The following is a 52,582-nucleotide window of genomic DNA, read 5'->3' as shown; positions in this document are numbered from 1 at the left end:
GATCATCGGCGCGGCGGCGATGCTTTCGCCCACGGACACGGCGTGCACCCAAATGCCGCCGGGCTGCATCGTCGGCAAGCCATAAGAGAAGCGCTCGCCAATGCGTTTGGCGTACGCCGGCGCCTTGCGCGCCCGCAGCCATAGCCGAATCGCTACCAATGGCAGCCCCAGGTAAAACAGCGCGGTGTAGAGAGTTCTATTCATGGCGGCGGAGTTTATCGGTTTTTAAGCCGATCGCCTGCAAGTGCACGGCAAAACGTTCTGCCAACCAACGCGCGGCCGGGCCGAGTGGCTCGTCGCGGCGCCAGACCAGCTCGACCACCAGCGCCGGCGGGGTCCATTCGCTGACCAGTTCGACCATCTGATTTTGATACGTCGGGTATTGCACGACGTGGCGCGGCAGCCACGCCCAGCCGAGGCCGCGCACCAGCCATTCGGCCATCACGTAAAAACTGTCGGCGCGCCAGACTTGCGGGCTCGCCGGCTCGCTGCCGGGGTATACGCTGGATTCGGTGGACATCAGCAACTGACGATGCCGCGCCAGTTGCTGGCAATCGACTTCGGCCATGCTCGCCAACGGATGACCCTTGCCGCACACGGTGACCATTTCGACGCTGCCCAGCACCCGCCGCTCCAGCGCTTCGGGGATCTGATCATGGAAAAACAGCAAACCCAGGTCGGCGCGGCGCTCGACCAGTTTGCGCGCCACATCGCCCTGCGCGGCGCTGGTCAGTTGCACTTCGACGCTGGGGAATTTGTCCGCCAGCGCTTCGAAACTTTCGATGATCGGCTGATAAGGCATGGCCTCGTCTTGCGCCACCCGCAGCCGCGCTTCCTGGCCGCGCATCATCGCCAGCGCCCGACCGTTCAGGCGCTCGCATTGGCGCAAGACCTCGCGCGCCTCTTCGAGCAAGGCATTGCCGGCCTCGGTGAGCCTGGGTTGGCGGCCGCTGCTGCGGTCAAACAGGCTCACGCCCAAATCTTCCTCCAGCAGCGCAATCGAACTGCTGACCGCCGATTGCGCCTTGCGCTGCTCACGGGCCACTGCCGAGAACGAGCGCTGCTCCGCTACGCTGACGAACAGGCGCAGTTGCTCAAGATTCCATTGAATGTTCATCGCACAACCTATCTCCACAGCCGATAGGTAATGACTTTACCGCATCTGTGAAATCTCTAAAATGCCGGACCAGAAAGCAGCACTTCAGATGAGGATTTACCCATGACCGCTTACTATTACCTGGCGATCGCCATTTGCGCCGAAGTGATTGCCACTGTTTCGATGAAAGCGGTCAAGGGTTTCAGCACGCCACTGCCGCTGATCCTGGTGATCGTCGGCTACGGCATTGCGTTCTGGATGCTCACGCTGGTGGTGCGCAGCGTGCCGGTGGGCGTGGCGTACGCGGTGTGGGCCGGCATGGGGATTGTGATGGTCAGCGTCGCGGCACTGTTTATCTACGGGCAAAAACTCGACGTGCCGGCGATGCTCGGGATGGCGCTGATCGTGCTGGGCGTCGTAGTCATCCAACTCTTCTCGAAAACCACCGGCCACTGACGTACCTGTAGCAGCTGCCGCAGGCTGCGTCCGGCTGCGAAGCAGTCGTTGAATCTGGCAACGCGATTCTGCAGACAGACCGGAGGCGAGGACTGCGTCCTCGAACGCAGCCTTCGGCAGCTGCTACAGGGTTTGCGTTCGGCGGCGAAGTCGTCGTTAACCTTGATGGCGCGATTCTTCAGAGAGACCGGAGGCGAGGACTGCGTCCTGGAACGCAGCCTTCGGCAGCTGCTACAAGGTTTGCGTTCGGCATGAATCTGTATACTGCGCCCTCGTCTTGAACACTGAGGTCAGCATGCCATCCGTTATTTCCACCGACGTTCTGATTGTCGGCGCTGGTGTCGCCGGCCTCTGGCTGAATGCGCGCCTGCGCCGCCAGGGTTTTTCGACCGTGCTGGTGGAAAGCGCCACCCTCGGCGGCGGGCAGAGCGTGAAGTCCCAGGGCATCATCCACGGCGGCGCCAAATACGCGCTGCACGGTGCGCTGACCGGCGCTTCGGAAGCCATCGCCGACATGCCGCGACGCTGGCGCGAGGCGCTGGCCGGTGACGGCGAACTCGACCTCAGCGGCGTGCGCCTGCTCTCCGAAGCCCATTACCTGTGGTCGCCCGGCACGATCGCCGGCAACCTCACCAGTTTCTTCGCGAGTAAAGCCGTGCGTGGCCGCGTTGATCAGGTCAAAGGCGAGCAACTGCCGCCAGCGCTGCAAGACAAGCGCTTCAAAGGCAAGGTCTACCGCTTGGCCGAACTGGTGATCGACGTGCCGAGCCTGATTCAGCGCCTCGCCGATCTGGCCGGCGACGGCTTGCTCGCCGGGCAAGTGATCGAGCCGTTGCTGGAGGCCGGTTTGCTGGTCGGGCTGAAAGTTGATGGCCGTGAAATCCGCGCCCAGCGCATCGTCCTCAGCGCCGGCGCCGGCACTGCCGGGCTGCTCGAAGCATTGGGCCTGAGCAACCCGGCCATGCAGCGCCGGCCGTTGCACATGATCATCGCCAAAGGCCCGAGCCTGAAACCGCTGTACGCCCACTGCCTGGGCGGTGGCACCAAACCGCGCATCACCGTGACCACCCATCCGGCGGCCGATGGCCAATGGGTCTGGTACCTGGGCGGTGACATTGCCGAAGCCGAGGGCGTGGCCCGCGAACCTGCCGAACAAATTGCCACCGCGCAAAAAGAACTTGGCCAATTGCTGCCGTGGATCGACCTCAGCACCGCGCGATGGGCGACCCTGCGCGTCGACCGCGCCGAGCCGTTGCAATCGGGCCTGACCCGACCGGACAACGCGTTTCTCGCCGAGCAAGGCAAATTGCTGGTCGGTTGGCCGACCAAACTGGCCTTGGCGCCGGACTTCGCCGACCGCGTAATCGCCAGCCTCGCCCGCGACAACATCCAGCCCGGCCCGGCACAACCGCTGCCCGAGCTGCCAAAACCACCGATGGGCGTTCCTGCCTGGGACCAATTGCTGCCATGAGCCAACCAACTCTGCACGACTTGCATCGCCCCTTGGGCAGCACCGGCCTGACGGTTTCGCCGCTGGGCCTGGGCACGGTGAAACTGGGCCGCGACCAAGGGGTGAAATACCCCAACGGCTTTCAGATTCCCGGCGACGAAGAAGCGCGAATGCTCCTGCAAATGGCGCGCAACATGGGCATTAACCTGATCGACACCGCGCCCGCCTATGGCCACAGCGAAGAACGCCTCGGCCCGTTGCTGCGCGGCCAGCGCCAGGACTGGGTGATCGTCAGCAAGGTCGGCGAAGAGTTCGCCGATGGCCAGTCGAGCCACGACTTCAGCGCCGCCCATACGCGGCTGTCGGTTGAACGCAGCCTGCAACGTCTGGAAACGGATTTTATCGACCTGGTGCTGGTGCATTCCGACGGCAACGACCTGGCGATTCTCAACGACAGCGAGGTCTATGCAACGCTCGCGGCGCTGAAACAGGAAGGCAAGATTCGCGGATTCGGCTTTTCCGGAAAAACCGTCGAGGGCGGCTTGAAGGCTCTGGAACAGGGCGATTGCGCGATGGTCACCTACAATTTGAACGAACAGGGCGAGAAAGCCGTCATTGACTATGCTGCTGCGCATGGCAAAGCGATCCTGGTGAAAAAAGCCCTCGCCAGCGGCCACGTCATCCTCAGCCCCGGCGTCGACGCCGTGCAAGCCAGCTTCGAGTTGTTGTTTGAACATCCGGGTGTTGCCAGTGCTATTGTCGGGACCATCAATCCGCTGCACCTCGCCCACAACGTCGCGACCGTTGCCAAGGTCCTACGTAGAAACTGATGCCGCCGACGCGGCCTTAAGCAGGAGCCGACATGCCGCGTACGCTCATTAGAAAGAATCCGAGCAACTTCAAGACCCTGCCGTTATTCGTCGAAGCGACGCCCGAAGGCCTGAGCTATCAAAGCGTCGGGATGCCGCTGAATTTCTCCCAGACTCTGCAACGCCGCCGCCCGGTCACTGTGCCCGACAACGAACGTTTTGCCCTGGAACTGGCCAACCTCGGGGTTTCGGTGCGCCTGACCCTGCATTGGCAGAATCGTGATTATTGGGTGCTGGTGCGCCAGCGTCGGCAAGATCGCGGCGACGTGGTGCTCAAGCTGATTTCCGGTTATGTGCCCGCGCATGAGCTGAACCTGCCGCTGCACACGGCGATCCAGGAGATTGCCGAAGAGTGCCTGCTGGAGACCCCGGAAGGCTGGCTCGGCGGGCGTTTCAACGACACATGGCTGCCGGCGCCCTACTCGTCCGCGCTGCATTATCGCGAGGCGCTGCCCTTTCGCCTGACGCCGCTGTCCGGCGCGGCGCGACCGGTGCGCAGCGCCAATCTGCAGTTGATCGAACGCCCGCGCGCCTACGTGCACTTGCCCACGGCATCGCTGCAATTGATCTACGACTTGCGCCTCGACGTGCCCAAGGAAGCCAAATCGCTGAGTCTGTTTCATGTCGACGAACGCCTGGAGGGCGATCAACTGGTCGCGCGCCTCGATCGCAAGCGCCCGGACCTGTATTTGATGCCGCTGGAAGAAGGCGTGCCGCTGCCCGAGCTGTACACGCTCAAGCGCGACAAGCTGATCCCGGCCAGCACTCGTGGGCTTTATCTGGCGGAGAGTTTTGCGATTCAGGAAGGCTGGACCGTGCGCGAAGAGCGGATCCGCTGGAAGGACTGGGTGGTGCAGCAAGGGCTGGAAGCGCCGAAGGCACCTCGACGCGGCTTGAAGAAACTCAGCGTCAAGGCCCTGCGTCTGGTGCGGCTGGTTCGCGGCAGTCTACGCAAGGAACCGTGACATTCGAGTGGCGGCGCAGGCCCGTTTTAGCCTGCGCGGCGCTTGTCGATCAGCGTGCGCAACCGCGCAAAAAAATGGAAATAGCGATTCTCGCGTTTGCCCATGCCGCGCTTGGGTGAAAACGATTCCTCGGCAAATGCGCCGCTGATCCGCACGCGCGATGCCTGGGTCGGCACGGTGCAAATCTTCGCTCCAGCCTGTTGCAGGGCGAACTTGAGCAGACGTTCGGAATGCAACTTGCGCCCGGTGGCTTTGCTGAAATCGAAAATCCGCTCGATCCGTTTGCCGTACGCGACATAAGTGTCGCGACCACAAATGGCGAACCGATCATTCAAACCGCCCCACCACTGCCAGTCCGGAATATAAGCGTTCAACCGCCGCGCCTCGGGTTGCTGGAACACGTAGGTCGGCAGCGCGGTGTGGAAAAAGTTGTCCGGGCGCACGAACACGACGAAATCGGGCTTGAACGACTCCATCATCGTCGTCACTTCGTGCAGCGAATTGAGCTGATAAATCAGGTTTCTCAGCGAGGCGAAATCATCCGCCCAGGTGTCGCCGAGCGCTTTCACTTGCTCAAAATCCCAGCGCTCCAGCACGCCGTCGGTGGAGTCGAGCCGACCGGTCATGGTTTCGAACGGCGCGTAATTGTCCGCCGCCAACAAACCCTGTTCACCGGAACGCGAGTTCTGTACTTCGTCGATTTTGTACAAATGGTAGAAGCACTTCACGTTGCTGTCGGCAGGCAACTGCGCAAGGACGTTTGCTTGAATCGATGGAAAGCAGATTTGCGAATTTCTCGGGATACCAAAAAAAGCCACCGCAATATTCAACACTCGACAGCACCCCTTGAAAGTTGATCAGTAATCACTGGCGATTAAACAGTTTCTGCCACCAACTGCGACGGCGCAGCGGTGTGACGATGACGTCCGCTTGTTGCAGCCATTCGCGCTCGTAATCCCAGGCATGCCCGCCCCAGCGCTTGCCAGCTTCGTTGGAGAAACCCAGCGTCATCAGTTGATAGCTGTAACCCGCGTGTCCGCGCAGCCAGTCGAGCAGTACCAGCGCGTTGAAGCCGGTAGTCGGGCCGACGTAACGCTTGCCGCCCGGACGATCGACCGGGTAATGCCACAAGGGCGGCAGCGGAATACGCTCCCAATACAGCGCCACTGACGGCAACGGGCACATCTCGCCGGTGCAGCCGACCAGCATGGTGAAACACCGCGCCGGGTTCTGCGCGAACAGCCGCTGCACTTCGGGGCCATACGGCAGGCCGAAAAAATACGCGTCCGGCGCGTTGAAGCCATGCACAAACAGATTCACGCTGTGCGCGCTCAGCAACGGTGCGAGCACGCAGGTGTTGAAGCTGACCACTACGTCATCCGCGCCGATGTTCAGCGCCTGGAAATCGGCTTGGGTAATCGCTGGATTATTGGCGACAAGCACCACTCGCGCGGCTTTGCGCAGGCACTCTTTGAGCGCCGGCGGCATGCCATTTTCAATGGATTGATAACCACCGGGCAGCGCGTCCAGCGCCAGGGTTTCAGCCGCAGGCGACGGTTGCTTGTTCATGACGGCTGCGGCACCTGCATGCCGTAGCGCAGCTTGACCCAAAACCGCGTGAACGCTGAAGGCGGCTGCCACGGGCGCATTTCCCGCTGAATTTCAGTAGCGAGGGCGCGACCGACGCGGGCGAACGAGTACTGACTCTCGGCGAACGCCTGGCCGTTGCTGGCGATGCGCGCCGTCAGTTCAGGGTCGTTCTGCAGCAACTCGAGTTTTTCCACCGCTTCATCTTCAGAGCGGTAGAAAACCGTGTTGTGCATATCACGGAAACCCAGCAACTGGTCCTCTTCGCCCTGACTCCAGGCCAGCAAGACGCAGCCGCAGGCCATGGCTTCAAAGTTTTTGATCATGAACTCGTTCATGCCGATATCGGCACTGACGAAGATCTTGATGCGGTTGAGCATTTGCAGGTATTCGGTGCCGGACTTGGTCCGCGTCACCAGCATTCCGGTACGCCGGGCCAGCGAGTTGAGCAATGCCTTGCGGTGAGCATATTCGGTACTTTTCAGGCTGCCGAGAAAACCCACCGGAATGTCGCGCTCGGTGCCGGTGTTGTGCAGCATCTGTTCGTCATAACCCTTGGAAACGAACACCGCGTCGATCTGTTCAGCCTTCAGCCGACGCGCCACCACAGCCCCGGAAACCAGCGCACGAGAACTCGGCAAACGGCCATACAACCGCGAGTAAACGCCCATGTACTTACTCTCGGGCATGTAGTTCTGATAAGCGTCATGCTCGAGAAAAATCAGCCCGGGGATACACTTCAAGACACGCAGTTGAGGCGCCAGCCGTTTGACCCGGGAGAAAATCACCACTCGGTCAAAGGTCTGGTAATCGACCGATGCGAGAAACGGCCCCAGGTTCATCTGCTGCTTTTTGCTCAGGCGATAGATGACGCACTCGTCACAGTTCCGCTGCACGATTTCGTACAAGCGGTCCAGAATGACGCGCTGCTCGTCCATCACCAGGAGCATTACTTTCATAAATCGGTTACCACGGGACAAAAGCTTAGAAACATTAGGTTAAATACCGGCCGATAGCATCTGGACGGTGATCCTCACAAAAAAACCCGTTCATACGCTGTATGAAACGGGTGTAGTTAATCTTGATTAATGGCTGCGAATTTTCTCGACAATCGCAGTCGTCGAGCTGTTTTCAACCAGCCCCAACACTTTAACGGTACCGCCGTAAGCGCTGACGATGTCAGCACCGACAACCTGGTCGATCCCGTAGTCGCCGCCCTTCACCAACACGTCCGGCTTGACCTCGCGCAGGAGGTTTTCCGGTGTGCCTTCAGCAAAACTGATCACCCAGTCCACCGCGCCCAACCCGGCCAATACGGCCATGCGCCGGTCGACACTGTTGATCGGCCGACCCGGCCCTTTCAGGCGGCTCACCGAGGCATCGTCGTTGACCGCGACAATCAAGCGATCGCCCTGGGCGCGCGCCTGTTCGAGGTAGGTCACGTGCCCGGCATGCAGGATATCGAAGCAGCCGTTGGTGAAGACAATCCGCTCTTTGTGCGCACGCGCATCGTCGACCGCCAGCAATAGTTGCTCCAGACCCAGCACACCACGCTCGGAACCTTCTTCACGCTGAATCGCGCGGCGCAGTTCCGGAGCACTGATGCACGCCGTACCGAGCTTGCCGACGACGATACCCGCTGCCAGATTGGCCAGCGCCACCGCGTGGGGCAGTTCTTCGCCAGCGGCAATCGCCGCGGCCAGCGTCGAAATTACCGTGTCGCCGGCACCGGTGACATCAAACACTTCACGCGCACGCGCCGGCAAGTGCAGCGCCGGATGATCCGGGCGCAACAGGGTCATGCCATGTTCGCCACGGGTCACCAGCAAGGCGCCGAGGTCAAGATCGTGCATCAGCGTCGCGCCCTTGCTCACCAGCTCGTGCTCATCGGCGCAACCGCCGACGATGGCTTCGAACTCGCTGAGGTTCGGGGTGATCAGGCTCGCACCACGGTAAATCGAGAAATCCTTGCCCTTTGGGTCGGCCAGCACCGGAATGCCACGGGCACGGGCGGCCTGGATCAGCACCTGATGGTTTTTCAACGCACCTTTGCCGTAATCCGAGAGCACCAGCACTTTGATGCCTTCCAGCAATTCGTCGACCTGCTCGCCCAGCGCCAGAGCGTCAGTGGCGAACGGTTCTTCAAAGTCGATCCGCAGCAGTTGCTGGTGACGACTCATGACCCGCAACTTGACGATGGTCGGCTGGTGCGCAATACGCTGAAACAACGCGCGCACGCCAGCGCCTTCGAGGCTATTGGCCAGGCTGTCGGCGGCTTCATCGTCGCCGGTGACGCCAACCAGCGAGGCCGGCGCACCCAGCGCAGCGATGTTGAGTGCAACGTTGGCGGCACCGCCCGGGCGGTCCTCGATTTGTTCGACCTTCACCACCGGTACCGGCGCCTCAGGGGAAATCCGTGAGGTACCACCATGCCAGTAACGGTCGAGCATGACATCGCCGACCACCAATACAGGGGCTTGATCGAATCGCGGCATGGACAACTTCATGGAGCAACCCACATACAAAATGAACAAGGGCGGGATATTAGCACAGGGTTGGGGCATGGCTGGCGCGAGGCACAATTGAGGGACACAAAAGCAAAAAATCGCAGCCTGTAATGGTTCGAAAACCTCAGGCTGCGATTTTTTTCGACCGCGACGGCTAAATAGCCGTCAACGGGCTCAGGCCATGTCTTGCGCCGGGGCATCCAGGCCCATGGCGTTCAAGCGTGCGTAATAGCCGTTCTGCGCCAGCAGCTCGGCATGCGTGCCGCGCTCGACGATCTTGCCCTGGTCCATGACCAGAATCAGATCGGCCTTCTCGATGGTCGACAAACGGTGGGCGATTACCAAGGTGGTCCGGCCCTTCATGACGTGATCCAGCGCCGCCTGAATGTGCCGCTCCGATTCGGTATCCAGCGCCGAAGTCGCCTCGTCAAGAATCAGCAACGGCGCGTTTTTCAGCAGGGCCCGGGCAATCGCCAGACGCTGGCGCTGACCGCCGGAAAGCAGCACGCCGTTTTCGCCGACCTGCGTGTCCAGGCCTTCGGGCAACTGGGCGATGAAGTCCATGGCGTAAGCGTCTTTCGCCGCTTTCTCAATGTCTTCACGCGGCGCGCCAGCCAAGTCGCCATAAGCGATGTTGTTGGCCACGGTGTCGCTGAACAGCGTGACGTGCTGAGTGACCTGGGCGATGTGCTTGCGCAGGTTCAACAGCTTGTACTGCTCCACTTCCACGCCATCGATGAGAATCTCGCCTTTGTCGTGGTGATAGAAGCGTGGAATCAGGTTGGCCAGCGTCGACTTGCCGCTGCCCGAACGCCCGACCAGCGCGACCATCTGCCCCGGTTCGACCGAGAAACTGATGTCGTTGAGCACCTGACGATCGGTGTCCGGGTAGGTGAAGCTGAGGTTGCGCACGTCCAGGCGACCGCTGACCGCATCGCGCTCGATGGTGCCGGTATCGACCTCTGGCGCGACGTCCAGTTGTTCGAAAATACTTTCCGCGCCGGCCACGCCTTTCTGGATGGTCGAGCTGACTTCGGACAACTGGCGGATCGGCTTGGGCAGCAGGCCGGCCAGGGTGATGTAGGCAATCATGTCACCCGCCGAAGCATCGCCGCGCAGGTACAACACGAGGAACATCAGCACCGCCATGGCGCTGTAGATCACCAGTTGCAGCAGCGGCGTGTAGATCGCGCCGGTGCGGGTCATGCGCAGTTGCTTGTCGGTGTTGCCCTGGCTGGCCTTGAGGAAGCGCTTCTGCTCGTAGACTTCACCACCGAAGCTGCGCACCACGCGATAGCCCTGAATGGTTTCCGAAGACACGTGCGTCACGTCACCCATGGCGACTTGGATTTTCTTGCTCTGCTTGCGGAATTTCTTGCTCGCGGTGCTCACCATCACGGCGATCAGCGGCAAGATCGCGATCATGACCAGCGTCAGCTTCCAGTTCATGAACAGCAACGAAGCGAACAGGAAAATCACCGTCATGCCTTCGCGGATTACGACCTTGATCGCATCTGTCGCCGCCCCGGTGACCATGGTCACGTTGAAGGTGATACGCGAAATCAGATGACCCGAGTTATGCTTGTCGAAATATCGATTGGGCAAGACCAGCAGGTTATTGAACAACTGCACGCGCAGGTCGTGGACCAACCCGAGAGAAACCTTGGCCAGGAAGTAGTTGCCCAGAAAGGAACCCAGACCTTGCCACGCCGCAATCACAATGATCAGCAGCGGCACCGCTTGCAGCAGTTGCAGGTCACGCAGGTACGGCACGCTCGGAAACAGCACCGCTTGCGGGTTGGACAGGCCATCGACGAAGTACTTCAGAATGTAGCCGAGCATCGGCTGCGTCGAAGCAAAAATCAGAAAGCCGACAATGCTGATCAGGAACAGACTGATGTATGGCCGGACATAGCCGAGCAGGCGGAAGTAGATTTTCAAGCTCGATGGGCTTGCGGAGAGACTGGAGTCGGTCATATCACGCGATTGTCGATAAAAAGGACGCTGACTTTAGCACAGCTTCTTCGGGGTTCTGGCAAACGCATAAAGGCTGTTATTGTTAGACGGTTCAAACAGTATCAGATAGCCATCACCAGAACGGCCGATCAACTTCCAGGATTGAATTTCCCAGCATGCAATTCAGCGGTTTAAACAGCTCTTCCAATCGAGTATTCGATTTCATTTGCCTGTGGATGCTTCCAGCAGGTTATTTCTTGCTTCTGTGCTCGCTGTTCTTCCTGCCGGATCGCAATGTGCTGCACAAGTTTTACTACGGCTTGTTCAGCATTCCCTCGCTGATAGCACTGTGCCTGCGCCCGCGTGAGCTCAAGCAGTTGCTGCGCGAGCCGATCTTTATCGCGATGCTGGTGTTCGCCGGGTGGGCCATGTTCAGCCTGCTCTGGGGCCCGGGCGATGAACGATTTGCCGGTAAATTCAAGGCGCCGCTGCACACGCTGATGCTCTTCGCCGGGTGTTATCTGCTGGTCCGCTATCGCACCGAAATCGTACAACCGTTGCTGTTCGGCGCCGCCATCGTCGGGCTGACCGCATCGATTTATAACCTCTACATGTTTGCCCAGATCTACACGCCAGGTGCGCGGCTGATCGGTGGCGGCGCGTTCGACAATCCATTGCTGAGCTCGCATCTGTTCGGGTTTTTCTGTGCGTACTGGCTCAGTTTGAGCATGACCTGCAAGCGCCCGCAGATACTTTTGCTGAGTATTCCGGCAGTGTTGATCATGCTGACGGCGGTGATCGCGACCGGTTCGCGGACACCACTGGTGGCGCTGACACTGGCCGCGCTGTGGCTGAGCTTCACTTGCTGGAATCGCCGCTCCGTGGTGCTGCTCGGCGTCCTGCTTGCCAGTGGTGCGGCAGTGTTGATGTTTTTCTCCGACATGATTTTCGAGCGCGGGTATTCGTACCGTCTGCAGATCTGGCAGATCGTCCTGCAGAAAATTGCTGAACACCCATGGATCGGCCATGGCTACGACGCCAGCCTGAGCGTCGATCCGGGCGTGGGCTACTTGCTTTCAGAGCCGCACAGCTTTGCCTTGGGTGTGCTTTATTACGTCGGAATTCTCGGTCTTCTCCCGTGGCTGTTCTTCCAGGCCTGCGCCCTGCTGTGCAGCTGGCGCCATCGCGTACAACCGCTGTTCATCATTGCCTCGACGTGGATGATTTTCGGCATCGGCGCGGGCCTGACCGAGGGCGGCGGGATTATCTCGCGGCCCAAGGAGCACTGGTTCCTGTTGTGGATTCCGCTGGCGCTGATCGCCGCGCTGAGCATCAACCAGCGCGCAGGCCGCTTGCTCGCGATGTCGATCAAGAAACTCTCGCAGCCGGCCTTCCAGTCGTTATCCGCCAACGCGCGGGTGATTGAAGAAGACGGCCTAGGCCCCAAAGTCCTGCGCCTGGAGGATGGCAGTTTCCTCAAGCTGTTCCGCGCTCGCCGCTGGTACACCTCGGGCAGCTTCAATTCCTACTCCGAACGCTTCGCCGTCAACAGTGAGCGCTTGCGTGAACTGGGTTTCCCGACGCCACAGATCCTTGACCTGTATCGCCTCGATGACGGCAGCAGCGCCGTGCATTACACGCCGCTGCCGGGCAATACGCTGCGTCAGGTGCTGCAAGCAATCACGGCGCCGGACGTGCGCCAGGCATTGGTGGAACGCTTCGGCAAGTTCATGGCGCAGTTGCACGAGCGCGGTGTGTATTTCCGCTCGCTGCATCTGGGCAATGTATTGGTGCTGGAGGACGGTGAATTCGGCCTGATCGATGTCGCCGACCTGCGTCTCTACCCCTCGGCGCTGAGCCTGTCATTGCGCCAGCGCAACCTGCGCCATATGCAGCGCTACACCGCCGACCGACGCTGGTTGTTCGAGGATCATTTCCAGGCGTTGCTGCAAGGTTATGGCGTGACCGCCTCGCAAGCGGCCGTGAACAGACTGCACAAACAAGTGCTGGCGGACAGCGCCACAGCCCAGGTCAGCTGATCGGTGGAGCGCGCCAACGCGCTCCACTTCCTACCGCTTCATTCGACACCGCTGCCCTGATCGCAGCGGTGCTCAGTCTTTTTCCAGCGGCGAAAAATACAGACGTCCCAAGCCACGCCAGGTTTTCTTGTTCCACGACTTGAACGGGATCTGCGCCAGCAGTTCGCGCGCCAGTTTGCGGTCGCGACTGGCGGCTTTGAGGAACATCGAACTGAGGAACTTGCAGCGCACGTGCTCATACAGTGGGTGATCGCTGAACAGCGCGTACGTGCGCAGAATGTTATCGATCATGAAGCGGTGATTCTTGTAGGAATTGGTGGCGTGCTTGCGATAGCGCGCCATCAACACGTTCAGGCCATCGATGAAATAACCGGCGTGAGTCACCTTCAGCTCGATCAGCAAATCTTCCAGACGAATATTCGGATCGAAGCCGCCGACCTTGTCTAGCGCCTCACGGCGAATCATCAGGGTCGGGGCCGGCGGATACGGTTTGCGTTCGAGGAACATGTCCTCGAAGTCCAGGCGCCGGAATGGCACGTCGCGGCGCTGACGCTTCTCCGGGTAGAGATTGCCGTCGGCGTCGATCAGCTCGATGTTGCCGGCGCAAATCCCCACTTCCGGCTTGCCGTCCATGTACGCAACCTGCGTGGCAATACGCTCCGGCATCATGATGTCATCGGAGCCGAACGGCACGATCAGGCTGCCTGTTGAGCGCGCAATTGCGCCGTTGAGCGTGTTGGTCAGGCCCTGATTTTCCTGCACCCGAAAATCGAAACCGTGCTGCGCCTGCAACGCCTTGATGCGCTCGACGCTGCCATCCCTGGAGCCGTCATCGACCACCAGCAACTCGATGTTCGAGTAGGTCTGGTTGACCACGCTGAGGATGCTTTCCTCGATATAGCGTTCGTGGTTATACGACGCGATGATGACCGTGACGATAGGTTGCGCGTCGCTCATTTGTGTTCCTTGCGAGCCTGTTCCAGGCCGGATTCAATCAGGTTCAGGTATTCCTGGCGGAACACCTCGATGTCGTGTTCGGTTTGCAGATAACGGAACGCCTGCTCGCCTTTGGCCTTGAGCTCGTCGTCGGGCAGCGCGAGGTAGGTATCCAGCGCGGCAATCAGGCTCGGCACGTCTTTGGGGGTTATCGCCAGGCCTCCGGCGCCTTCGATCAGCGGCAGCATGGCCGGCACGTTCGAAGCAATCACCGGCAAGTGCCCGCTCATGCCTTCGAGCAGCGCCAGGCCCAGGCCTTCGGCCAGCGACGGCATGGTCCAGACATCGAAGGCGCGAATGTACTGCAAGGCGATTTCCTTGAAACCGAGCAAATGCGCGCGGCCGCTCAGGCCCAGGCGCTCGATCTCGGCGGCGAGTTTCGCTTCTTCGCGGCCGGCGCCAATGATCGCCAGTTGGGTATTCGGGTATTTGTCCTTGAGCGCGGCAAATGCCTGCAACAAGTAAGTGTGGCCCTTGATCGGCACCAACCGCCCCAGCGCGCCAATCAGGCGCACCGACGGGTCAATGCCCAACAATTCACGGGCGCGCTCGCGGCTGTGCTGCAAGCTTTCAGCCTGTTCGATGTCGATGGCATTGGTGATCGCGTAGGTGTTCTGGTCGGTAAAACCGCACTTGCAGTCCAGCAGGTATTGTTTGACCGCCGGCGAGACCCCGACAAAACGCCAGTGCCGATCAATCAGGCGCTGGGTCTGGCGGCGCCGGTAAAAGCGGTCGTATTCGCCAAAACCATGAGAGATGCCGATGCACAGCGGCACCTTCAGCCAGCGGTTGAGCGCCAGCATCATGTTCACTGGCTTGAAGCGATTGCAGATCACCACGTCGAACTGCTCGGCGCGGCAGAACTTGTACAGCTGCCACATCGCGCGCAGACGCATGCCCTTGAGGGACTTGTCGGAAAACTCGAAATACACCGAACGGTCGGCACGGCTCACCGCCTCGCCAGGCCCAGGTTTGCCGCGCAGGAACGCCGCGGTCACCTCATAACGATCGCTCGGCAAGGCCTTGACGATCTGCTCTGCCAGGTCGGCAAAGTCATGGGATTTGACGTTGTAGTCAGGCTGCAATTGCAGAACCTTGGACCGTTGACTCATAACTCTCCCCGGTGGAAACCGTTCGCATCGATGACCCAGGCTGGTTCGGCGGCGATGCGCCTGACTTCGGCCGGATCTTGTGGCGGCAGCCGTGGCCACTCGTTGCGTTTCCAGCAAACGAAGTGGAAGTACGGAAACCGGCGATCGCCATCGCGATCATTGTTCAGACAACCATCGCGCCAATACCAGCGACGCGGAAAATCCTGTGTGCCGTCATGCCATTTGATGCAGCCACCCGGCGTACTGAACGCCTCGATGAACTCACTGCGACGACGCCACGGGTTGAATTTGCCGACCAGCTTGAACAGCGGCTCGGGAAAATTCTTGCGCCAGAGAAAGATGCGACTGAAAGCGCCCTCGTCCAACGCGTGATGCTTTTGATCGGTGAAACGCTGCTGCCAATCCTTGATCTGCATGAACAACTCACGCTTGCGCGCGGTGTTGCGTATCAGACACAAATGCCCTGCAACCCGCCGTTCGTGGGTGGAAAACAGGTCATACCCGGCCAGACGCTGCGGGGTGAAATAACGGCGCAGGTCACCATACACCAGATCAATATCGCCAAACGCCCAGAAATCATAGCCTTGCAGCCGATCAACATGGATATGCCCAAGCGCCGGTTTGATGTCGCACAACTTGTACGCGGCATCGGGGGCAAAATCGATATTCAGGCGCCGTGATACCAATGCGCAGTAATCGCTGAAAGTCACGGCCTCAATGCTGACATTGGGCGGCAGATTTTCCGGAACACCGCAGTCACTGAACAACAACCAATCGATATCCGGATTACGCCTGCAGCTCTCCAGAAAGAACGGCATCCAGAATGGCCATTGGCCGAAATACGGAATCAGAAAAAGAATACGCGGGCATGGGTCAATCACAGAACAATCACTGCAGCGGCTGAATTTGCCGCCATGCTAAGCCGCGAATTGCTTCATTTCTGCTGTGCAGATGTTTCGTTTTGCTTCAGAACCCAAAACAATTCATGGCGTCTGACCGCTTTGCGGAAGAATTCGTTCTCGCCGTACACCGACGACGCACGACCGGCTAGCAAACGCTGAATGATTCGGCGCAGGCGTCGCTTGAACGGCGGCGGTGGTTGCAAGTCGTGCATCATGCCGAGCGCCATGGCTTTGTCGCGCTGCTGCTCGATGGACAGCGGCAGGCAGCACGGTTGCATCGCCAGCGTCGCATCGAACGCCGGAGGCAACGCGATGCCACTCCCGGCATCGCCCATCGGCCAGCGATCGTTGTCATGCAAATGGTTGGCGTAACCGAGCAGGGTTGGCTGCCAGTCCAGGCCTTGCAACGCTTCCAGCACCGCTTCCTGCGCGCAGATGTGGTCCGGGTGCGGATCGAGCGTCGGGTGCGGCAATACGATTACATCGGGACGTGCGCGCAGCAGCACCTCGCGCAGATCGGCCAGCAGATTGTTCCAGGTCGGCGCACCGTCGGCGTCGCCGGGCAAGGTGAACGGGTTCATCTGGCGAAACAGCCGCGTGTCGCCCAGCTCCGCTTCGCGCGAGCCCATCGGTTGCGACGGAGCCGCTTTCATCGCCGCCAGTTGCAGGCAGAAATAACCCAATTGCACACAATGCTCTTGCGGCACGCCGGCCCAACGCGGCACGGCAATGCTGTCCCAGGCGCGCAAACGGCCCTTGAGCCGCGCCGCTTCGACCTTGTTCAGGCCCATCTGCTGATAGTGTTCGGCTTCGATTTCGCCGGCCGTCAGGGTGACGATCCAGGCTTCACTGGCCTGACTGTACAAACCGTAGGCCGCCAGTTCCGCGTCGTCGGCGTGAGGCGCGATGACCATGATGCGCTCGCGGCGGTAATCCGCTTGCTCGAAAGCCCACAGCACCGGTTCGCCGAACACCTTGCAGAAGCGCCCGCGCAACCGTAATTGGCCCTGGGACAAGACGTGCGACTGGCCGCTGAGGTTCAGATAACGCAAGCCGTTGACGCCGCGTTCGAAGGTCTGTCGATCCGGATTATTGCCGCCGACCAGCTCAACCACCGGGTCGAAAAACCGCCCCAGCCAGGTGCTTTTTATCCGCAACGCCAACACCAGCGTCGCGTCATCGACCAGCATCACGCCTTCGTCGAGGCGCAAATGCTCGCCGCTCAGATGCACCTTGGGCCGCTGGGTGTACGGCGGAAAGCTGTACTGATAATCATCGGTCGGCGCATAGAACAGATGGTCGGCGAACCACGCTTCGTGCGCGATCCAGCCGAGGATCGCCAACACCAACGGCAGCCACCAGGCCTCCAGCAGGCCAATCACAACCAGCAACACCAGGGCGATCAGCAGGCCGACGCGCTTGTTGCGACGATGACGCTTGAGCAGTTGCTGTTTGCGGCTCATGGGCGGGCTCATACGGTGAAGACCGGCACGGGATTGCACCAGCGGTCCTTGTATTCACGGTCGGCGCGGCCGAAGGAAAACCGCAGCGGTTTATCCAGCGCTCGCGCATGTTCCCAAGCGCTTTGCGTATTGATGAAACTCAACACGCTGCCGGGGCTGAATTCGCGGGTTTCAGGGTCGACGCCGCCATTGATGTATTCGACGCTGATCCACTCTGGCGCCTCGACGCGGTAGACCAGTTGAATGGCAATCGGCGCATCGTTGAGGAAAATCACCGAGCCGATCAGCAGTTCGCGCAGCAGCTCGATAACCTCGCCCATGCGCGCCGCGCCGGTTGCCGGGAAACCCCAGCGCCGCTGAAACAGATCGCAATAGATCGCTGCCAATTCGGCGCTGGAAAACTCGCTGACCGGCCGCACCACACCGCCCGCTTCTTCCAGCAAACGCAGTTCGCGGCGCTGGTTGTAGCGAAACTTTTTCGAAAGTTCTTCGGGAGTTCGGGCCATGGCCAGTTGTTCGGTCTGCAACTTGATGCCAGTGAAGCGGCCTTGATTCAGCGCCGACAGATAACGCCCGCGATGGCGCAAAGGTGCCTGGGCATCGGCGGCGGCCGGCAGGATCAGTTCGGCGTTGCCGAGGTCGAACAGGCCTTTTTTGCCGCGGCGTTTGAGCACGTCCTTGGACAGTGCGAGGTCGCGGCCCCAAGTCGGGATCGCGGCTTTGACTTCGCCGTTTTGCTCCCAGGCCAGGTAGCGCACCGGGATGTCCGCGAGGGCGGCCAAGCGCTCGACGACGAGCGGATGGGTGGCGACGCTGCCGCCAAATCGCTGCCAGGCAGCCGCATAAGTCGGGGCGTCGACCGACGCCCAGCCACGCTCGCGCCAGCCTTGAAATCGGTTGAGCATCAGCCCCTCTTTGCCAGTTCGGTAACGTGTGGCAAATGCCAGAAAGCGTCGCCGACTGCGCGGTCGCTGAAGCGCTCACGCAAGCGCTCGAGCATCAGCTCGGCGCATTGGCGACGTTGTTGCTCATCCATCGCAGCCAGGTGCTGCAGCCCTTGGGCCAGATGTTCGGCGTCGCCCGGCGGGAACAGAATGCCCACGCCTTCGACGACTTCTTTCGCCCCGCCGCACGCGGTAGCGAGTAACGGCACGCCAGCGGCCATGGCTTCGAGCAGTACCATGCCGAACGGCTCGTTGTCGGAACTGAGGGCGAACACATCAAATGCGCGGAAATACAGCCGGGCTTCGGGCACCTGGCCGAGGAACATGACGCGATCGCCTATGCCCAGCTCGCGCGCGAGTTCCTTGAGATCGTGTTCCAGCCGACCGATACCGAGAATCGCCAACTGGCTGTTCGCCGGCAAACCGGGCAATGCCTGGGCAAAACCGCGCAGCAGCGTCGCCTGATCCTTGTCCGGGTGCAGCCTGCCAACATTGCCGACCACCCAGGCATCGGTCGAAAGACCCAAATCCTGGCGGGCGACATGCGCGGACAGGTGACTGTCCTGCAAGGCTTGCACATCGATGCGGTTGTAGAGCGTCTGAATTCGCGCAGCCGGCCATTTCGGCAGGCAACTGCGGATGTCGTCGCGCACCGCGTTGGAAACGCCGAGCAGGCTCAAGCGTTTGTGGAAAAAATTCGCGAAGAGTTTGCGTGTGCGGCGTTCGTAGTCGTCGAACGCGTGGTGCACGCCGATCACCGGCAACGCCGTGCCGAGCAAGGCAATGTAGATCGGTTTGAAGCGGTGTGCGATGCAGAAACTGAAGTTGCGCGAAGCGGCGATCTTGCGCAGATCGCGGATCGCGCCCAGCTTCAGGCCACGAATGGCCTTGGAGCGGTATTCCATGAACAGCACTTCGTCAGAAGCGCAGCTGGCGGCGACTTCACTGTCGGCGACCCCGGTCAGAAAAACCGTGGTCACCCGATAGCCAGTCCCCGCGAACAGGGTGGCGTACTGCCGGGCACAGTCCAGAAACGGCCCGTCATAGCCGTGACAGAACTGCAGCACATGGCGTTCAGCCGAGCGTGTCATAAGCCTCCGCACCTTCTTTGACCACCAGAATGTCTTCCATGATCAAGTATTGCAGGTCAGAGCCAAAGAACATGTTCAATGCATCGGTCGGCGAACAAATCATCGGTTCGCCACGACGGTTGAGCGAAGTGTTCAGCGATACGCCGTTGCCGGTGAGCACTTCCAGCGCTTTCATCATGTCGTAGTAACGCGGGTTGTATTCGCGCTTGAGCACCTGAGCGCGGGACGTGCCGTCTTCGTGGACCACTTCCGGTACGCGGGTTTTCCATTCTTCCGCCACTTCAAAAGTGAAGGTCATGAACGGCGCCGGGTGATCGATCTTGATCATCTGCGGTGCAACGGTGTCGAGCATCGACGGGCAGAAAGGCCTCCAGCGCTCGCGGAACTTGATCTGGTGGTTGATCCGGTCAGCGACGCCGGTGGCACTCGGGCAACCGATGATCGAGCGACCGCCAAGTGCGCGCGGACCAAACTCCATGCGGCCCTGGAACCAGGCGACCGGGTTGCCATCGACCATGATCTTGGCGATGTTTTCCGGCATGTTCTCAAGCTTGCGCCAGGTCGGTTTGCTCGCGTGACGGGCGCACGCGGCGATCACGTCTTCGTTGCTGTACGACGGGCCGAGGTAGACGTGTTCCATCTTCTCGACCGGTACGCCACGGGCGTGCGACACATATGCCGCGGCGCCGACCGCGGTGCCGGCATCGCCGGACGCCGGTTGCACGAACAATTCGGTGACGTCATCACGGGCGATGATTTTCTGGTTCAGTTTGACGTTCAACGCACAGCCGCCGGCGAAAGCCAGTTTGCCGGTTTCCTTGAGCACGTCGCCCAGGTAGTGGTCGATCATCTGCAGCGAGATCTTTTCGAACAGCGCTTGCATGCTTGCCGCGTAGTGAATGTACGGCTCGTCGGCGATGTCGCCTTCGCGCTTCGGCCCCAGCCACTCGATCAGCTTCGGCGAGAAGTAGAAACCTTTGCCCTTCTCTTTATAGCGACGCAGGCCGATGACGTTGGCGTAGTCGGTGTTGATCACCAACTCGCCGTTTTCAAACGAGGCCAGGCGCGAGAAATCGTACTTGCTCGGGTCGCCATACGGCGCCATGCCCATGACCTTGAATTCGCCATCGAGCATTTCGAAACCGAGGAACTCGGTGATCGCGCCGTAGAGGCCGCCGAGCGAATCGGGATCGAAGAATTCCTTGATCTTGTGGATCTTGCCGTTTTCGCCGTAACCGAAGAAGGTCGTGGCGTACTCACCCTTGCCGTCGATGCCGAGGATCGCGGTTTTCTCTTTGAAACCGGAGCAGTGGTAAGCGCTGGAGGCGTGAGCCAAGTGGTGCTCGACCGGTTCGATCTTGATTTTTTTCGGGTCAAAACCCAGTTGCTCAAGGCAGAACACGATCTTGTTGCGATAGCGCTTGTAGCGACGGTTGCCCATCAGGATCGCGTCGAGTGCGCGGTCCGGGGCGTACCAGTAACGCTTGGCGTAGTGCCAGCGCGCTTTGCCGAACAGGCTGATCGGGGCAAACGGGATCGCGACCACGTCAACATCGGACGGCTTGATGCCCGCCTGCTCGAGGCAGAACTTTGCCGATTCGTAAGGCATGCGGTTCTTTGCATGTTTATCGCGTACGAAGCGCTCTTCTTCCGCCGCCGCGACCAGCTTGCCGTCGATGTACAACGCTGCGGAAGGATCATGGCTAAGGGCGCCGGACAGGCCAAGAATCGTCAATGCCACAGGGGTCTAGCCTCTTTAGTCTGCATGCAGGCGACAAGCGCCTCAAAAATTAATGTGCCCTCGCAAGCGGCGAGAGACAGCTAAAGGGCGGGATTATAGCGTAAACATGAGAGGAATGACCCTGTGGTTGTCAGCCGCTGAAGAAGACTTGCGCCAAACGCCGCTGCGCCAGCTTATCCACGACCCGGACGCCAATACACTGCGATATTCCCATCCGCTACCTGCCGATAGATCGTGTACGGCAACACCACTGTGTCCAGAACCCCTGACAGGCTTAAATCCAGCAGCACCAGCGGCACCATTACGCCGGTGGGGTCGGGCGGTGCGTTGAGCACGCAAAAATCGTAGGCGAGGCCGCTGTAAATGCGCGGGATGGACTGGCAGTAGGTTTTTTGTTTTCTGAGGCTGCGGGCGGCGTCGGCGTCGTCTTGCAGAACCGTGACGGCAGTGCCGCAGCCGGTTAAAAGCAGTGCAAGCGTCACCAGCGGAAGCGCTATTTTGATCATCTGAATCTGCCTGTCGGAATCGTCAGACAAGCTAGCACTGGGGTTACTCAGGGCACAGTTCACGGGGTCTGCAGATCATGTAGGACATTTCACTAGAATGTGTCCTCCGTTGGCAGACCGGGTTTTGTGTTGGCTCGGTGGACCCTATCGCGAGCAGGCTCATTCCTGCGGGGAAACGCATTCCGAGTGTAGGAGTGAGCCTGCTCGCGATAGGGCCGCAGGCCCGATTCAGACAGCGCTGGCGATTTCCCTGGGCAAGCGCTGATCAATCATTTGATACAACGCGCTGCCCGGCGGCCAGTTGCGCATGAACCGCGCGCGATCCCGCGCATAAGCCGGGGCGAAGCTGCTGGCCGAGCTGTGCTGACACATCGAATCGAGGTCGATCAGCGCCCAGCGATCCACGTGCCAGAACAGGTTGTGGCCCTTGAAATCGCCATGGCTGATGCGTTCGCTGATCAGCTCGGCGAACAGATGATCCAGCGCCAGCAACTCGGCCTCGGGCGCGGCGCCACTTTCAACGTACGGCGCAAACCGCTCGATGATGTCCGGGCCCGGCAAGTATTCGGTCACCAGATAAGCCCGGCTGCGCAGCCACAGAAAGCGCTGCTCCAGCAACGCCAACGGTTTTGGCGTGGCGATGCCGAGGAACGCCAGGCGATTGCCCTCGCGCCACGAATGCCAGGCCCGGCTCGGGCGCCAGAAGCGTTTGAGCCAATGGGCAAAACCCTTGATGTTGTAACGTTTGATGACCAGCGTGCGCCCGGCCACTTCAACCTTGCCGACGCTCGCGGCGCCGCCGGTTTTGTACAAGTGCCCCTGATCGAGTAAAGCATCCGCCTGCTCCAGCACCGGCAACATGGCGCTTTCTTCTTCGCGACGAATCGCGCGCAAACCAAACGCGCCGCGCTGGACGCTGAACAGCGTGCAGTCGCGCCCGCACTTGATCAGGAAGTCACGCAGACGCCAGCGCCGGACCTTGTCGATCTGCTTCTGCAAGGCTTCCATCGGCAACGCATGTTCGCCATTGCTCAGCAGGTAATAGACCAGCAATTCTTCGGTGAACGGTTCCAGCGACTTCGGCAACTGGGCGAAAAACACCCCGAGGTTTTCCAGAACTTTCTGCCGCGACAACGGCTGGCCCGGCGTTTCGGCGCAAACGCCGCCGCCATCGATCAGATACAACCGACCGCGCTGGCGCAGCAGATTGTCCAGGTGCAAATCTTCCTGCCACAGCCCTTTGCGATGCATTTGGCCGATCGCGCCCAAGGCTTCGGCGAGCACCGCGCCCTGCATGTCGGCGAGCACCGGCAAGTGTTCGACCTGTTTCCAGGTTTCGCCAAGGCTCTCGGCGCCTTCGAGGAAATCGAACAGCAGCCAGCCGCCCTCGCCGTCCTTCAAGCCATCGGCCAACAGCAGCGGCGTGGTCAGGCCCTGAGCGGCGAGCAAACGCACGCCGTCCAGCTCACGTTGGAAGTGCCGCGCGGCTTTGCTGCCGACCAGCAATTTGGCCAGCACCGGGCGGCCACGCCAGACCCCGGCACCGACATAACGCTGGCCCGGCAATACGCGCAGCAAGCTGAGCAATTGCAGATCCGCCGGCCCGGCGGCATCGGCCAGTGGAATGTTGATTGGCAAAGTCGGGCTACGGCCGGCGTCCTTCAGTTCGGACAAACGCATCAGCGCGTCTCCTTGTGACTGCGGCGCGCAGTGAGCCGCGACAGCCAGCTGTCCACCAGCGGACTGTCGACGGGTTGCTCGACGTAACTGGCCAACAACTCGCGCAGTTGGCTTGGCGTCCACTGCGGCGAACGGCGCACCAGCGGCTCCAGGTCTTTGGTGCGGTCGCGCTGACCGAACAACAAGGGCCGAGTCTTTTCCAGGTCGATCAACTGCGCCTCGTAACCGTCGCCGCTCGCGCGCAGGAAAATATGCTTGGGGTAAAAACAGCCGTGAACCTGACGCACGCCGTGCAGGCGTCGCGCCAGTTGTCCACAGGCTTGCAGAATCGCCGAATGTTGCGCAGCGCTCAAATCGGCCCAGCGCTGCAACAGCGAATCGAGGTCATCCCAGCCGTCCAGCGCGCGGGTCAGGAGAATCGCGCGGACTTCGCCAGCGACTTTGCGCTCGCCGAAAAACACCGCGTGCAGGGCTGGAATGCCCATCCGCTGATAACGCGAAATGTTGCGGAATTCACGGGCAAAACTCGGCTCGCCGAACGGCGCGTGCAAGGTCCGCGTCAGGTAATTGCTCTGGCGCTTGAGGTAAAACCCCTGCCCTTCCAGATCGAGCCGAAACACGCTGCTCCAGCCACCGCCCGCCGTGTTGGGTTCATCAACTGCTTCGAGCTCCTTGGCCCACAGTGCGTCGAACGTGCCGAGGCCGTGGCGCTCGAGGAGCGCGCGGTCTTCAGCGGCGAGGAAATCAGTCATTCGCGGCCCTCGAAAAATCTCAGCACGTGGCGGATCCGTTTTTTGTCGGCGGCATTGAGCCGAGGCCGTTGGCTGTATTGCAGGTAAAAGCGCAGGCGCTGGGTCGCCGACAAGTGATATTTCGCCACTTTGTCGAGGCAGGCCAGGTCTTTGGTGATGCGGTACTTGAGCCAGAAACCGCGCCAGAAATCGCCGTTCGGGCAATCGATCAGGAACAGTCGGGCCTGATCGTCGATCAGCAAATTGCGCCACTTCAAGTCGTTATGGGTGAAGCGATTGTCGTGCATGGTCCGGGTATAACCGGCCAATTGCCGACTGACGCCATCGACCCAGGCGCGGTCCGCCAGTTTCGGGTCATTGCGATCAGCCAGGGCCGACAAGTCTTCGGTGTTCGGCAGTTCGCGGGTGATCATCGCGCCACGGTCGTACGCCGCGCCGCGCCGCTCCAGGCCCCACGCCACCACGTCAGCGGTCGGGATGCCCCACTTGGCGAAGCGCTTGAGGTTTTGCCACTCGGCTTTCACCCGTGGCTTGCCCAGATAACGGCGCAGGCCTTTGCCGGCGCCGACGTAACGCTTCACGTAGTAATTGACGCCGTTGCGCTTGACGCGGATCAGCTCGGACAACGGGTCCCACGTCATGCGCTCGCCTTGAAGGGCGAATACCGCGTCGAGGTTGCCGAAGTCTTCCGCCAATTCGCTGTAAGCCGGGTCCAGCTTCCAACCCGGCATCAGAGCGCATCCCCGTAACGCTGTTTGCGCTCGTAGAGCTTGTTGGCCTTGCCTTCGAGCCAGCTGAGCAAGCCGGCTTCTTCGCCGAGAATCTGCCGCAGCGGTTGCTGGAAGTAGCCCTTGAGAAAACGCATCTTGTCGCGCCGAGTCAGGCCAATGTCCAACGCCGAAAAGTACAACGCCGCCAGATCCTTGTTGCGCCAGCGCTGGTTGATCTTCGCTCGGGTTTGCGCGCGGTGCAGGTCGATCACCGAGAGTTTGAAGTCCTCGGCAGTCACCGGTTTGTCGGTGTGCAGCAGGAAGTGGCAGATGTAGCAGTCGCGGTGGTTGACCCCGGCGCGGTGCATCATGCCGGTCATGCGCGCGACTTCGGCGATCAGCGCGCGCTTGAGTTTCGGCTCCGGCGGGTTTTTCACCCAATCGATGCTGAAGTCTTCGAGGCTGATGGTCGGCGCCAGTTCTTCGGTGACGATGAACGAATGTTGATCCGCCGGGTTGCTGCCCTTTTCGCCATAGGCGACGGCGGTCATGGTCGGCACGCCGACTTCTTGCAGGCGCTGGATGGCTTTCCATTCCTGGCCCGCGCCGAGCACCGGCAGCTTGGCGGTCAGCAGGTTTTTGAAGATTTCGCCCCAGCCAATGCCGCGGTGGATTTTCACGAAAAATCCGTTGCCGTTCACTTCGGTGCGCAAGGTCCGGCGCGCTTCGAGCTCGCGGTACACCTCGCCCTGCAAGCCTTCGACTTCGGCAAACGGATCACGTCCGGCCCACAGGCTTTTGAACGGTTCAGCCAGCATCAACTTCATTAAGCGTGCTCCGCCAGAATCACATCGGCCGCGTGCTGCGGCATGCTATAGAGGTCGGCCGTCTCGGCGAAGGCCAGACCGTTGCGGCTCCAGGCCGCCCGTGCATCTGCGTCGTGCAACATGTCGCTCAGATAGTGCGTGAGTTGCGCCTGATCGAACGGCTCGTCGAGCACCAGCCCGGCATCGGCCTCGGCGATGTAATGGGCGTAGCCACACACCGCGCTGACCAGCACCGGCAACCCGGCGACCAGCGCTTCAAGGAGCACGGTGCCAGTGTTTTCGTTGTACGCCGGGTGGATCAACAGGTCGGCGCCCAACAGGAAACGCGGGATGTCGCTGCGGCCCTTGAGGAACGTGACGTTGTCGCCAAGCCCCAGCGTGGCGCTCTGCATCTGGAACAATTTGGGGTCGTCCTGGCCAATTACAAACAGCCGCGTGCGTTTCTTCAGATCAGCGGGCAAGGCGGCCAGCGCTTTGAGGCTGCGATCGACGCCTTTGGTCTTGAACCCGGAGCCGATCTGCACCAGCAGCAGATCGTCATCCTTGAGCTTGAATTCAGCACGGAATTCGGCGCGAATCTGCGAAGCATTCGGCGGCGCGCGACGGTCCTGGGAAATCCCCGGCGGCAGCAAATGAAAGCGTTCCAGCGGCGTGTCGTAATGCTTGATGAACAGCGGCTGCTGCACTTCGGAGATCATCAGCACTTCTGTTTTGGCGTCCTTGGCGAACACCGCACGCTCGTACTCGGCGAAGTGCCGGTAGCGGCCCCAGCGCCGGTACAGCGAATTGCGCAGGTTTTGCGCCTTGTCTTCGAAGCAGCCGTCGGCGGCGTAATACACGTCGAGGCCGGGCATTTTGTTGAAGCCGATCAGGCGATCGACCGGACGATTGGCCAGATCAGCCTCCATCCATTCGCTGAGTTTTTCGTTGCGCCGGTGATTGAAGAACGCCTTGACCGGCGCCACCAACACTTCGAAACCCGGCGGCACGTCACCTTCCCAAATCAGCGTGTACACACGGATCTGGTGTCCGCGCTGCTGACATTCGAGGGCAATGCGCATGAAATCGCGCTGCAAACCGCCAAACGGGAAATATTTGTAAAGGACAAAAGCCAATTGCATCAGCGCAGCTCCTCAGCCAGTAACAACGTGCTCAGTCGGCTGGCGACACGCTGGGGATTCAGACGCGTGAAGCACAGGGGCCACTCGCGTTTAAGGTCAAACTGACGGGCGTCTTCGGCCGTCGGTTGATAGGTGCATTTCTTTTGCATGCACGGCGCGCACGGGAAGTCGCTGGCGAGGTGAATCTGCGCCTTGCCGTAAGCCCCGGTCAGGCCCGGGTTGGTCGGGCCGAACAGCGACAGGGTCGGCACGTCGAGCGCGGCAGCGAGGTGACCGAGACCAGTGTCGACGGCCACACACGCCTGGGCGCCGGCCAATACTTTGCCGACACCGGCGAGATTGAGTTTGGGCAGCACTTCGGCATGTCGGAACCCGGCGGCAATGCGCTCGGCGCGGGCCTTCTCGACCGGGTTGCCCCACGGCAGTTTCACCGCGACGCCGAGGTGGCCGACGCGTTCGGCGAGTTCACGCCAATAGGCTTCCGGCCAGTGTTTGGTGTCCCACGTGGTGCCGTGCAGAAACAACACGTAGGGATTCTTGCGCGGCAATTCGACCAGACGTTCGACGTTGAGGCCGTAATCGCCGAGGCCCTTGGGCAAGTCGTAGCCCAGCGCCAACGCAAACAACTGGCGCACGCGCTCGACCGCGTGCTGGCCACGACCGACGGCGAGGCGGCGCGAGTAGAACCGCGAAGCCATCGGCTCGCGCGCCGAATCCTTGTCGAGCCCGGCCACCGGGGCCTTGACGTAACGGGTCAGCCAGGCGCTTTTAAGCAGGCCTTGGGCATCGATCACCAAGTCGTATTTCGTCGCGCGCACGCTTTGTTTGAAGCGTTTCCACTCGCCGCTTTTGATCGTCTGCCAGATGTTTTTGCGCCAGCGGCGGATCGCCACCGGGATGACTGTGCCCACGGCCGGGTGCCACGTCGGGATTTCGGCGAAGCCTTCTTCCACCACCCAATCGAAGGTAATGCCGGGGATCGCCCGCGCCGCGTCGGTCAACGCCGGCAACGCGTGAATGACGTCGCCCAGCGAAGAAGTCTTGATCAACAGAACCCGCAAACTAATTGACCTCGACCACAGTGCCCTGCAACCGCTGCAAGGCTTCGTTGACCGGTTGCGGCATGAGCTGGCGCAGGCAGTTGTAATGGCCGAAGCGGCAGGTGCGGTCGAAACACGGGCTGCATTCGAGGCCGAGCCGGACGATTTCGACCTGTTCGGCCAGCGGCGGCGTGAAGCCCGGCGAGGTCGAGCCGTACACCGCGACCAGCGGCCGGTTCAGCGCGGCGGCCACGTGCATCAGCCCGGAATCGTTGGAGACTACGGCGTCGGCGCAGGACAGCAGGTCGATCGCCTCGGCCAGCGAGGTGTCGCCGCTGAGGTTGACCGCCTCTTCACGCAGGCCGGGAATCAGCCGCGCGCGGATGTCTTCGCCGACCGAGTGATCGTTTTTCGAGCCGAACAGCCAGACTTCCCAGCCTTCGCGAATCTTGGTTTCGGCGACTTTGGCGTAATGCTCGGACGGCCAGCGCTTGGACTCGCCAAACTCGGCGCCAGGGCACAGCGCCAGCACCGGACGGTCGAGGCTCAGGCCGAATTTGCCCAGCGCCGCTTCACGGGTGACCGGGTCGATTTGCAGGCTCGGGCGCGGATAAGGCTGCGGCAGTTCGGCGCCCGGTTCGTAGGCCAGGGCCATGAAGCGCTCGATCATCAGCGGGTAACGTTGTTTATCCAGCGTGCGCACGTCGTTGAGCAGGCCGTAGCGGAATTCGCCGCGCCAACCGGTGCGTTTCGGGATGCCGGCGAAGAACGGCACCAGCGCCGATTTCAACGAATTGGGCAGCAGGATCGCCTGGTCGTACTGGCCGGCCAGGGATTTGCCGATGCGTCGACGGGTCGCCAGCTCGAGGGCGCCGTGGCCGAGCGGGAAGCTCAAGGCCTGACGCACTTCGGGCATGCGCTCAAGGATCGGCCGGCTCCACTCGGGGGCCAGCACGTCGATTTCGCATTGCGGGTGGCGCTGCTTGAGGCACTGAAACAGTGTCTGCGCCATCACCATGTCACCGACCCAACTGGGCCCAACGATCAGAATTTTCATGTGGTTTCCAAAAACGAACCGGGGAGGCATACGCCTCCCCGCCTCGAGAATCACTGCAAAAGCGGGCCTGCCTGCGATGGGTCATCACCTTCAACATGACTGTCGACTGTCACTCCGCTATCGCGAGCAGGTCGAAACGTCGAACCGTCGCTCCCACATTGGGTATTGGTGCACATCCAGTGCGATGTAGCTTAGCCGCTTCAATCTTCCAAACACCGCAGGTCTACTTGGGGCATTGGTGCCTCAATCCAGCAAACACTGAAAATCGACTGTGGGAGCGAGCTTGCTCGCGATGGGGTCCTGACAGTCACTAAAAACATTGGATGTGACGGCCTCATCGCGAGCAAGCTCGCTCCCACAGGGGTGTTCGTTGCTGCGTATAAACGGTTTCAGCTCAACCCCAGCTCTTTCCAGATCCGCAATACCTGCCGTCGTTCGTCCGCGAACTGGTCGCCCGGGATGACCCCCGGATCCTTCTGCAACGCCTGCCGGTGGGCGGCGGAGCGGTAGGCTTTGTAGGCCTCGCGCAGCAGGCTGGCGTCTTCGCCAGGCATCAGGCCTTCCTGTTCCAACCCTTCCAGAATGCGGATGTTATCGGTCCAGCGGAGCAATGACGGGTGCTGTTCGGACCACGCCAGGGCCGCGTATTGCACCATAAATTCAATATCGACGATACCTCCGGCGTCCTGCTTGAGATCGAACGGCGCCGTGGCTTCGAAGGCATTTGCCGCAGTGCCGGCGGCCGTGCTCTTGCTGCCGAGGTTATCGCGCATCTTGGCGCGCATCTCGCTGACCTCCTGACGCAAGGTCGGCAAATCCCGCGCCTTGCCCAAAATAGACGCGCGAACCTTCTCGAACGCCTGGCCGACATCTTTGCTGCCGACCAGCACCCGCGCGCGCACCAGCGCCTGATGTTCCCAGGTCCAGGCTTCGTTTTCCTGATATCGCGCAAACGCGCCGAGCGAACTCACCAGCAACCCCGAAGCACCGGACGGGCGCAGGCGCATGTCGACTTCGTACAATTGCCCGGAGTTGGTCTGCGTGGTCATCAAATGAATGATCCGCTGGCCAAGCCGAGTGAAAAATTGCGCGCCGTCGATAGGTTTCGGGCCATCGGTTTCAGCCTGCGGGTCGCCATCGTGGATGAACACCAAGTCCAGGTCGGAACCATGCCCCAACTCCAGCCCACCGACTTTGCCGTAACCGACAATGATGAAGCCCGGATCACACAACGTGCCGTCATTGCGCAGTGGCGTGCCGTATTTGGCCACCGTCTGCCGCCAGGCCAGCGCCAGCACTTGCTCAAGAATTGCCTCGGCGAGCCAGGTCAGGTAATCGCTGACTTTCATCAACGGCAGGCTGCCGGCGATTTCCGAGGCGGCGACGCGCAAGCGGTGGGCCAATTTGAAATGGCGCAAGGCTTCCATCTGTTGTTCGAGGTCATCCTCGGGAATACGCGTCAGGCGTTCGCGCAATTCGGCGGCCAATTCCGGCGCCAAGGGCGGCTTGAACAAGCGGCCTTCGTTGAGCAACTCATCCAGCAGCAGCGGAAAACGGGTGATCTGCTCGGCAATCCACGGGCTCGCGGCGCACAACGTCAACAAACGTCGCAGCGCCCCAGGGTTTTCCGTGAGCAACACCAGATACGCCGAGCGCCGCGCCACCGCTTCAACCAGCGGCAGTACCCGCTCCAGCACCAAGTCAGGATTGGCGTGCTCAACCGCCTGCGCCAGCAAGCGCGGAATAAAGGCATCAAGCCGTTCCCGGCCGAGACGCTGCATCGCCCGCAATTGCGGACTGCCGCGCAATCCGGCCAGGGTTTTCAGGGCTTTGGCAGCATCGACGAAACCGCCCTCCTCCAATTGTCGGCAAGCAGCCTCTTCGTCCTGCTCCTCTTCCCATAACGGCAACCATTCGCCGCCGACCACTACTTCGGCCTCGGTGCCTTGCTCTTCATCAGGATCGGCAATCACTTGCGCAAAGTGCCACGCGACCCGGCCGCGCCAGTGCATGAGCTGCTGGTGGAACGCGGCCCAATCGGCAAACCCGAGCATAAAGGCAATTCGCGCCTGATCCTGCTCGTCGTCCGGCAACATCTGCGTCTGGCGGTCGGCAATCGCCTGGATCGCGTGCTCGGTATAGCGCAAAAATTCGTAACCTTCGCGCAACTCGCTGACCACCGCTGCCGGCAGGTAACCCTGACCTTCAAGCGTGCTCAGCACTTTTAATAGAGGACGCTGCTGCAGGCTCAAGTCGCGGCCGCCGTGGATCAACTGGAATGCCTGAGCGATAAATTCGACTTCGCGGATGCCGCCGGAGCCGAGCTTGATGTTGTCGGCCATGCCTTTGCGCCGCACTTCCTGCTGGATCAACTGCTTCATGGTGCGCAGCGCTTCGATCGCCGAGAAGTCCAGATAGCGCCGATAAACGAACGGCCGCAGCAGTTCTTGCAACTGCGCGCCGGCCACTTGATCGCCGGCCACCACGCGCGATTTGATCATCGCGTAGCGTTCCCAGTCGCGGCCCTGATCCTGGTAATACTGCTCCAGCGCGTTGAAGCTCAACACCAGCGCGCCGGCCGAACCGTAAGGGCGCAGACGCATGTCGACGCGGAAGACAAAACCGTCGACGGTCATCGGGTCCAGCGCTTTGATCAGGCGTTGGCCGAGGCGGATGAAAAATTCCTGGTTATCCAGCGAGCGCTTGACGCCGACGGTTTCGCCGCCCTCGGGGTAGGCGAAAATCAGGTCGATGTCGGACGACAGGTTGAGCTCCACGGCGCCGAGCTTGCCCATGCCGAGGATGACCATTTGCTGCGGCTCGCCACTGCGCCGCCCGGTCGGCACGCCAAACTGCTGGCAGTGCCGCGCGTACAACCACTGATAGGCCTGATCGATGCTCGCATCGGCCATGTCCGAGAGGTCGCGGCAGGTCTGGATCAGGTCGGCCTGGCGCGTCAGGTCGCGCCAGATGATGCGCACTTGATGGCGGGTGCGCTGGCGCCGGAGCGCGCGGCCGAGTTCATCTTCGGTTTGCGCCGCGTTCACCGCGGCGGCGATCTGCGCACACAACTCGCCGGGCGCCAAGCTGCGGTCCAGTTCGCCGGACTGCACCAGCGTCAGCAACATCAAAGGGTCACGAACACTCTGTTCAATCACGAAATCGCTGGCGGCGGTGACGCGGGCGAATTGCGCCCAGCGTTCAGGCGTCCAGGTAGACAGCCCCTGTTCGTCGTCCAATAAAGCGACGGCCGCGCGGAACGACTCATCGGAACGGCTGACCAATGGCTGGAGCATGGCGGGCAGTTGGGCAAGCGAAGGCAGGGTCATGGTCTATCCTTGATCGGCGTGTGAAGGGCTGCATGTAGTGATTCTTGGAAAGCCGCTACGTGACCGACTGTCGAACAAAGGTTAGAAATAGCTGAAATTTCTTTTATTTTGGCAGCCAGCATCAAGCTTTCACCTTTTCTGGTTGGCAAAAGACCAACCTTAACGATTATTCTCACAACGCAGCCGGAGGCCACAAGCCATTCATCTGTAGTTTTACTACTCGTCTATACATTCGAAAGGCTGAAATGCCCGATGATTTGTAGTAAAACTACACGCCGCCGGAACATACCTCTCGGCAATCCAAGAATTTATATCGTCTGCCCACAAGGCCAGTCGCAAACTCAGGCAACCGATTCTGGAAGCCTTTCCGCCCTGGAGCAAGCCATGCAAGACCTCGATCCCGTCGAAACCCAGGAATGGCTGGACGCCCTGGAATCGGTTCTCGACAAAGAAGGCGAAGACCGCGCTCACTATCTGATGACCCGTATGGGCGAATTGGCGACCCGCAGCGGTTCGCAATTGCCTTACGCCATCACCACGCCATACCGCAACACCATTCCTGTTACCCACGAAGCACGCATGCCTGGCGACCTGTTCATGGAACGCCGCATTCGCTCGTTGGTGCGCTGGAACGCGATGGCCATGGTGATGCGCACGAATCTGAAAGATTCGGACCTGGGCGGTCACATTTCCAGCTTCGCTTCCAGTGCGACCCTGTATGACATCGGCTTCAACTACTTCTTCCAGGCCCCGACCGACGAACACGGCGGCGACCTGATCTACTTCCAGGGCCACACCTCGCCAGGCGTTTACGCCCGTGCATTCATGGAAGGTCGCATCACCGAAGACCAGATGAACAACTTCCGTCAGGAAGTTGATGGTCAAGGCCTGTCGTCCTATCCACACCCGTGGCTGATGCCCGATTTCTGGCAGTTCCCGACCGTTTCCATGGGTCTGGGTCCGATCCAGGCGATCTACCAGGCACGTTTCATGAAGTACCTGGAAGCGCGCGGCTTCATTCCTGAAGGCAAGCAGAAAGTCTGGTGCTTCCTGGGCGACGGCGAGTGTGACGAGCCGGAATCCCTGGGCGCAATCTCGCTGGCTGGCCGCGAGAAGCTCGACAACCTGATCTTCGTCATCAACTGCAACCTGCAGCGCCTCGACGGCCCGGTTCGCGGCAACGGCAAGATCATCCAGGAACTCGAAGGCGTGTTCCGTGGCGCTCAGTGGAACGTGACCAAAGTCATCTGGGGCCGTTTCTGGGACCCACTGCTGGCCAAAGACGTCGACGGCATCCTGCAACGTCGCATGGACGAAGTCATCGACGGCGAGTACCAGAACTACAAAGCCAAAGACGGCGCGTTCGTTCGTGAACACTTCTTCAACACGCCTGAACTGAAGGCTATGGTTGCTGATCTGTCCGACGACGAGATCTGGAAACTCAACCGTGGCGGCCACGACCCGTACAAGGTCTATGCGGCTTACCACGAAGCGGTCAACCACAAAGAACAACCAACCGTCATCCTCGCCAAGACCATCAAGGGTTATGGCACCGGTGCCGGCGAAGCGAAGAACACCGCGCACAACACCAAGAAAGTTGATGTTGAAAGCCTGAAGCTGTTCCGCGATCGCTTCGACATCCCGGTAAAAGACGAAGAGCTGGAGAACCTGCCGTTCTTCAAGCCTGAGCCAAACAGTGCCGAAGCCCGTTACCTGAGCGAGCGCCGCACCGCACTCGGCGGTTTCGTGCCACAGCGCCGCGCCAAGAGCTTCGATATTCCGACGCCGCCGCTCGACACCCTCAAGGCAATCCTTGACGGTTCCGGCGACCGTGAGATTTCCACCACCATGGCTTTCGTGCGGATCCTCGCGCAACTGGTCAAGGACAAGGAAATCGGGTCGCGCATCGTTCCGATCATCCCGGACGAAGCCCGTACTTTCGGTATGGAAGGCATGTTCCGTCAGTTGGGCATCTACTCTTCCGTCGGCCAGTTGTACGATCCGGTCGATAAAGACCAGGTGATGTTCTACAAGGAAGACAAGAAGGGCCAGATCCTCGAAGAAGGCATCAACGAAGCGGGCGCCATGAGCTCCTTCATCGCTGCCGGTACTTCGTACTCCAGCCACAACCAGCCAATGCTGCCGTTCTACATCTTCTATTCGATGTTCGGCTTCCAGCGTATCGGCGACCTCGCCTGGGCCGCTGGCGACAGCCGTACCCGTGGCTTCCTGATCGGCGGCACCGCCGGCCGGACCACGCTGAACGGCGAAGGCCTGCAACACGAAGATGGTCACAGCCACATCCTGGCCGGCACCATCCCGAACTGCCGCACCTTTGATCCAACCTACGGCTATGAGCTGGCGGTGATCATCCAGGACGGCATGAAGAAGATGACCGAAGAGCAGCAGGACGTTTTCTACTACATCACCGTGATGAACGAGTCCTACCAGCAGCCAGCCATGCCGGCCGGTGTCGAGGAAGGCATCATCAAGGGCATGTACCTGCTCGAAGAAGACACCCGCGAAGCGGCGCACCACGTTCAGCTGATGGGCTCCGGCACCATCCTGCGTGAAGTCCGTGAAGCAGCGAAGATTCTGCGCGAAGAGTTCAACATCGGCGCGGACGTCTGGAGCGTTACCAGCTTCAACGAACTGCGTCGCGATGGCCTGGCCGTCGAGCGCAGCAACCGTCTGAAGCCTGGCCAGAAGCCTCAGGTGAGCTACGTCGAAGAATGCCTGAGCGGCCGTAAAGGTCCGGTCATTGCCTCTACCGACTACATGAAGCTGTTCGCCGAACAAATTCGTCAGTGGGTCCCGTCCAAGGAATTCAAAGTCTTGGGCACCGACGGTTTCGGTCGCAGTGACAGCCGTAAAAAGCTGCGTCACTTCTTCGAAGTCGATCGTCATTTCGTGGTGTTGGCAGCCCTGGAAGCCTTGGCTGACCGTGGTGATATCGAACCTAAGGTGGTGGCTGAGGCTATCGTCAAGTTCGGGATCAACCCGGAAAAACTCAACCCACTGGACTGCTGAGGAGACAATCTGTGAGCGAACTCATTCGAGTACCTGACATCGGCAGCGGTGAAGGTGAAGTAATCGAACTATTTGTGAAGGTCGGCGACCGTATCGAAGCCGAGCAGAGCATCCTGACGCTTGAGTCGGACAAGGCCAGCATGGAAGTGCCTGCGCCGAAGGCCGGTATCGTCAAAAGCCTGAAAGTGAAGCTGGGCGATCGCCTGAAAGAAGGCGACGAGTTGCTGGAGCTGGAAGTTGAAGGGGACGCTGCGCCGGCTCCTGCGGCTGACGCGCCGGCGGCTGCTCCGGCCGCCAAGGCTGAAGCGGCTCCTGCGGCTGCACCTGCCGCCGCTGCTCCAGCTGCCGCGCCTGCTGCCGCTTCGGTTCAGCAGGTTCACGTGCCGGACATCGGTTCGTCGGGCAAGGCTCAGATCATCGAGATCCAGGTCAAGGTCGGCGACACCGTCGAGGCTGATCAATCGCTGATCACCCTGGAATCCGACAAGGCCAGCATGGAAATCCCGTCGCCAGCCGCTGGCGTAGTCAAGAGCATCAGCGTCAAGCTCAACGACGAAGTCGGCACCGGCGACCTGATTCTGGACCTGGAAGTGGCGGGTGCTGCGGCGGGTGCTGCGGCCCCTGCTGCTGCCGCGCCAGCCCAGGCTGCTGCGCCGGCTCCGGCCGCCGCTGCTGCTCCAGCCGCCGCGCCTGCCGCACCGGCCGCCGACACCGTTCAGGACATTCATGTTCCGGACATTGGTTCGTCGGGCAAAGCCAAGATCATCGAAGTCCTGGTCAAGGCTGGCGACACCGTCACCGCCGACCAGTCGCTGATCACCCTGGAATCCGACAAGGCGAGCATGGAAATCCCATCGCCAGCCGCTGGCGTGGTGGAAAGCGTTTCCATCAAGCTGGATGACGAAGTCGGTACTGGCGACCTGATCCTGAAACTCAAAGTCAAAGGCGCTGCGCCTGCTGCTGCACCGGCCCAGGCTGCGGCGGCTGCACCTGCGGCGGCCAAGGCTGAAGCGGCTCCTGCTGCTGCGGCCGCATCGGCACCTGCTGCAGCTGCTTCGGCACCTGCCGCACCAGCCAAACCGGGCGCCAAGGTTCACGCCGGCCCGGCGGTTCGCCAATTGGCGCGCGAGTTCGGCGTCGAGCTGAGCGCGGTCAGCCCAAGCGGTCCGCACGGTCGCGTCTTGAAAGAAGACGTGCAGGTTTACGTCAAAGCGATGATGCAGAAGGCCAAGGAAGCACCGGCCGCTGGCGGCGCAACCGGTGGCGCGGGCATCCCGCCGATTCCGGTCGTGGACTTCAGCCGTTTCGGCGAAACCGAAGAAGTGCCGATGACTCGCCTGATGCAAATCGGCGCGTCGAGCCTGCACCGCAGCTGGTTGAACATCCCGCACGTGACTCAGTTCGATTCGGCTGATATCACCGACCTGGAAGCGTTCCGCATCGCCCAGAAAGCCGTCGCAGAAAAGGCTGGCGTCAAGCTGACCATCCTGCCGCTGCTGCTCAAGTCGTGCGCACACCTGCTCAAGGAACTGCCGGACTTCAACAGTTCGCTGGCACCAAGCGGCAAGGCGATCATCCGCAAGAAATACGTGAACATCGGCTTCGCCGTCGACACCCCTGAAGGCCTGCTGGTACCGGTCATCAAGAACGTCGACCAGAAGAGCCTGTTGCAACTGGCAGCCGAAGCCGCTGCGCTGGCCGCCAAGGCCCGCGACAAGAAGCTCACCGCTGACGACATGCAAGGCGCCTGCTTCACCATTTCCAGCCTCGGCCACATTGGCGGCACCGGCTTCACGCCGATCGTCAACGCGCCGGAAGTGGCGATCCTCGGTGTTTCCAAGGCAACCATCCAGCCAGTCTGGGACGGCAAAGCCTTCCAGCCGAAACTGATGCTGCCACTGTCGTTGTCCTACGATCACCGTGTGATCAACGGCGCCGCAGCCGCTCGCTTCACCAAGCGCCTGAGCGACCTGCTGGCCGACATCCGCACCATTCTGCTGTAAACCCAAACAAGCCCTCCTTCACCGGAGGGCTCGTTGCGTTCCACGTTTTCCGAGCGCCACGCTCGTACCTCAACCCCGCCAATTTGGCGGGGCTTTTTTTTGCCTTGGATAAATGCAGGGCTTCTTCCTACAGCCTCCGCTTATTTGGCCCACAAACCCGGTCCACTTCTGCCCGATATTTTTTGCCAGTCAGTAACTAGGCTTAGTTGCATGAAGTTCAAGACGAACTTCCACATCCTTAATTGCTTAGTTAGCACAAACTTCGAATGGATTCGAATATGTTCAAACCCACTGTCGGCCCGATTATTGGTCACACTACAACTAACCATGCACGTATATTCTTGCGCGGCGACACTCAGAAAGATGCAGCGGTATTTGCCGGCATACGTTATCGGCGATCAGGTGAAGAGCGTTGGACCAAAGGTGTGTTTACCAGACTTCGGACACAACGGGACATGTCCGATGTCATTGCGTTGAATGACCTGCATGAAGACACTGAATACGAATATCAAACCGGCTGGCTCAGCCCTATGAGCCCGGTGCACACCGTGGACACCGTGCAAGAGTTGCCACTGCAATGGCCGCGCGAGGTGTATCGCTTTCGCACCCGTTCCAGCAAACCCACCCTGCCCCGTGCTTACATCGTCGGCTCGTGCCGCTATTTGCGCATGACCGCTGGCATACCGTCGGCGCCGCAGTTGGGCGACCGGATTTTCGCCTCGATCTCGCGATTGGCGGCACAGGCCAACCCGCCGATCAGCGCCACACTGATGACCGGCGACCAGATCTACGTCGATGACTTGAACCGTTTTGCTCCCGACCGCGATTATCAACAGATTCTCAGCAAGTACCGCACGGCGTTTGCCCAACCGAACATCAACAAGTTGATGTCTAACACGGCGACTTACATGATCCTCGACGATCATGAGATTGAAGATAATTGGCCAGCCAACAAAAGCAAGAACGATGATTATCTGTATAAAAACGCAATGGACGCCTATGAGTTATATCAAGCCAGCCATAGCCCGGCGCATGGACTACTGGCCAACGGGCAAGTCAATCCGCAACTACAACAGTATTGGTATCAATTCGCCGAGGGCGATATTGAATGGTTTGTCACTGACAGCCGCACCCGGCGCGACTTGTCTGCCGACAATCGACGAATTCTCGATAAAAAACAGGAAGAGGCGCTGCTCAAATGGCTGATCCACAGTCCGGCACGGGTCAAGTTTGTGGTCACCAGCGTGATGTTTTACCCCGACCGCAAAAGCCTCGGCGACGATGCCTGGAAGGCATTTCCGGAACAGCGCCTACGCCTGCTGGAGACCATTCGTACGCGGCGCATCCCGAATGTCTTCATCATTTCCGGAGATGTCCACGGCTCCCTGACCAGTCGCCTGACCCACAGCGAAGACCCCGACTTCGAAGTGCACACCATCGTCTCGTCGCCGCTATGCAACAGCAAACTGCTGCCGTACGCCCGGGAATCGACGTTTATCCTGGACAAGCCATTGGCGCAAACCGCGGCCGGCGACTATCGGCATGAACTGACCAGCAAAGTGGTCAGCCAGGACAACTTCGCGCATTTGCTGGTCGAGGCCAAGCAGATCCGCGTCAACTACCACGACCGCGACGGCGAACTGCTGCAATCGATCAGCATTCCGTTGCGTTAAGGCTGCACACCCCGGTGAAAGTGACTCACCGGGGTTGGCGCTGAAACTGAAATTGCGCCAGAAGCAGATGCAGTGCTCAAAACCAAACCAGTGCATCATCAACCCACAGTAGCTTCACCAGCCCCACAGTCGCCTCTCCAGCCGCAAAAATCGCCGGCATGAACATTACTTTCACCCCGGCGCTGGAGAAATCCTTCGTCCTGCCGACATATTCTTATAGCACTTGGCCTTCATCACTCTTGTCAGTCGGTGCCGCAATGATGCAACCTTGCCGCAGGCAACAGTGACGAGGGCGAAAGCCCGGCGCGATCAGCATATTCGAAGCGAGTTTCCCTCCATATGAAGAGCCAACCCGATGCCGCCAGCCGTATGGTGGCCGAGGTAGTGACGCAGTTGCCTGTGCCCTCGCGGCTCGGCATGCTGCGTTTCGAACGGCTGAATGAAGCGAGCTGGGCGCTGCTGTTCCTCGATCCCAATTGCGAACGCCAATTCGGCCTGCCGGCGGTGGAACTCTGTGCGCTGGTCGGTTCGCCGTACGCGAGCCTGATGGAGCCCGAAGCGCGCTATCAACTGCACGACGCGATCCAGCAACAACTCACCGAAAGTCCGCATTACCTGGTCCGCTACACCTTGCACACCGCCGCCGGGACCTTGAGCCTGCTGGAACTCGGTGAAGCCTACAAACAACACAATCGACACCTGCTGCGCGGCTACCTGTTAGTCGTCGACGGCTTGTTCGACGGTGAAATACAGCTGCCGGCGCTGGACCTCGAAACTCAGAATTCGCGCCTGCAAATCGCTCTCGAACTCAACCAGCGCGCCCAGCAAGAACAATTGCAGCACTTGGACCGCGTGCGTGCCCAGCAAGACCTAATTCTGCTGCTGACCCGTCAGCGCTACACCACCAGTAACTCGTTGCAGGAAGCCGCCGAGCTGATCACTCGTTGCGCCTGCGACATCTACGAAATCGACTGCGCCAGCCTGTGGAACCTCGAAGGTTCGATGCTGGTGCCGATCTCGGCGTATCACCGCGCCACGCAGGAATACCAACTGCCGGAGCCGATCGACGTCTGCAGCTTCCCCGACTACCTCGAAGCTTTGCACAGCAGCCGCGCCATCGACGCGCACAACGCGATTCGCGACCCGCGCACCCGCGACATGGCCGAAAGCCTGCGCCCGCGTGACGTCAACGCCATGCTCGACGCCAGTATCCGCGTCGATGGCCAAGTGGTCGGCGTGTTGTGCCTGGAGCAGACCGGTGCGACCCGCGCCTGGCAGTCGGACGAAATCGCCTTTGCCGGTGAGCTTGCGGACCAGTTCGCCCAAGTGATCAACAACCACAACCGGCGCACCGCCACCAGCGCCCTGCACCTGTTCCAGCGTGCGGTGGAGCAAAGCGCCAACGCGTTTTTGCTGGTCAATTGCGACGGCGTGGTCGAGTACGTCAACCCGAGCTTCACCGCGATCACCCAATACAGCACCGAAGAAGTCCACGGGCAGATGCTCTCGGAACTGCCGGCGCTGGAAAACCTCAGCGAACTGCTGTTCGACGCGCCCTCGGCGCTGGCCAAAAGCAACAGTTGGCAGGGCGAATTCAAAAGCCGTCGCAAAAACCTCGAACCGTACTGGGGCCAGTTGTCGATCTCCAAGGTGTATGGCGACAACCGCGAGTTGACGCATTACATCGGCATCTACGAAGACATCACCCAGACCAAACTCGCGCAGCAGCGCATCGAGCGCCTGGCCTACACCGACAACCTGACCAACCTCGGCAACCGTCCGGCGTTCATTCGCAACCTCGACGAGCGCTTCGCTCGCGACAGCGATACGCCGATCAGCCTGTTGCTGGTGGACATCGACAACTTCAAGCGGATCAACGACAGCCTCGGCCACCAGACTGGCGACAAACTGCTGATCAGCCTGTCCCGACGCCTGCGCAACAGCCTGAGCCCGAGCGGCAGCCTCGCGCGTTTCGCCAGTAACGAATTCGCCGTGCTGCTCGACAACACCGACCTCGCCGCCGGCCAGCAAGTCGCCAACCAATTGCTCGCGACGCTCGACAAACCGATGTTCGTCGACAACCAGTTGATCAGCGTCACCGGTTCCGTTGGCCTCGCCTGCGCGCCGCTGCATGGCCGCGATCCGCAAACCTTGATGCGCAACGCCGGTCTGGCGCTGCACAAGGCCAAAGCCAACGGCAAACATCAGGTGCAGGTGTTCACCGAAGCGCTGAACGCCGAAGCCAGTTACAAATTGTTCGTCGAAAACAACCTGCGCCGCGCGCTCACACAGAACGAGCTGGACGTGTTCTACCAGCCAAAACTGTGCCTGCGCAGCGGCCGCCTGCTGGGGATGGAAGCGTTGCTGCGCTGGAATCATCCGGAAAAAGGCATGATTCGCCCGGACCAGTTCATCAGCGTCGCCGAAGAAACCGGCCTGATCATTCCGATTGGCAAATGGATTGCCCGTCAGGCTTGCCGCATGAGCAAAGACCTGACTGCTGCCGGGCTGGGCAATCTGCAAGTGGCGATCAACCTGTCGCCCAAGCAATTCTCCGACCCGGACCTGGTGGCGTCCATCGCCAGCATCCTCAAGGAGGAAGCGCTGCCGGCCAATCTGCTTGAACTGGAACTGACGGAAGGTTTGCTGCTGGAAGCCACCGAAGACACGCACTTGCAGCTCGACCAGCTCAAGCGTCTGGGCCTGACCCTGGCCATGGACGACTTCGGCACCGGTTATTCGTCGCTGAGCTATCTGAAGAAATTCCCGATAGACATCATCAAGATCGATCGCAGCTTCATCCACGAAATTCCGGACAACCAGGACGACATGGAAATCACCTCAGCGGTGATCGCCATGGCGCACAACCTGAAACTCAAGGTCGTGGCGGAAGGCATCGAGACGGCCGAGCAATTGGCGTTCCTGCGCCGCCATCGTTGCGACGTCGGCCAGGGTTACCTGTTCGACCGGCCAATCCCCGGCTCCGAGCTGATCGAAAAGCTCCGACGCTACCCGCGCGGCCCGCTCGCCTGACATAACACCGCAAAATCCCTGTGGAACACCCTAATCCCTGTGGCGAGGAGGCTTGCCCCCGTTTGAGTGCGCAGCACTCACAAGATCTTTGTTACCTCAGATATTTTGGGGCTGCTTCGCCGCCCAACTGGGGCAAGCCCCCTCGCCACAGTTCGCTCCCACAGTTGTAGTGATTTACTTGGCATCATTGGGCAAACTGCGTGTCTGACAATTTACATTCAACCTGACTGAGGAGACTGATGATGGTCTTGCGCTCGGAAATTCTGGTGAACAAAAACGTGCTTCCGACTAAAGAACAAGCTCTGCCCGGCCGTGAAACTCCGATGACCCTGCCGGAACGCCACTTCGTCCACGACGCCCCGCTGCTGGGCCCGTTCGTGACTGACGTGGATTTCGCGATCTTCGGCCTCGGCTGCTTCTGGGGCGCCGAACGCAAGTTCTGGCAGCGCGAAGGAGTGGTAAGCACGGTGGTCGGCTACGCCGGCGGCTTCACGCCAAACCCGACGTACGAAGAAGTCTGCTCGGGCCTGACCGGCCATAGCGAAGTGGTATTGGTGGTCTACGAACCGGCGAAAGTCAGCTACCAGGAACTGCTGAAAATGTTCTGGGAGTTGCACAACCCGACTCAGGGCATGCGCCAAGGCAACGACATCGGCACGCAATATCGCTCGGTGATCTACGCCACCAACCCGACTCAACTGGACGCCGCCAAGCACAGCGCACAAGTGTTTCAGGCTGAGTTGACCAAGGCTGGCAAAGGCGAAATCACCACCGAAATCGAAGAAGCCCCGACGGTCTACTTCGCCGAGGCGTATCACCAGCAATACCTGGCGAAAAACCCGGAAGGGTATTGCGGGATTGGCGGTACTGGCGTGACCTGCCCGATCTAAAGATAGCTTCAAGCGGCAAGTTTCAAGCTTCAAGCGAAAAGCCTTGCGCTCATGCTTTTACTTGCAGCTTGCCGCTTGCAACTTGCCGCTGCTATTCAGCAATCAACCAATCCATCTGCCACCCGCCCTGCGTTTGCCCAAGCTTTTGCGACAACCATGGCAGCAGCTCACGCAATTCCTCTTCCAGGCCCCACGGCGGATTCGCAATCGCCAGCCCCGAGCCATTCAGACTGTTCGGCGTGTCCAGCGGATGCACCAGCAGCTCCACGCGCAACAACTTCGGCGCGCCCGTGCCGGCCAGGTCCTGATAAAAACGCCGCAACAAACGCTGATCCTTCACCGGATACCAGATCGCCGCCACGGTTTGGCGCATCCGGCCAATCGCTTCTTTCAGCGATGCCGCACAACGCTGCATCTCGTCGAGCTTTTCGAACGGCGGATCAATCAACATCACCGCGCGCTTCTCCTGCACCGGCAACATCGCGCGCGGCACATGCCAGCCCTCGCCCAGGTGAACCTTGACCCGACGATCGCCGGCCATGTTGTCCTTGAGCAGCACGCCATCCTCGGGATGCTTCTCGTTGAGCATCACCCGATCCTGCGGCCGCGTCAGCCGCCGCGCCAACTCCGGCGACCCCGGGTAATAGCGCAACTGGCCATTCGGGTTCATGTCGTGCAACACCTTCATGTAATCGGCGGTCAGCGCCGGCAAATCCGGCTGATCCCACAACCGCGCGATCCCTTCCAGATACTCGCCGGTGCGGCTCGCTTGATCACCCTGCAGGTCATACAGACCGATCCCGGCGTGTGTGTCGAGATAGGCAAACGGCTGCTCCTTGCGCGACATCAGAGCGATGAGGCGGGTCAAAGTCAGGTGTTTGAACACATCGGCATGATTGCCGGCATGGAAGGCGTGACGATAATTCATGATTGCTCCTGCGAAGGCCGGGAAGTTTACCTTGTACCGGCTCGCACGTCAGGGCCTCGCGGCTGAGCGGGCTATCCCACCCCTGTTTCGGGCATCACATCAACCCTGTGGCGAGGGGGCTTGCCCCCGTTGGGCTGCGAAGCAGCCCCAAAACCTGCAATCCGGTTATGCCTGACACACCGCTCTGCCCGATTTACGACTGCTACGCAGGAATGGCACAGAGCAAAGCAAAATCACTAGAAATGAAGGACTGACACTCGATCGAACCGCGCATGGACGAGTCCTCCATCACTTGGGTGACGGCGCGAATTCGGTAGTTGGCAGCGTCATACAAAACATCCAGCGGCGCTTGGGTGTCGACGAACAGGTTTGGCATGTCGTCGCAATTGCTGGTGAGTGCCATGAAACGGCTTTTGGGGTAGGGAATTGGTTTTTCATAGCTGGGATCGCGATGAATACTTTTCATTTTTAAACCTCTGGTAGGAGTGGAGCTACCATCGTCCTTCCTACAGGCTTGGGTGGCAGCTATACGCGGGCTAGGAATATCGAGACCAGAGAACTCGACCACGCCGAACCGTGCCCGCGCACAGCCGCCGCAACTGATCTTACGGACGCCTGTTAACGGCCGCAAACCAAGCTTCGACGCCAATACATTTCCAACGACTTTGAAAGGTTCCTACACCCCGCCACTGAATTTTCAGTGACCACCAAGACTAACGATGAAAAACAATTTGCACCAGTTCATGGAAGTCGCCGTGGTTTGAAGGAAAAATCCGGCGATCTTGCCTGGGATTGCGCAGTCATCACGGGAGCTTTAAACGCCATCTGGTTCAATCTGTTGTGCTGGCGACAAGTGCACTGAGTGTTTGGCGCTAGGGATTCCAGATCGTCAGACACCACGCCCCCACCACTCTAACCCGCATCAAAGTAATTACTCCATGGATCTACACTTGAAGCGGAGTCGTCATTGCAATATATACCTGTACAGAATTCCTCTACCCGATTGATAACTGAAAAATTATCTAACTCATTCAAACCCAGAAGTTCGCAGCATTCATTAAAGACGGACTGCTCTTCTCTTCTTCAATTTTTGAATCGCGCTCGATATGGCGGGTTCAGAAAATAAGCGTACAGCGCTAGCCGCTCAAAAATGTCGGTTCTATCCGTCAAGGTTAGACTCCGTATCTAATCCCGGCTTTAGAGGAGTGGCTATAGCGCTTTCTAGATTCCGTCTGATCAGCGGTTCCGAAAAGCCCCCATACTCTGAGCCCCTAATGATATTTTTGTGCCACCATCTCATATCCTTCATCAGCGCATTATGAAGTGCCGTAGACGCTTGTCGATGAGTGCTTTCATCTACTTTGACAGCAGATTCGGGCGCGAGGACTACGAAATTGAAAACGCACCCCGCGTCTATCATTCGCTTAGACAAAAATGCTGTTTATTCTTCTTCAATCACTTTCAACACAAACAAAGCCACTTTTGTTTAAATGCATGTACGGACTACAAACCCAATTAGCTAGAACTACAAAACACTTTACCAAGTCGTTTGATCCTCAAGACTAGCCTTCCGAAGTTCTTCTCTCCACTCGACAGTCGCCAATCGATAAATATCTTCAAAGAAAACTCTGGTATTTTCCATTTCATCCCATCCGCATGGAAATGTGGAATACGCCTCGGGGTCATATTTAAAAAGCGACTGAAAATCGTAACTTTTATCCTGAAGCGCCTTCTCCAGGCATTTATAAAGTAAAAAACGATGTCGATAGGTACGGTTTTTAACCAGACAATATTTTAGTATTAATTCTTCTCTGTCTGCAGGATCGTTCGGATCAAACTTCTCCAACTCCTGGCCAAGTGTGTCTTCACGATCATAAATATCGAAACACCCCAAAAAATATGAAGGTGTCGGAATATATGGCTGCCCAGTACCAAGATCAATAAACATAACTTGCCTCACTTTATCGGATACAACGTAAACGGTATGCCTTTACCATCAAACTTCATCTCAAAACCGTTCAAACTAATAAGCCTCGGATTTTCTTTTGAATTAGCATTTGGCACGTACCCTTCTCCGGCACCCGGCAGTTCCATTCTGACAATGTCTTTGCCCTCGCGATCTATCCCGGTAAATTGAGGCAGGCCCTGTTTCGTCCTCGTTGTTGCAAGAGTGTAAGCCTCAAGCATTAACTCCCAACTGCTAAATCTGGAGCTTGGATTACCACGTTGGTGCGAAGGTCTTCTACCTGTTATCGGATCCGTGCCGTCAATAGCTCGCTGCTTCCATTTGGCATCTGGTACCGCTGGACTATGTTTCCCCACCATATGCATACCCTGGCTTTTATCCAACCGTCTAATTTCATTCTCGGCAAGCTCCGCCGCACTTAACTTAGGCTTCGGTAACTCAGGCTCGCCCTCATCAACCCTAGCGCCAGTCGTATCACCCGGCACCTTACAACCAGCTGCTTTAGGCGGCGGGCAGCTCAACCCCAACGGATCAACCCACCCCGTGGGATTCGGCGTGTACTGGTACTGGTTAAGCCCACCCGCCAATTTGATCGGATCAGGCGTCAGGTATCGGCCGACATCCGGATCATAGTACCGATGGCGGTTGTAATGCAGCCCGCTCTCGGGATCAAAGTACTGCCCCTGAAAGCGCAGCGGCTGTTCAAGTTGTTCGCCTGCCCCGTGTGTCAGGCGAGTGACTTTGCCGTAAGCGTTGTATTTCGCGGACCATACAATTTCGCCGCTGTAGTCGGTCAGTTCCTGCGGTGTGCCTAGTTGATCGAGTTGGTAGTAGAACGGACAAGCCTTGCGCGGGCCTTTGCCGTCGAGCATGGCGAGCGGGCGGAACGTGCCGGGTTCGTAGACGTAGCTGCGGTAATGTTCGCGGCTGCTTTCGGCGACAACTTGATCGCCCTGCCAGAAAAACTCTGTGGTTTTGCCGCCGACTGTTTTGGCGATGCGCCGACCGAACGCGTCGTAACGATAAGTTGCGCAGCGGCCACCCGCAGATGTGACGCCGATCAAGCGATGCTGGCAGTCGTAGCGATATTCGCTGACGAGTTTTTGCCCGGTGCCGCGACGTTCGCGGATCAAATTGCCGAAGGCGTCGTAGTCGTAATGCCGATCACCCTGCATCAATAACCGATTGCCCCGCACTGTTGCTGCGCCCGGACGGTCCTGCATCAGCAAGTTGCCCGCCGGATCATGGGCGAAGCTTTCCGGTGGATCGTCCCGGGTGTGGCGCACGCGGGTCAGGCGATCCAGCGAATCATATTGAAAGCTACGTTGGCCGTGGCGGGTGTCGGCGATGCTGTCGAGATTGCCGTTGGCGCTGTAGGCATAGTCGCGGCGATACAGCGCTTGGTGTTTTTGGCTGACGGCGTGGGCTTTCAATCGCCCCTGATCGTCGTAGGAATATTCACTGAGCAGCAGGCCTTGCTGGCGCTGTTGCTCGCGTCCAAATGCAAATTGGTGGGTGGTCAGCCGCGCGCCGTTGAGGTCGATGGCGCTGAGTACGCCGCCCTTGGCGTGGTGGTAGTCGAGTTTACTGTTGTCCGGCAGGCGCAAATGGTTGAGTTGCCCGCAGGCGTCGTAGCCATAGCGCAAGGTGCCCCAGCCTTGGTGTTCGGTGATGAGGCGATCCTTGCGGTCGTATTCGAATTCCAGCGGATGGTCGTGGCCGTCGTCGACGCCGATCAATCGACCGAGGCGGTCGTAGCGGTACTCGACTTTGATGCCGTCGGGCAGCGTTTTGACTAATAAGCGCCCTGCCGCATCGCGTTCGTAGGTGGTGACGAGCGTTGAGCCGTCGTCGCCGAATTCGGTTTTCTCCAGCAAGTGTCCGTTGAGGTCGTAGGCATACGCCGTGCGCTGCCCGTCGAATGCGGTTTCCTGTCGGATCAATCCATTGGGCGTGTAGTCCAGCAGATATTTTTCACCGGATTCGTTCTCGATTTCTGTGAGAAGCAGCTGCGCATTGTCGTAGCGATACTTGAGCTGAGTGCCGTCCGGGTTGATACGACGGCTGACCAGATGCAGGTCTTCGGCGTACTCGTAACGGGTGATACGGCCAAGTTCATCCTGCTCGGCGGAGATCTGGCTGTAGGCGTTGTAGCTGTAGGCGCGTGTTGCACCTGTAGGAAATGTCGTGTGGATAAGTCGGCCAATGGCGTCCCACTGGAAACGAGTGACAGCGCCATGTTCGTCACGCCGGGTAATCCGCCGCCCGAGTACGTCGTAGGAATAGTGCCGCTGACCGCCATTTGGCAGCGTCTCTTCCAACAGTTGCCCTAGGCCATCCCATACGAATACATGGCGACTAATGTCCGGATAACGGATCGACAGCAGCCGCCCTTGCGGGTCGTAGTGGTAATGGGTGATCTGCCCGTCAGGGTCGATGGCTTCGGTGACATCGCCCTGCGCGTTGCGCCGGTATTTCCACACCGCGTCGCCGCGATAGCGTGCGTGTAGGAATCCGTTGCGATACTCGTAGGCCGTTGGTTCATCTGCCGGCGGAATCAGCACCACCAGATGTCCGACTTCGTCGTAGTGATATTCAGTAATGGCGCCGAGCGAATCCTGCTCGGCGATCAAGCGCCCTTGGTCGTCGTAGGACTTGAGGTGTTCGCCACCGTCCAATTCGACTTTGCGCACCAACCGTGCGCGATCGTCATGGACGTAAACCTCTTCGCTGCCGTCGACGTTGGTAACGGTGACGCTGCCATCGTCATCCCAGAGGTAGCGTGTGTCCATTTGCGAAAACGATGCCCAATGCCGGATGCATCGCGCAGCCTTGCCCGACTTTTCCCACGCCCAAAAGAAACTCGCCCCACCGGTCAATTGCCGCTGGAGGATGACGTGTTGCTCGTCGTAGTCGTAGCGCTCGCTTTCGCCGGCCGCGTTAGTGGCTTCGATCAGGTGATCGCGCTCGTCGTAGCGGTAAGTCGCCAGCGTTTGTTCGGTGTGCCAAGCCTGATCGAGGGTCTCAGCCGGACGAAACTGTTGGTAATCGATAGCAACAAGATGTGAGCGGTCGTAGCGCAACAGCAGGGCGCGACCGGCGCCGTTGTCGAGGCGTTGGATCCGGCCTGAACGGTCGCGACTGATGCGCAAGCGGTTGTCGTATCCGTCGCTGATCGCTGTAAGAAAACCGTTCTGGAAGTGAAAGAAACGTGTTTCTTCACCGGCTTGGGCAAGGATCAGTTCTTCGGCTCGATCGCCGAGATAAATCGCCGCTCGCGAGAGGCTGTTATGGATCGCCGGCCGTGCGCTGTTTGGCAGCGGAAACGCAGTGCGGCGGTTTTCGTGATCGATCCAGATGACTTGTTCACCATCAACTTCCAATCGATGGGCGAGGCTGTGACTCCAGCCATAACCGAGGCCGCTGTCGATCTCGGCGGCACTTGTGCGGTAGAGCCGGGTGAAGTCGAACGGCAATATTCCATTCAGCGAACCGTCGGTAAGCGTGAGCAACTCTTCGCCGGTGACCATCGACACCGGGCAGTTGTTAGTGCAAGTAAGCGGCACACAATCAGCGCTGTCACCGTTGGGGTTTTTCGCTTGATCGGGAGCGTCGTCGTGGCGCTGGTCTTGTCTTAGCGAGGTATTGCGCCGCGCATTCCAGTTCAACTGCATCCGGCCTTTTTTCATGCCGGCAGCCACGCCTCGGGCCGCAATTTTTTTGTAGCGGTCAACGTACTCCATGAAGTTGTCGATGATCTTGACCATCGCTTTCACGAAGCCCATAGCCGCCTGGAAGATGCGCGCGCCGTACCTCACCAGGCGCACTGTCAGCCAAACGATGCCGATACCGACCACACTCAAGACCAGACCAATCAACAGGTCGATAACCAGCCCGACGATCAACTTGCTAGTTGCCTCGGCGGACGATTCAAACAGCTGCGATGTCGGTACTGCGTCGAGCCATAAAATCGCAGTACGCACCAAGAGGAAAAGTGCAGCCTCGTCGCTGGCCAGCAACATGGCTTTTTCCATCATCAGCGGCGCACTTTCAGCCAGTTTGACCAACTGTTCAGCGCTCTCGCCGAGCTTATCGAGGTAAGCATTCGGGTCCTTGAGAATGTCGCTCAGTTCGCCGATTTCATCCCAGACCCCGACAATCGCCGCCCATCCACCGGCGAGCATTCCCCTGCCCGTCGCCGCCAGAGAGGCGGAAGCCGACTGCTGCGACCACTGCGGTTTGAAGCCCTCCCATTCCTTGCGTAACCAGCCTTCAAGTTCGTTGTTCAGCCCATCATAAGAAGAGAAAAGCTCTTCGACTTGCTCGGGCGTTATCGCACTGTGAACATGCACGCGGTAGAACTTGCCCGCGATCCCTTTGAACTGCCCTTTGCCGTTTTCATCGAGCGTAATCGGCGTCGTTTCGCCGCCATCCATCGCGATGACATCGACCTGAATGTTGCCGACGGGAATGTCGTAGACCGATTCAAACTTGCTCTCGATTTCGAGAATTCCGCTGTTCGGACATTGCGCAACACTGGAGAGAAAGTCGTCGTCGGTACTGCTGACAAGCGTGGTGGTGTGCCCCAGTTTGATGACCCGCTCCATGTTCATCAGCGAAGGCAAATCATTGGCGCGACTTCCCGCGTCTGCGAGGCGGATAAACCAGTGTTTCAGCTGTTCGCGATAGAGCGTCAAAGTGTTCGGAAAGCTGTCGAGCTCCTGCTCGATATAGGTGATCTGATCCATCAATCCAGTTCCGCCGTCAGGTAGTCGATCAAGGCATGTTTGGGTACTTGCGGCAGCTCCGGCGCCTCAAGAAAACTCGCGACTTTGCGCCGCAACACGTTGTCGGAAAATGCTTCAAACAAGTCCGGACGGTCTTCGCTCAGCCATTTCAGCAAGTTGTTGATGCGGGTGATGGCGGACTGCGCAGCAAGTTCTTCGAGCAACTTTTCGGGGACTTGCCACCAAGGAGAAACACGCAAGGTTTTCAGCGCGCGACCACCGATGTCGAACGCCTGACCATTGATCAGGCATCGCCCGATCAGCGGCATCAACTCGGACGCCCGAACCTCTGTGGATTGCAGGATGGGCAATAGATAGCGCCCATCCCAGAAGCGGAAAAACACTGGCTCGCCGTTGGGCAACAGCGCCTGGGTGAGCGAACGAAAATGCTCGACCAGCGCCTCAGGGCTCGCAGAAGAAATCACCAACCAACCCCAGTCACGCGATTCAGTAGCGGCGACCCATTCCAAAAACTCACTGCCAGCGGCGACGATTCCCACATACGGCATCACCTCTTCCCACTCGGCATAGGGCGTGCCGGCCCAGATCGGGTTCGGGGCTTGAGCAGTTACTGAATGCCGCCAGGCCTTGAATGGCTCGGCCGCGCTGGCGTTACTGAATATTGCGAACAGTTTTTCATCATTTTCCAAAGGACTAAGTTGCAACCAATGACTGGGAGTTACTGAATTCATGACGAGCGCCCGTGCAGCGCCCGAAGAATCGAGTGCGCTGTTATCAACAATCAATAGAAGTATTTTATGGAACCAGCAGATGCCACTCTTGAAAGTGCTGCCAGCACTTAGCCAATGCAACGCCTTACAAACAGACTTACTTTAACCAGCCGTTGTAGTTACCGATGATCACGCCAATTATGGCAATCCCGTACATACGTGACATTTTTGTTTGCCCCCCCGGGTCTGTGTCACTCAATCCATCCCATATATTTGCGCCCGATTAAGAACACAATCATCGAAACCCCACTTCCCAGTGATGCGATGTAAAAAAAGCGGATCATCCCCAGTAACCCTCTAGGAAAACTCAGATAATCCTCCTTATCCAAAGCGCCACTCTTAATCGCCCACGACGGAAACACCAAAAAAGATCCCACTCCAATCAAAACAAAGTAAATCCCAGCCAGCCCACCGCTTAAAAAAGACTTCCGCGCCAAAACTCCTTGGGAATTACTAAGAAATCCTATGATTTTCTGCATCTGAAAAAAATAAAGATAGACATGACCGAAGATAGATATAAACCCCAAGCCAAAAAACAAGCCTCCAAAAGTCAGAACGAACCAAACTTCATGATCGTTCGTCATCGATAGATATCCCCAAGTGATGTCTCTCCCATTTTTATCCGTTCGCCCAATCGCCCAATGTCCCCGATCACGCCCACCTCTGATAGTTACCAAAGATAACAAAGATCACACAAATAACGCTCAACACAACCATCAAAATTCCGCAAGATTCAATAGTTCGCTTCAGCCCCACAGGAAATTTTTTATAATCCTCTAAGCTCAAGTCACCACACTTCACCGACTGATGCGAAAAAACAAATAATGTGCTTATGCAATTAATCAGCAATAGCCTACTGATTGGATCAATACCCAGCGATCTTTTTTTTATTATTACGGCATGGGAATTCCCAAGATTCTGTAAAATCTTGTCCATACAAAAATAAGCCATATATAAAAAAACAACCATTACAGACAGAATAGAGACAATTAAAACCATACCGATGAGCAGATATATAGTTTCAGGTAGAGTTTTCATTTGACTGCCTCGTGTATGACTTCTCCGAGTGATTCGCCTACGTGACCTAATTCGTCACCGAAGACGGCAACGCCCAACCCAGTCATAACAAGTCCGCAAGCAACTCCGCCGAGTCCTACAGTGCTAGCGCCTATCGCGACGCATGCTGCTCCACCGGCGAATGCACCGGCGTACCCGCCAACGAGGATTCCACCGAATTTCCCTGACTCTGTAAACTTCACCTTGCGACAGGCCTCTTCATTACCAACGCGACAAGTTTCTTTCACTTTAAGACCTGATGCCGTGGCTTGTAACCCAACCCCAACCC

General features: G+C 59.2%; 41 protein-coding genes. 11 read left to right on the top strand and 30 right to left on the bottom strand.

All coding sequences use genetic code 11. The annotated features are described in order from the left end of the window. Positions 1–204, bottom strand: a 204-nt coding sequence (locus BI292_RS15245; RefSeq protein WP_305887389.1) for a glycosyltransferase N-terminal domain-containing protein, incomplete at its 3' end; no start/stop codon positions are given. Further along, positions 197–1,117, bottom strand: coding sequence for a LysR family transcriptional regulator (locus BI292_RS15240; RefSeq protein WP_101208350.1), 921 nt, complete (start codon positions 1,115–1,117; stop codon positions 197–199). The genes BI292_RS15245 and BI292_RS15240, both read right to left, overlap by 8 nt. A 102-nt stretch (positions 1,118–1,219) precedes the next feature. Between BI292_RS15240 and BI292_RS15235 the strand changes: the two genes are divergently transcribed. The 4 genes from BI292_RS15235 (at position 1,220) to BI292_RS15220 (ending at position 4,836) form a co-directional block, all read left to right on the top strand. Beyond that, positions 1,220–1,552, top strand: a complete 333-nt coding sequence (locus tag BI292_RS15235) for a multidrug efflux SMR transporter (RefSeq protein ID WP_101208349.1) — start codon at positions 1,220–1,222, stop codon at positions 1,550–1,552. A 295-nt stretch (positions 1,553–1,847) separates the two neighbouring features. Then, on the top strand, positions 1,848–3,023 hold the full coding sequence (locus BI292_RS15230; protein ID WP_092274231.1) for an FAD-binding oxidoreductase: 1,176 nt from the start codon (positions 1,848–1,850) through the stop codon (positions 3,021–3,023). Next, positions 3,020–3,832, top strand: coding sequence for an aldo/keto reductase (locus BI292_RS15225; protein WP_101208348.1), 813 nt, complete (start codon positions 3,020–3,022; stop codon positions 3,830–3,832). The genes BI292_RS15230 and BI292_RS15225 overlap by 4 nt, the downstream gene beginning before the upstream one ends. A 32-nt stretch (positions 3,833–3,864) precedes the next feature. Beyond that, a complete protein-coding gene (locus BI292_RS15220; RefSeq protein ID WP_092274236.1) occupies positions 3,865–4,836 on the top strand; it encodes a metal ABC transporter ATPase in 972 nt (323 codons plus the stop codon). 26 nt (positions 4,837–4,862) lie between these two features. On the opposite strand, the gene BI292_RS15215 is transcribed toward BI292_RS15220, so the two are convergent. The 5 genes from BI292_RS15215 to msbA form a co-directional block, all read right to left on the bottom strand. Next, positions 4,863–5,669, bottom strand: a complete 807-nt coding sequence (locus BI292_RS15215) for a hypothetical protein (RefSeq protein WP_101208347.1) — start codon at positions 5,667–5,669, stop codon at positions 4,863–4,865. Positions 5,670–5,700: 31 nt separating this feature from the next. Next, positions 5,701–6,405: a hypothetical protein gene (locus BI292_RS15210; RefSeq protein ID WP_101208346.1), complete on the bottom strand. Its 705-nt coding sequence runs from the start codon at positions 6,403–6,405 to the stop codon at positions 5,701–5,703. Next, positions 6,402–7,382: a glycosyltransferase gene (locus BI292_RS15205; RefSeq protein WP_101208345.1), complete on the bottom strand. Its 981-nt coding sequence runs from the start codon at positions 7,380–7,382 to the stop codon at positions 6,402–6,404. Before BI292_RS15205 ends, BI292_RS15210 begins: the two co-directional genes overlap by 4 nt. Before the next feature lie 126 nt (positions 7,383–7,508). Continuing rightward, the gene (gene hldE / locus BI292_RS15200) at positions 7,509–8,930 is read right to left on the bottom strand and encodes a bifunctional D-glycero-beta-D-manno-heptose-7-phosphate kinase/D-glycero-beta-D-manno-heptose 1-phosphate adenylyltransferase HldE (protein WP_092274247.1); all 1,422 of its coding nucleotides are present in this window, start codon (positions 8,928–8,930) and stop codon (positions 7,509–7,511) included. 174 nt (positions 8,931–9,104) lie between these two features. Continuing rightward, entirely contained in the window at positions 9,105–10,907 is a 1,803-nt protein-coding gene (msbA, locus tag BI292_RS15195; RefSeq protein WP_092274250.1) for a lipid A export permease/ATP-binding protein MsbA, read from the bottom strand. A 155-nt stretch (positions 10,908–11,062) separates the two neighbouring features. Between msbA and BI292_RS15190 the strand changes: the two genes are divergently transcribed. Continuing rightward, a complete protein-coding gene (locus tag BI292_RS15190; RefSeq protein ID WP_101208344.1) occupies positions 11,063–12,925 on the top strand; it encodes a bifunctional O-antigen ligase/aminoglycoside phosphotransferase family protein in 1,863 nt (620 codons plus the stop codon). 72 nt (positions 12,926–12,997) lie between these two features. On the opposite strand, the gene BI292_RS15185 is transcribed toward BI292_RS15190, so the two are convergent. The 16 genes from BI292_RS15185 to glnE form a co-directional block, all read right to left on the bottom strand. Next, the gene (locus BI292_RS15185; RefSeq protein ID WP_092274256.1) at positions 12,998–13,882 is read right to left on the bottom strand and encodes a glycosyltransferase; all 885 of its coding nucleotides are present in this window, start codon (positions 13,880–13,882) and stop codon (positions 12,998–13,000) included. Beyond that, positions 13,879–15,033, bottom strand: a complete 1,155-nt coding sequence (locus BI292_RS15180) for a glycosyltransferase family 4 protein (RefSeq protein ID WP_101208343.1) — start codon at positions 15,031–15,033, stop codon at positions 13,879–13,881. Before BI292_RS15180 ends, BI292_RS15185 begins: the two co-directional genes overlap by 4 nt. After that, a complete protein-coding gene (locus tag BI292_RS15175; RefSeq protein ID WP_101208342.1) occupies positions 15,030–15,914 on the bottom strand; it encodes a DUF6625 family protein in 885 nt (294 codons plus the stop codon). The genes BI292_RS15180 and BI292_RS15175 overlap by 4 nt, the downstream gene beginning before the upstream one ends. Before the next feature lie 53 nt (positions 15,915–15,967). Next, positions 15,968–17,398 carry a PIG-L deacetylase family protein gene (locus tag BI292_RS15170; RefSeq protein WP_101208341.1) on the bottom strand — a complete coding sequence of 477 codons (1,431 nt, stop codon included), beginning with the start codon at positions 17,396–17,398 and terminating at the stop codon, positions 15,968–15,970. An 8-nt stretch (positions 17,399–17,406) separates the two neighbouring features. After that, positions 17,407–18,303: an antimicrobial resistance protein Mig-14 gene (locus tag BI292_RS15165; RefSeq protein WP_101208340.1), complete on the bottom strand. Its 897-nt coding sequence runs from the start codon at positions 18,301–18,303 to the stop codon at positions 17,407–17,409. Next, positions 18,303–19,433 (bottom strand): glycosyltransferase, encoded by a 1,131-nt coding sequence (locus BI292_RS15160; protein ID WP_101208339.1) that lies wholly within the window; start codon positions 19,431–19,433, stop codon positions 18,303–18,305. Before BI292_RS15160 ends, BI292_RS15165 begins: the two co-directional genes overlap by 1 nt. Then, on the bottom strand, positions 19,417–21,174 hold the full coding sequence (locus BI292_RS15155) for a carbamoyltransferase (RefSeq protein ID WP_092274275.1): 1,758 nt from the start codon (positions 21,172–21,174) through the stop codon (positions 19,417–19,419). The genes BI292_RS15160 and BI292_RS15155 overlap by 17 nt, the downstream gene beginning before the upstream one ends. Positions 21,175–21,347: 173 nt before the next feature. Beyond that, positions 21,348–21,680, bottom strand: a complete 333-nt coding sequence (locus BI292_RS15150) for a YceK/YidQ family lipoprotein (RefSeq protein WP_101208338.1) — start codon at positions 21,678–21,680, stop codon at positions 21,348–21,350. Positions 21,681–21,908: 228 nt separating this feature from the next. Then, entirely contained in the window at positions 21,909–23,360 is a 1,452-nt protein-coding gene (locus BI292_RS15145; RefSeq protein WP_101208337.1) for a lipopolysaccharide kinase InaA family protein, read from the bottom strand. After that, entirely contained in the window at positions 23,360–24,112 is a 753-nt protein-coding gene (locus tag BI292_RS15140; protein ID WP_101208336.1) for a lipopolysaccharide kinase InaA family protein, read from the bottom strand. Before BI292_RS15140 ends, BI292_RS15145 begins: the two co-directional genes overlap by 1 nt. Then, positions 24,109–24,843, bottom strand: a complete 735-nt coding sequence (locus BI292_RS15135) for a lipopolysaccharide kinase InaA family protein (protein ID WP_101208335.1) — start codon at positions 24,841–24,843, stop codon at positions 24,109–24,111. Before BI292_RS15135 ends, BI292_RS15140 begins: the two co-directional genes overlap by 4 nt. Further along, the gene (gene rfaP, locus BI292_RS15130) at positions 24,843–25,649 is read right to left on the bottom strand and encodes a lipopolysaccharide core heptose(I) kinase RfaP (RefSeq protein WP_101208334.1); all 807 of its coding nucleotides are present in this window, start codon (positions 25,647–25,649) and stop codon (positions 24,843–24,845) included. The genes BI292_RS15135 and rfaP overlap by 1 nt, the downstream gene beginning before the upstream one ends. Next, positions 25,649–26,770: a glycosyltransferase family 4 protein gene (locus BI292_RS15125; RefSeq protein WP_101208333.1), complete on the bottom strand. Its 1,122-nt coding sequence runs from the start codon at positions 26,768–26,770 to the stop codon at positions 25,649–25,651. The genes rfaP and BI292_RS15125 overlap by 1 nt, the downstream gene beginning before the upstream one ends. Next, on the bottom strand, positions 26,770–27,831 hold the full coding sequence (gene waaC, locus BI292_RS15120; RefSeq protein WP_101208332.1) for a lipopolysaccharide heptosyltransferase I: 1,062 nt from the start codon (positions 27,829–27,831) through the stop codon (positions 26,770–26,772). The genes BI292_RS15125 and waaC overlap by 1 nt, the downstream gene beginning before the upstream one ends. Before the next feature lies 1 nt (position 27,832). Then, positions 27,833–28,867: a lipopolysaccharide heptosyltransferase II gene (gene waaF, locus BI292_RS15115; RefSeq protein ID WP_101208331.1), complete on the bottom strand. Its 1,035-nt coding sequence runs from the start codon at positions 28,865–28,867 to the stop codon at positions 27,833–27,835. 389 nt (positions 28,868–29,256) lie between these two features. After that, positions 29,257–32,196 (bottom strand): bifunctional [glutamate--ammonia ligase]-adenylyl-L-tyrosine phosphorylase/[glutamate--ammonia-ligase] adenylyltransferase, encoded by a 2,940-nt coding sequence (glnE, locus tag BI292_RS15110; protein ID WP_101208330.1) that lies wholly within the window; start codon positions 32,194–32,196, stop codon positions 29,257–29,259. Between the two features lie 384 nt (positions 32,197–32,580). On the opposite strand from glnE, the gene aceE reads away from it, so the two are divergent. The 5 genes from aceE (at position 32,581) to msrA (ending at position 42,825) form a co-directional block, all read left to right on the top strand. Next, on the top strand, positions 32,581–35,226 hold the full coding sequence (gene aceE / locus BI292_RS15105) for a pyruvate dehydrogenase (acetyl-transferring), homodimeric type (RefSeq protein ID WP_092274310.1): 2,646 nt from the start codon (positions 32,581–32,583) through the stop codon (positions 35,224–35,226). An 11-nt stretch (positions 35,227–35,237) separates the two neighbouring features. After that, on the top strand, positions 35,238–37,229 hold the full coding sequence (aceF, locus tag BI292_RS15100) for a dihydrolipoyllysine-residue acetyltransferase (protein WP_101208329.1): 1,992 nt from the start codon (positions 35,238–35,240) through the stop codon (positions 37,227–37,229). Between the two features lie 278 nt (positions 37,230–37,507). Then, a complete protein-coding gene (locus tag BI292_RS15095) occupies positions 37,508–38,902 on the top strand; it encodes an alkaline phosphatase D family protein (protein WP_101208328.1) in 1,395 nt (464 codons plus the stop codon). A 339-nt stretch (positions 38,903–39,241) separates the two neighbouring features. After that, on the top strand, positions 39,242–41,935 hold the full coding sequence (locus BI292_RS15090) for a GGDEF and EAL domain-containing protein (protein WP_101208327.1): 2,694 nt from the start codon (positions 39,242–39,244) through the stop codon (positions 41,933–41,935). Positions 41,936–42,177: 242 nt separating this feature from the next. Then, positions 42,178–42,825 carry a peptide-methionine (S)-S-oxide reductase MsrA gene (gene msrA / locus BI292_RS15085; RefSeq protein ID WP_092281554.1) on the top strand — a complete coding sequence of 216 codons (648 nt, stop codon included), beginning with the start codon at positions 42,178–42,180 and terminating at the stop codon, positions 42,823–42,825. A 91-nt stretch (positions 42,826–42,916) separates the two neighbouring features. On the opposite strand, the gene BI292_RS15080 is transcribed toward msrA, so the two are convergent. After that, a complete protein-coding gene (locus tag BI292_RS15080; protein ID WP_101208326.1) occupies positions 42,917–43,753 on the bottom strand; it encodes a 23S rRNA (adenine(2030)-N(6))-methyltransferase RlmJ in 837 nt (278 codons plus the stop codon). A gap of 202 nt (positions 43,754–43,955) precedes the next feature. Further along, a complete protein-coding gene (locus BI292_RS15075) occupies positions 43,956–44,219 on the bottom strand; it encodes a hypothetical protein (RefSeq protein ID WP_101208325.1) in 264 nt (87 codons plus the stop codon). A gap of 234 nt (positions 44,220–44,453) precedes the next feature. On the opposite strand from BI292_RS15075, the gene BI292_RS28800 reads away from it, so the two are divergent. Beyond that, the gene (locus tag BI292_RS28800) at positions 44,454–44,615 is read left to right on the top strand and encodes a hypothetical protein (RefSeq protein ID WP_157831263.1); all 162 of its coding nucleotides are present in this window, start codon (positions 44,454–44,456) and stop codon (positions 44,613–44,615) included. Between the two features lie 675 nt (positions 44,616–45,290). On the opposite strand, the gene BI292_RS15065 is transcribed toward BI292_RS28800, so the two are convergent. The 5 genes from BI292_RS15065 to BI292_RS15045 all read right to left on the bottom strand — a co-directional run bounded on the left by BI292_RS15065 (position 45,291) and on the right by BI292_RS15045 (position 52,275). Further along, a complete protein-coding gene (locus BI292_RS15065) occupies positions 45,291–45,701 on the bottom strand; it encodes a hypothetical protein (protein WP_101208324.1) in 411 nt (136 codons plus the stop codon). Positions 45,702–45,709: 8 nt separating this feature from the next. Beyond that, entirely contained in the window at positions 45,710–50,467 is a 4,758-nt protein-coding gene (locus tag BI292_RS15060) for an RHS repeat-associated core domain-containing protein (RefSeq protein WP_101208323.1), read from the bottom strand. Further along, positions 50,467–51,198, bottom strand: coding sequence for a DUF4123 domain-containing protein (locus BI292_RS15055; RefSeq protein WP_101208322.1), 732 nt, complete (start codon positions 51,196–51,198; stop codon positions 50,467–50,469). The genes BI292_RS15060 and BI292_RS15055 overlap by 1 nt, the downstream gene beginning before the upstream one ends. A 230-nt stretch (positions 51,199–51,428) precedes the next feature. Next, the gene (locus BI292_RS15050; protein WP_101208321.1) at positions 51,429–51,821 is read right to left on the bottom strand and encodes a hypothetical protein; all 393 of its coding nucleotides are present in this window, start codon (positions 51,819–51,821) and stop codon (positions 51,429–51,431) included. 67 nt (positions 51,822–51,888) lie between these two features. Next, positions 51,889–52,275: a hypothetical protein gene (locus tag BI292_RS15045; protein ID WP_101208320.1), complete on the bottom strand. Its 387-nt coding sequence runs from the start codon at positions 52,273–52,275 to the stop codon at positions 51,889–51,891. Positions 52,276–52,582: the final 307 nt, after the last annotated feature.

Source organism: Pseudomonas sp. 43NM1 (genome assembly GCF_002836905.1).
Classification (GTDB): Bacteria; Pseudomonadota; Gammaproteobacteria; order Pseudomonadales; family Pseudomonadaceae; genus Aquipseudomonas; species Aquipseudomonas prosekii.
Note: the sequence above shows the minus strand (reverse complement) of the source record. Positions and strands in the feature narration are given on the sequence as shown.

Bases quoted from the DNA above. Each gene is read 5' to 3' on its own strand.
- hldE (WP_092274247.1), bottom strand. From the start codon at position 8,930: ATGAAGTTGTCCATGCCGCGATTCGATCAAGCCCCTGTATTGGTGGTC.
- BI292_RS15075 (WP_101208325.1), bottom strand. From the start codon at position 44,219: ATGAAAAGTATTCATCGCGATCCCAGCTATGAAAAACCAATTCCCTAC.
- msbA (WP_092274250.1), bottom strand. From the start codon at position 10,907: ATGACCGACTCCAGTCTCTCCGCAAGCCCATCGAGCTTGAAAATCTAC.
- rfaP (WP_101208334.1), bottom strand. From the start codon at position 25,649: ATGAAGTTGATGCTGGCTGAACCGTTCAAAAGCCTGTGGGCCGGACGT.
- BI292_RS15135 (WP_101208335.1), bottom strand. From the start codon at position 24,843: ATGCCGGGTTGGAAGCTGGACCCGGCTTACAGCGAATTGGCGGAAGAC.
- BI292_RS15240 (WP_101208350.1), bottom strand. From the start codon at position 1,117: ATGAACATTCAATGGAATCTTGAGCAACTGCGCCTGTTCGTCAGCGTA.
- BI292_RS15205 (WP_101208345.1), bottom strand. From the start codon at position 7,382: ATGAAAGTAATGCTCCTGGTGATGGACGAGCAGCGCGTCATTCTGGAC.
- BI292_RS15185 (WP_092274256.1), bottom strand. From the start codon at position 13,882: ATGAGCGACGCGCAACCTATCGTCACGGTCATCATCGCGTCGTATAAC.
- BI292_RS15095 (WP_101208328.1), top strand. From the start codon at position 37,508: ATGTTCAAACCCACTGTCGGCCCGATTATTGGTCACACTACAACTAAC.
- BI292_RS15220 (WP_092274236.1), top strand. From the start codon at position 3,865: ATGCCGCGTACGCTCATTAGAAAGAATCCGAGCAACTTCAAGACCCTG.
- BI292_RS15045 (WP_101208320.1), bottom strand. From the start codon at position 52,275: ATGAAAACTCTACCTGAAACTATATATCTGCTCATCGGTATGGTTTTA.
- aceE (WP_092274310.1), top strand. From the start codon at position 32,581: ATGCAAGACCTCGATCCCGTCGAAACCCAGGAATGGCTGGACGCCCTG.
- BI292_RS15050 (WP_101208321.1), bottom strand. From the start codon at position 51,821: ATGACGAACGATCATGAAGTTTGGTTCGTTCTGACTTTTGGAGGCTTG.
- BI292_RS15145 (WP_101208337.1), bottom strand. From the start codon at position 23,360: ATGCGTTTGTCCGAACTGAAGGACGCCGGCCGTAGCCCGACTTTGCCA.
- BI292_RS15090 (WP_101208327.1), top strand. From the start codon at position 39,242: ATGAAGAGCCAACCCGATGCCGCCAGCCGTATGGTGGCCGAGGTAGTG.
- waaF (WP_101208331.1), bottom strand. From the start codon at position 28,867: ATGAAAATTCTGATCGTTGGGCCCAGTTGGGTCGGTGACATGGTGATG.
- BI292_RS15235 (WP_101208349.1), top strand. From the start codon at position 1,220: ATGACCGCTTACTATTACCTGGCGATCGCCATTTGCGCCGAAGTGATT.
- BI292_RS15210 (WP_101208346.1), bottom strand. From the start codon at position 6,405: ATGAACAAGCAACCGTCGCCTGCGGCTGAAACCCTGGCGCTGGACGCG.
- glnE (WP_101208330.1), bottom strand. From the start codon at position 32,196: ATGACCCTGCCTTCGCTTGCCCAACTGCCCGCCATGCTCCAGCCATTG.
- BI292_RS15225 (WP_101208348.1), top strand. From the start codon at position 3,020: ATGAGCCAACCAACTCTGCACGACTTGCATCGCCCCTTGGGCAGCACC.
- BI292_RS15230 (WP_092274231.1), top strand. From the start codon at position 1,848: ATGCCATCCGTTATTTCCACCGACGTTCTGATTGTCGGCGCTGGTGTC.
- BI292_RS15150 (WP_101208338.1), bottom strand. From the start codon at position 21,680: ATGATCAAAATAGCGCTTCCGCTGGTGACGCTTGCACTGCTTTTAACC.
- BI292_RS15140 (WP_101208336.1), bottom strand. From the start codon at position 24,112: ATGACTGATTTCCTCGCCGCTGAAGACCGCGCGCTCCTCGAGCGCCAC.
- BI292_RS15165 (WP_101208340.1), bottom strand. From the start codon at position 18,303: ATGCTCAACCGATTTCAAGGCTGGCGCGAGCGTGGCTGGGCGTCGGTC.
- BI292_RS15125 (WP_101208333.1), bottom strand. From the start codon at position 26,770: ATGCAATTGGCTTTTGTCCTTTACAAATATTTCCCGTTTGGCGGTTTG.
- BI292_RS15160 (WP_101208339.1), bottom strand. From the start codon at position 19,433: ATGACACGCTCGGCTGAACGCCATGTGCTGCAGTTCTGTCACGGCTAT.
- BI292_RS15190 (WP_101208344.1), top strand. From the start codon at position 11,063: ATGCAATTCAGCGGTTTAAACAGCTCTTCCAATCGAGTATTCGATTTC.
- msrA (WP_092281554.1), top strand. From the start codon at position 42,178: ATGGTCTTGCGCTCGGAAATTCTGGTGAACAAAAACGTGCTTCCGACT.
- BI292_RS15170 (WP_101208341.1), bottom strand. From the start codon at position 17,398: ATGAGCCGCAAACAGCAACTGCTCAAGCGTCATCGTCGCAACAAGCGC.
- BI292_RS15065 (WP_101208324.1), bottom strand. From the start codon at position 45,701: ATGTTTATTGATCTTGGTACTGGGCAGCCATATATTCCGACACCTTCA.
- BI292_RS15080 (WP_101208326.1), bottom strand. From the start codon at position 43,753: ATGAATTATCGTCACGCCTTCCATGCCGGCAATCATGCCGATGTGTTC.
- BI292_RS15055 (WP_101208322.1), bottom strand. From the start codon at position 51,198: ATGAATTCAGTAACTCCCAGTCATTGGTTGCAACTTAGTCCTTTGGAA.
- BI292_RS15060 (WP_101208323.1), bottom strand. From the start codon at position 50,467: ATGGATCAGATCACCTATATCGAGCAGGAGCTCGACAGCTTTCCGAAC.
- BI292_RS15180 (WP_101208343.1), bottom strand. From the start codon at position 15,033: ATGAGTCAACGGTCCAAGGTTCTGCAATTGCAGCCTGACTACAACGTC.